This window comes from Streptomyces sp. NBC_01288 (genome assembly GCF_035982055.1).
In the GTDB taxonomy this organism is placed as follows: domain Bacteria; phylum Actinomycetota; class Actinomycetes; order Streptomycetales; family Streptomycetaceae; genus Streptomyces.
In genome coordinates this window covers 4,411,807-4,467,280 of the sequence record NZ_CP108427.1, presented here as the reverse complement: position 1 = coordinate 4,467,280, position 55,474 = coordinate 4,411,807, and the positions used below count along the sequence as shown (strand labels likewise).

The following is a 55,474-nucleotide window of genomic DNA, read 5'->3' as shown; positions in this document are numbered from 1 at the left end:
GCACCGCCACTTCCGCGCGGGCCGCCACCGGGGGTGTCGGCGGGCTGAAGGTCGGTGTCGGCAAGGCCGCCTTCACGCCCGCCGCCTCGCTGTTGCCGCTGGACAACTTCACCGCCGTGCACGACGACCTCACCGTCCGTGTCCTGCTCGTGGAGTCCGGGTCCCGGCGTATCGCGCTGGCCGTGCTGGACCTGACCTCGATCAGCGCGGAGGCGGTCGCGCTGATGCGGGACGCCATCACCGCGGCGAGCGGTGTCGCCGCCGCGAACATCATGGTCACCGTCACGCACTGCTTCTCCGCGCCGCATGTGCAGGCGAGTTCGTCCTCGGCCGGGGCCGCCGCGTATGTGCGGAACATCGTCGCCGCCACCGAGTCCGCCGTCGCCGACGCCGTGAAGAACCTCCAGGACGCCGAGGTCGGCTACGGCGCCGGTCGAGTTGACGTCAACGTGAACCGCAACGTCCGCACCGCCGACGGCTATTGGCTCGGTGTGAACGAGCAACTGCCGTCCGACAAGGGCGTGTACGTCGCCCGCTTCAACGACCTCGACGGGAACCCGATCGCCGTCCTGGCCAACTACAACGTGCAGTCGTGCGTGATGCAGGACTCGGTCATGGCCGACGGCACCCTGCCGATCACCGCCGACCTGGCCGGCGCGGCCGTGGCGCACGTCGAGGCGCAGTACCCCGGTGCCGTCGGGTTCTGGCTGGTGGGCGCGTGCGGTGACCAGTTCCCGGCGTACCGTTCGAAGCGGTACACGATCGACAAGGACAAGGGCTGGACCTACGGCGTCGATCTGCACGACGCCGGATTCGCGCTGCTGACCGCGCAGGGCGAGCGGCTCGGGAACGAGATCGTGCGGGTGGCGCAGGGCATCGGCACGTACGAGAGCGGCAAGCGGGTCGTGGTGCGGCTGGTCACCGACGACATCACCACCACCCAGGTCACCGGCCCTCAGGCCGGCGCGCCCACCAAGACCGTCACCTTCACCCCCACCGGCACCGCCCAGGTGCCGCTCTGGGTCTTCCAGGTCGGCAAGGGCGTCTTCGCGGGTGTGGAGCCGGAGTTGTCCACCACGACCGCGACCTCGATCCGCGAGAACTCGTCCTTCTCCAGCACCTTCGTCATGTCGATGTTCGAGGGCGGCGCCAAGAACATGCCCGACACATGGAATTTCGACCACGTCACCTATGAGGCGGTCGACGGCTTCTACATCAAGGGCACCGCCGAGAAGGCCATGGCTCGAATCGATCGCATCATCAAGTCCCTGAACTGAATCGAGGTGATGAGGGAAATGGCTACAAGGCGCGCCTTTTTAGGGCGGGTTCTGGGGACGGCCGCAGTGGCTGTCACGGGACTTGCCGCTTGTGAATCGGATTCAGCGGGAGGAGGCGGCGGTGGGCACATGAAAAGCGCCACCGCGATCACCAAGGTCTACGGCGACGGCCAGAAATTCATCGCGGTCGCCGTCGAGTACGACACCGAGATCGACACGTCCGAACTCTCGGCGTCGTCCTTCGAGGTCGAGGGCCGTACGGTCACGAAGGTCTACGCCAACACCCGCGCGGCGACGGCCGATCAGGGCACCGACGGCACGTACGTCATCGTCGAACTGTCCCCGGACGACGAGAGCGCCCTGTTGTGGGGAGGCGTGGGGTCGGGCGAGGGCGCGCCGGGGACTGCCCAGCCGTCGGCCGCGACCTCGGCGTCCCCCTCAAGCAGCCCCTACGTCATCCCCGGTCCCCAGGTGGGCTCGACGGGCGGACCGGCCACCGTCAAGGCGGCGAAGGGCACCGTCACCCAGGCCGGCACCGTCACGACCACCGGCGGCACCGGCTACGCCGCCGGCGACACCCAGGTCAGCACCAGCAGGACGGTGAACCTGATCGTCGACGACTTCGAGCAGTTCACGTACAAGGACTCGAAGACCGGCAGGTCGCTGCCCTACAACCTCTACATCCCCAAGGACTACGACCCGGGCACGTCCTATCCGCTGGTCCTCTTCATGCACGACGCGAGCCTGATCACCACCACGGTGCGGGCGACGCTGGTGCAGGGCCTGGGCGCGGTGTGCTGGGCATCCCCCGAGGACCAGGCCGAGCGCCCGGCATTCGTGCTGGCGCCCCAGTACCCGGAGGTGGTCGTCGGCGACGACTACAAGCCGACGGCGCTCTTCGACACCACCGCCGACCTGGTGAAAGCGCTGACGGCCAAGTACAGCATCGACACCGATCGCCTGTACGCCACCGGTCAGTCCATGGGCGCGATGATGACCCTCGGCCTGAACATCAAGTACCCCGACCTCTTCGCGGCCTCATGGGTCGTCGCCGGCCAGTGGCCCTCCGCGCAGGCCGCGACGCTGGCGAAGAAGAACCTCTGGGTCACCGTCTCGCAGGGCGACACCAAGGCCTATCCCGGAGAGAACGCCATCATGGCCGTCGTCGGGAAGGCCGGGACGAAGGTCAGCCGCGCGGTCTGGGACGGCCAGTCCAGCGCGGCGGAGTTCGCCGCGGACGTCAAGGCCATGGCGGCCAAGGGCACGACGGTCAACTACGCCACGTTCAAGAAGGGTTCGACCCTGGCCGGAGGATCGGCGAACGCGCACGGCGTCGAGCACAACTCGACGTGGCCGATCGCCTACACCATCGAGGACATCCGGGCGTGGATCTTCAAGCAGCGGAAGACCAACTAGTGTGCCGCGCCTACTTGTTCGGGGCGTGCATCACCGCGTAGATCATCACGAACGCGATGAGGTGGATACCGAAGAGGAAGTAGCCGAGGAAGTACCAGACCTTGCGCTCGTTCCTGGTCTCCTCGGCCAACCGGCGCTTGTCCAGGGCCTGTTGGGAGTTGTCCGGGCCGACCGGACTGTTCGGGCCGGCCGGGGTGCCCTCTTCGTCGGGCATCACAGCTCCCGGTGGACCTTGGTGTTCGAGGCCTGGGCGCGGGGGCGGACGACGAGGAGGTCGATGTTGACGTGGCTGGGGCGGGTGACCGCCCAGGTGATCGTGTCGGCCACGTCGTCCGCCGTGAGGGGCTCGGCGACGCCCGCGTAGACCTTCGCCGCCTTCTCCGCGTCGCCGCCGAAGCGGGTCAGCGCGAACTCGTCCGTCCTGACCATGCCGGGCGCGACCTCGATGACCCGCACCGGGGTGCCGACGATCTCCAGGCGCAGCGTCTCGGCGAGGACGTGGGCGCCGTGCTTGGCGGCGACATAGCCCGCGCCGCCCTCGTACGTGCCGTGTCCGGCCGTGGAGGAGACGACCACGACCGTGCCGTCGCCGCTCGCGGTGAGGGCGGGGAGGAGGGCCTGGGTGATGTTCAGGGTGCCGAGGACGTTCGTCTCGTACATCGTGCGCCAGTCCGCGGGGTCGCCGGTCGCGACCGGGTCGGCGCCGAGCGCGCCGCCCGCGTTGTTGATCAGCACGCCGATGGTCTTGAAGGCGGTCGCGAACTCGTCGACGGCATCGCGGTCGGTGACGTCCAGGGCGTACGCCGTGGCCTGGCCGCCGTTCCCGTTGATCTCCTCCGCGAGCGCCTCGATACGGTCCTTGCGGCGGGCGGTGAGGACGACGCGGTAGCCGGCCGAGGCGAGCTGCCGGGCCGTGGCGGCGCCGATTCCACCGCTCGCCCCGGTGACGACCGCGATGCGGGAGGCGGCGGAAGGTGCGGCGGTGGCCATGGGGTGCTCCTCGGGACGGATCGACAAGACACGTCAATGAGACGGATCGACGGGATCGTATGTACGAGTTCGTATGTACGACTCCGTCCAGGATAGGGGGGCCGGTTCCGGGGCTCCGGGTCAGTTCCCCCGGGGCGCCCACATGATCACGGCCATCCCGGCCAGGCAGATCAGGGCGCCGGTGATGTCCCAGCGGTCGGGCCGGTAGCCGTCCGCGACCGCGCCCCAGGCCAGCGAACCGGCGACGAAGATCCCGCCGTACGCCGCGAGGATGCGGCCGAAGTGGGCGTCGGGCTGGAAGGTGGCGACGAAGCCGTAGACGCCGAGGGCCATGACCCCGCCGCCGATCCACAGCCAGCCGCGGTGTTCGCGCACCCCCTGCCAGACCAGCCAGGCGCCGCCGATCTCGAAGACGGCGGCGACGACGAAGAGGGCTGCGGAGCGGAGCACGAGCATGCCCGCCATCACATCACGCGGGCTGTCACCTGATGGACGGCGCCTGTCGCGCGCTCCGCGTGGGATACATCCGTACGACCACCACGGCGGGGTGCAGCCGTGGAGGCGTGGCGTACTGAGGAGCGGATGGCATGCGGGTACTACGGGTACTACGGACTTTTGCTGTAGGGGCTGCCGCGCTGGCGGTGACGGGCGCGGCCCCGGGCCTGCCCGCTCACCCGGACATCCCGGGCCCGGAGGCGGATCTCGCCTACCACGGCTCCGCCACCATGACCGGCGGCCGGGTCGACGTCCGGTTCACCCCGCGCAACCACGGTCCGTCCGCGGTGCCCGACGCGACCGTACGGCTGCGCTGGTCGAAGCCGCTCGCGGACGCGCAGACGCTGCCGCAGGGGTGTGCGCGGTCGGGGGAGCGGGTGGTGGTGTGCCGGACGGGGGCGCTGGCCGCGGACGCGGTGGGCGAGCGGATCGAGGTGCGGGTACGGCTGCGGGACGCGTCCTCCGAGGTGCTGCTGGAGCTGGACACGGTGTGGGGCGGGGGCGCGGTGGACGGGAACCGGGCCAACGACCAGCAGCGGGTGCTCGTCCTGGACACCGGTGACACCTACTACTTCTGAGCCACACCCGTAGTACCGAGGAGCCACGCCCGCGGGCGCGTCGTACGATCTCGATCTCCGCACGGCACGTCCGGCACGTGCGGAACGGCACAGGCGACGAGGGGTACGACATGTCCGGGAACGCGCGGGCGCGGCTGCTGGACGAGTTGTCCTCCGTATCGCGCCGGTACATGGCGTCGTACGCCCTGTTCAACCAGGCTGTCGCCGACCGGCTCGGGCTGCACCCCACCGATCTGCAGTGTCTGAACCTGCTCACGCTGGAGGCCGGGCCCGTGACCACGGGCCGGGTCGCCGAGCTGACCGGGCTGACGACCGGGTCGGCGACGCGGCTCGTGGACCGGCTGGAGCGGGCCGGGTACGTCGTCCGGGAGCGGGACGCGGAGGACCGGCGGCGGGTGCTGGTGGCGACCGTGCCGGAGAAGATCACCGAGTTCGGGCGCATGTGGAACCGGCTCGGCGGCGGCTGGTTCACCCTCTTCGACGAGCTGGGCGACGCCGAACTCGCCGTGATCGTCGGCCACATGAGGCGGACGGTGGAGTTCAGCGGGCAGCAGATCGCGCGGCTGCGCGCGGGGGACGTGTAGCGCCGGGGGCGCCGAAAACCCGTTGAGCGGCGCCTTCGCGCGCCGTTATCGTCCTGCCGAATCCAGTCGTCTCGGCAAGGACGTGCCGTTGTACACCGTGTGAGACCCCCCGAGTGCTGATCTGTCGCGCGTCGCGCCTGTGCGCCGCGCCCCTTTCCGCTGCGGACCTCTCACTGGAACCGGTGTACTTCTGTGCTCGCCACCTGGTTTGTCATGCCCACCCGCCTTCCGCTCGTCCTCCGCCGTTGCCACGCGTGCGCGTCCGAACGCTTCCGGGTGAACGGCAGGTTCCGCGTCAACGCCCATCACAAGCTCATCGACGCGTGGCTCCTCGCGCTCTGCACCGGCTGCGGGGACACCACGAAACTGACGGTCCTGGAGCGGGCGAACGTGCGCTCCGTACGCCCCGGACTGCTGGACCGGCTGCATGCCAACGACCCTGTCCTGGCAGCCGAGTTGCTCCAGGATCCGGTGCTGCGGCGGCGTAATCGCATCGCCCTCGACTGGGACGGCGCCTGGCGTCTCGACACCGGCGGAACGGACTTCGCGGACCGCGAGGTGATCGAGGTGGAGGTGCGGTTCGCGGCGCGGATACCGGTCCGGCCGGTGCGGCTGATCGCCGAGGGGTGTGGTCTGTCGCGGGCCGAGGTCGGGAGGCTGATCGAGGAGGGGAGTCTCGTGTCGGCGGTCCGGCTGGGCGCCCGACTCACCGGCGACTTCACCTTCACGCTCAAGCGCTGAGAGCTGAGAGCTGAGAGCTGAGCGCTTCTCGCGAGCGGCGGCCTGCCCCGAGGGCCCCCTAGGGGCAGGCTCCACCTCGCGTCTCCACCCGGAAATCCACCCGTGGGTCCGGGAGCTTTTCCGGCTTCGGCGGGAGAGTCGGACTCAGGAAAACGCGAGGCGGGGACACCGCCGGGGACCGAGGAGTGGGACGTCATGACGGACATGGAGCAGGCGCTGACGATCAGCGGGGGCATCTTCGCGGTGATGATGCTGACGCAGTACGGGCGCCGGAAGTACGACCTGCACAAGGTGCTGATGCCGATCGGCACGGTGTCGGCGGTCGCCTACTTCTATCTGCGGGGGATGCCCACCCAGCACGTCGACGTGGTCGTCTATCTGGTGGGCGCGGCGATCGGGCTGGCCTGCGGTGTCGTCGCCACCCTCACCACCGGCGTGGAGCGCGACCCGGCCTCGGGCCGTGTGCACACCCGGTGCGGCGCGGGGTTCGTGGCGATCTGGACGGCGGTGGTCGGGCTGCGCATCGCGTTCATCTACGCCGCCGAGCACAACACCTGGTTCCGCGACCACCTCGGCACGTTCATGACCGAGCACCAGATAGTCCAGGACGCCATCGCCCCGTTCTTCGTCATCATGGCGCTGGCCATGGTCCTCACCCGGGTGTTCCTGCTGCTGGCCCGCGTGCGGCTGCTGCCGGCCGGGGCCCAGGGGGCGGCCCTCACCCAGGGGTCTTCACCAGTCCGTGGATGAACGCGTACTTCACGGCATGCGCCCGGTCCCGCAGATGCGCCTTGGAGAAGAGGTTGTTGATATGAGTCTTCACCGTGGCCTCGCTCACCACCAGCCGCTCGGCGATGCCCCGGTTGGTGAGGCCCTCGCCGATCAGCGTGAGCACCTCGACCTCCCGGGGAGTGAGGTCCGGGGCGAGTCCGGCGCCCGGCCGCTCGACGGGGGCGCCACCCCGCGCGGCGGCCGCGACGAGCCGGTCCCGTACGGCGGGGTCGAGCACGGACTGCCCGGCCGCCGCCACCCGCACCGCGCGGGTGATGTCCTGCCGGCCGGACTCCTTGGTGAGGTAGCCGCGGGCACCGGCACCGAGCGCGGCGAGGATGTACTCCTCGTCGGCGAAAGTGGTGAGCACGACGACGGCGACCTGCGGGAAGCGCTCGGTGAGCAGCCGGGTGGCCTCGACCCCGTCCATCCGCGGCATGTTGAGATCCATCAGGATCACGTCCGGGGAGTGCTCCTCGGCGGCCCGCACGGCCTCCCCGCCGTCCCTCGCCGTCGCCACGACCTCCACACCGGGCTGCAGATCCAGTACGGTCGCCAGCGCCTCGCGGACGGCGGTCTGGTCGTCGGCCACGACCACTCGCACGACGGCCTGCTGATCGCCCTGCCCTCGCTGCTCGTCGCTCATCCCGGGATCACCACGCGCACTCGCCAACCTCCCGCGTCGTCGCCGTCCACGATCGGCCCGGCCGTGACCGTGCCGCCCACCAGGTCGAGGCGCTCGCGCATCCCGACCAGACCCATCCCGCTCCCCGCACCGGCCAACGGCCGCGAACCCTCAGGCGGCGAGGAGTTCACCACCTCGAAGACCGTCTCGTCCGGTAGGTGCTCCAGGCGCATGCGGACCGGGGCGCCGGGCGCGTACTTGTGCGCGTTGGTCAGCGCCTCCTGGGCGCAGCGCACGATCACCTGGGCGAGGCGGACGGGCAGTTCACGCCGCGGCCCGTCGACGGTCAGCGTACCGGCGTCGGACACGGAGTCGAGCATGGACCGCAAGGTCTCCACCAGCGGCAGCGCGTCCTCGCGCAGGTCCCCGACCGTGCGCTGCACCTCGGTCAGCCCCGACCGCACCAGGCTCTGCGCCCGCTGGGCCGCCTGCCGGGCCCGTTCGACGTCACCGGACTCCAACAGGGCGTCGGTGACCTCCAGTTGCATGTTCACCCCGGCCAGCGAGTGGGCCAGTACGTCGTGCACGTCCCGGGCGATCCGGGCCCGCTCGGCGAGCGCCTCGGCCCGCGCCTCCGCCCGCGAGGCCAGTTCCGCCTGCTCGGCGGCGGCCCGCGCGGAGCGCAGCGCGGCGGTGTGGGCACGGTTGGAGAGCCCGACCAGCACACTGACGCCGGTGAAGGCGCCCACGAGCCACGAGGTGCCGTGGTTGCCCCACGGCAGGAGCAGCACCCCCGCGCACAGGGCGCTGGTGCACGCGGCGAAGGGCAGCGAGCGGCGGCTGTCGAGGCGGTATCCGGCGTGCCCGGTGACGAGGTACGCGAACAGGGCCGACGCCCCGGAGCGGTCCAGGCCCATCAGCGCGGCGGCCCCGGCCGCCCAGACACAGAGCACCGCGAGCTGCGGCCCCGGCGCGAGCCGCCCCTCCGGGATCAGCCGCGTGCACGTCATCAGCGAGACCAGGACCAGCAGACACAGCACCGCGAGCCCGGTCCCGGAGAACCCGATGGGCCGCACCGCGATCGCGCCGACGACGATGGCGACGACGGTGCCGAAGACCTGGATGGGGTTGTTGTCCGCCGTGAACCACCGAATAACGCGCTGAGTTCGGTTCACCGGGGGCTCTCTTCCCGCTGTTGCTGTTGCTGTGGCGATTGTTGTGGCTGTCGCTGTTCTGGGGACGGTGACCGCCGTCGTCGTCCGATCGCTGCGAAAGCTACCAGCGTGCGGGTGTGCCCGTCGGTGCTCAGTGACCATGGTCGGCCGGCGCCGCGCGCGGCAGCAGCCGTACGAGACACAGGCACAGGGCGACGGCAGCGCCGACCGCACCCAGGCTCACGAGGAGCGCGTGGGTCGTGCCGCCGCCGACTGCCGCGAAATACACGGTGGTCACGGCCGCCGCACCGATCGCGTTGGCCAGTTGCTGCACCGCGTTGAGCGAGCCGCTGGCGCTGCCCGCCTCGGACGGTTCGATGTCGCCGATGGTGACGTCGTAGATCGTGCCGAAGCAGGTGCCCATGCCGAGTCCGATGAGGAGGAGGGGCGGGACGAGGGCCCGACTACCCGTCCCCGTACCGGAGTTGGTGACCAGAGCGGCGAGGTAGCCGCAGCCGGTCAGGATGATCAGCAGGCCTGTGGCGGCGAGGCGGCGGCCGTGGCGGTGGATGAGCCGGTAGCAGGCGATCGAGGCGACGACGATGCCGGCCGAGAGCGGGACCAGGCCGAGGGCGGTGCCCGCGGGGGAGCGGCCGAGGCCTTGCTGGAAGTAGAGGGAGATGACGTAGAGGAGACCGGCGACGGCGGCGAAGGCGACGACGCCGAGGAGGAGGCCCGCGGTGAAGCCGCGGTTGTGGAGGAGGGAGGGGCGGATGAGCGGTTCGGGGGCGGTGCGCTGGCGGTGGCAGAACCCGGCGAACAGGGCGAGACCGAGGAGTAGGAGGGCGAGCGCGGGGCCGGTCCAACCGTGCGTGGAGCCGTAGATGACGCCGCCGAGCAGGCCGAGCATGGCGCCCGCGATCAGGGCGGAGCCGGGGCCGTCGACGCGGGCGGTGCCGTCGCCGGTGTCGTGGGGGAGGAGGCGCAGGGCGGCGAGGAGGGCGGCGCCGCCGAGGAGGAGGTTGATGAGGAACATGGGACGCCAGCCGAGGCCGCCGAGATCGGCGTCGACGAGGAACCCGGCGAGGATCGGCCCGCCCACCGCCGACAGTCCCATCACCGGCCCGAACAGGCTGAACGCCCTGCCGATCTGGTCGCGTGGCCAACTCGCGCCGAGGATGCCGAAGCCCTGCGGGATGAGCAGCGCCCCGAAGGCGCCCTGCACGAGCCGGGCGACGACCAGGAAGACGGGGCCGGGCGCGAGCCCGCAGGCCAGGGAGGCGACGACGAACCCCGCGAGTCCGACGAGGAACACCCGCCGTCGCCCGTACCGGTCACCGAGCCGCCCGCCGGGGACGAGGAGGACGCCGAGCGCGAGGGCGTAGGAGGCGCCGAGCCACTGGACGAGGGCGGGGCCGCCGCCGAGGTCTCCGGCGATGGTCGGGGCGGCGATGTTGGTGATCGTCGAGTCGAGGAGGTCGAGGACGTCGGCGGCGAGGATCACGGCGAGGATCGCCCAGCGGGTGCGGGCGGGGAGAGGTGGGTCCCCTTCAGGCTTGTTTGTGTTGTGCAGAGTCTGTGTCACGCAGATAAATATCCGTGACCGTTCTCCATCCGGTCAACCGGATTAGAAGCGTGCCGTCAGTGCACACCCTGTGCGTACGCCGTCGGCGTCACCCCGACCGTCGCCGTGAAGTCCCGGACCAGGTGGGCCTGGTCGGCGTAGCCGAGGTCGGCGGCCAGGCCCGCCCAGTCCACGGGCTCCTCGGCGCCGGCCCGCTCCAGGGCCTCGTGGATGCGGTAGCGCAGGATGACCCACTTGGGGCCGACGCCGACGTACGCGGCGAAGAGGCGTTGCAGCAGCCGTAGGGAGAGGCCCTCGGCGTGGGCGAAGTCGGTCACGCGGCGGATCGTGCGGTCGGTGCGGATGCGGTCGACCAGGGTGGTCGCGAGGTCGGCCTGTGGGTCGGGGCGGGGGTCGAGGGCGAGCAGGAAGGTGTCGAGGGCGGCGACGCGGGCGGTCTCGTCGGGCAGGTCGAGGACCGTGGCGGGGTCGATGTCCGGGAACACGTCGGGTTGCCGCACTCGCTGCCCGGTCCACTCCGACACCGGCCGGTCCGGGGCGACGGTACGGAAGGCACCCGGCCGGAACTTGATGCCGCACACGCGCCCCCGCCCCTCCAGTTTCTGGGCGAAGAGGCCGTTCGGGATGCCCGCGATCTCGACGAAGGCGTCCTCGCCGGCGAGGTGCTGGAAGACGATGTGCACGGCCGGGTGCGGGACGACGTGCGAGACGTAGGGCTCGGTCAGGTCCCAGTCGATCAGCCAGTAGTGCTCGATGTACGGGCGGAGGGCTTCGGCGGGTTCGGGGCGGCGGAAGTGCACGCGGGCGAGGAGTTCGGCGGGGTCGACGATTCCTCGCGTGTCGCGGTCCGGGGCGGCCATGAGGGGATCGTAGGACGAGCCACTGACAACGGCCGGAGGGCGGCGGTTGTGCCGAGCGGAATATGTGCGGTGGGGTGGCCGTTGGAGGGTATAGTTGAATAATCAACAACCTGGAGGGTGAACGACCATGCAGTTCGGGATCTTCAGCGTCGGCGACGTCACACCGGACCCGACCACCGGACGGACGCCGACCGAGCGTGAGCGCATCAAGGCCATGGTCGCCATCGCGCTGAAGGCCGAGGAGGTCGGGCTCGACGTCTTCGCGACCGGTGAGCACCACAACCCGCCGTTCGTGCCCTCGTCGCCCACCACGATGCTCGGCTTCATCGCGGCGCGGACGGAGAAGCTGATCCTCTCCACCTCCACCACCCTCATCACCACCAACGACCCGGTGAAGATCGCGGAGGACTTCGCGATGCTCCAGCACCTGGCCGACGGCCGGGTGGACCTGATGATGGGCCGCGGCAACACCGGCCCGGTCTACCCGTGGTTCGGCCAGGACATCCGCCAGGGCATCAACCTGGCGATCGAGAACTACGCGCTCCTGCGCCGCCTGTGGCGCGAGGACGTCGTGAACTGGGAGGGCAAGTTCCGCTCCCCGCTCCAGGGCTTCACCTCGACGCCGCGTCCGCTGGACGACGTACCGCCGTTCGTCTGGCACGGCTCGATCCGCTCGCCCGAGATCGCCGAGCAGGCCGCCTTCTACGGCGACGGCTTCTTCCACAACAACATCTTCTGGCCGGCCGACCACACCAAGCGGATGGTCGAGCTGTACCGGGAGCGGTACGCGCACTACGGCCACGGCACGCCGGAGCAGGCGATCGTCGGACTCGGCGGCCAGGTCTTCATGCGGCGCAACTCCCAGGACGCGGTGCGCGAGTTCCGCCCGTACTTCGACAACGCGCCGGTCTACGGCCACGGGCCCTCCCTGGAGGACTTCACCGACCAGACCCCGCTGACCGTCGGCTCCCCGCAGGAGGTCATCGAGAAGACCCTCGCGTTCCGGGACTACGCCGGTGACTACCAGCGCCAGCTGTTCCTGCTGGACCACGCCGGGCTGCCGCTCAAGACGGTCCTGGAGCAGCTCGACCTGCTGGGCGAGGAGGTCGTGCCGGTCCTGCGCAAGGAGTTCGCGGCGAACCGCCCGGCGGACGTGCCGGAGGCGCCGACGCACGAGTCCCTCAAGGCCGCCAAGGCGGCCGAGTCCGCTCAGGAGGTGTCTGTCGCATGAAGCTCGTAGTCGTCTCGGCGGGGCTGAGTGTCCCGTCGTCCACGAGGTTGCTGGCCGACCGGCTGGCGACCGCCACGGCGGGCGTTACGTCGGGCGTCGCGCCGGCGGAGATCGAGGTCGTGGAGCTGCGCGACCTCGCCGTGGAGATCGCCCACAACCTCACCAACGGCTTCCCCGGCAAGAAGCTGGCGGCCGTCCTGGACGCGGTCGCGGAGGCGGACGGTCTGATCGCCGTGACGCCGGTGTTCTCGGCGTCGTACAGCGGACTGTTCAAGTCCTTCTTCGACGTGCTGGAGAAGGACGCACTGGTCGGAAAGCCGGTGCTCATCGCGGCGACCGGCGGCAGCGCCCGCCACTCCCTGGTACTGGAACACGCCCTCCGCCCGCTCTTCGCCCACCTGCGCGCCGTGGTCGTCCCGACCGGTGTCTACGCGGCCTCCGAGGACTGGGGCGCGGAGGGGTTGCCGGAGCGGATCGAGCGGGCGGCGGGGGAGCTGGGGGCGCTGATGAGGGGCTTGTCGACAGCGCGTCCGGCGAGCAGGCCGACGGTCGTCCCGTTCACAGACCAACTAGCGGCGCTGAACATCAGCCCGTCCGGCGTTTGAGGACGAGGCCCCTTCAGGGCCGACGGGGGCCTGGGGGCCGCAGTCCCCAGGGACACCGGCCACACCCGACCGTGAGAAGACGGTAGGAGCAAGGCCCGGGTTGCGCCCAGCTCGGTGAGAGCCAGGTAAAAAGGGTGATCGTAGACCTGCCCCCACCGGTCAACCGCCGGAGGCCTTGGCACACTGGGTGACGTGCCCCAGACTGTGCTGCTCGCCGAAGACGACCGTGCCATCCGTCATGCCCTGGAGCGGGCCCTGACCCTGGAGGGCTACCAGGTGACCGCGGTCGCCGATGGTGTCGAGGCGCTCGCGCAGGCGCACCGCACCCCACCGGACGTGCTGCTCCTCGACGTGATGATGCCCGGCATCGACGGCCTCCAGGTCTGCCGGGTGCTGCGCGCCGAGGGCGACCGCACCCCGATCCTCATGCTGACGGCACTCGTGGAGACCGCCGACCGCATCGCGGGCCTGGACGCGGGCGCCGACGACTACGTGGTGAAGCCCTTCGACGTGGAGGAGGTCTTCGCGAGGCTGCGTGCCCTGCTCCGCCGCACCAGCCCGGTCCCGGCGAACGGCGTCCCCGGCCCGTCCACCACCTCCGGCGCCTCCACGGACGTACTACGGGACGGCCCGCAGCCGACCTACACGACCACGCCCGCCGACAAGCAGATCACCGCGGCCGGCCTCCGCATGGACCTCCAGGCGCGCCGCGTCTGGCGTGACGAGCGTGAACTGGAGCTGACCCGGACCGAGTTCGAGCTCCTCGAACTGCTCGTGCGCAACGCGGGCATCGTCCTGGACCACTCCACGATCTACGACCGCATCTGGGGCTACGACTTCGGCCCCGGCTCCAAGAACCTCGCCGTCTACGTCGGCTACCTGCGCCGCAAGCTCGACGAGCCCGGCGCGCCGCAGCTGATCCACACGGTGCGTGGCGTGGGTTACGTGCTGCGGGAGGACTGAGTGGGCCGCCTGCGGCGGTTCGTGGCCACCAGGCGACCCAGACTGGTTTCACTCCGCACCACGTTCGTGCTGTCCTTCGCGGCGGTGACCGCGGCGGTCACGCTGCTCGTCGGCGTGCTGTCGTACGGCGCGGCGGCCCGGCTGGTCCGGGTCGACCAGGAGTCCGTGTTCGACCAGGTCGTCCAGGATCTGCAGGACGAGGTGCGGACGCACCGGATGACGACCGAGGACTTCTCCTCCTCCGCGCCCGGCCACGACATCGTGCGGCCGGCCCGTACGGACGTGCAGGTGCTCGGGCGGGACGGCGGGGTCCTCGACAGCGGCAGCCCGGCGCTGCCCGTCACCGGCGACGACCGGGCGATCGCGGGCGAGTGGGTGGCCGGGAAGACGGTGGAGCACAAGGACGTCGCCGTCGCCGAGGACGTGTACCGCATCGCGACGGTCTCGCTCGGCTCCGGGCGGGGCGCGGTGCAGGTCGCGCAGGAGTTCAGCGACACGGAGGATCTGCTGCGGGCGTTGCAGCAGCGGACGTTCGTGCTGATGGCGGCGGTGGTCGTGCTCGCGGGGCTGTGCGGCTGGTGGCTGGCCCGGCGTATCACCCGGCGCCTGATCATCCTCACCGCGGCGGCCGAGGACGTGGCCCGCACCCGTCGGCTCGGCGTCCAGGTCCCGGTCACCGGCTACGACGAGGTGGGCCGCCTGGGCAGGGCCTTCGACCGGATGCTCGGCCGCCTCGCGCAGTCGGAGGAGGACCAGCGCCGCCTGATCCAGGACGCGGGCCACGAACTGCGCACCCCGCTGACCTCCCTCCGTACCAACATCTCCCTGCTGCGGCGGATCGACGAGCTGCCGCCCGCCACGCGCGAGGAACTGGTCGCCGACCTCTCGCAGGAGGCCCGCGAACTCACCGACCTGGTCAACGAGTTGGTGGATCTGGCGGCGGGCCAGTCCGACACCGAACCGCCCCAGCAGGTGGACCTCGCGGACATCGCGGAGGACGTGGCGGGCGTCGCCCGTCGCCGTACCGGCCGTGACATCACCGTCCGCGCGAGCGGAGACACGACGACCGACGGCCGTCCCGGCATGCTCCAGCGCGCGATCTCCAACCTTGTGGAGAACGCGGCCAAGTTCGACCGCGTGGGCCAGACCCCGATCGAGATCTCGGTCTCGGGCCCGGCCCGCCCCGGTACGGTTCGCGTCGAGGTCCTCGACCGGGGCCCCGGCGTCTCCGAGACCGATCTCTTCCGCATCTTCGACCGCTTCTACCGCGCCGCCGACGCCCGTTCGCTCCCCGGCTCGGGCCTCGGCCTCTCGATCGTCCGCGAGGTGGCACTGGCCCACGGGGGAGCCCCGTTCGCGCTACGACGGGACGGCGGCGGGTCGGCGATCGGGTTCACGGTGGGCGGCGTCACCGCTCCCGGAAGCGGGCCGCGCGGCCGAGGCTGACGGGCTCGCGGCGGGGGAGAGGTGGTCTGAAAAAGTGTGTCACTTTCTGGGAAAGTGACACACTTTTTCGGAGAGGGTCCCCCGGGTGCCGGAGGGGTATCCGCGCGTACCGGATACGGGGCAGGTCAGCCCGCCGCGTTCGTGCGCCCGAAGCAGCGCTCCAGTTCGTTCAGGTCGTAGAACTTGCTGCCCTTCGAGACGGGGCGGCAGCCGGCCTTGAAGGCGGTCTCCTTCTCGTTGTAGAGCATGCGGACGAGGTAGGTGTTGCCCTTGCGGAACACGTCCCACTGGATGTTGGAGCCGAGGGGCGCGACGGCCGCGCCCCGCCACGGGTTGCTGCCGTAGGTGTACGGCTTGGCCGTGGTGACGCCCTTCGTGCTGCCGGGCAGGCCCATCAGCGCGGCCAGCGGGATGATCTCCTCGGCGTGGGTGAAGCGGAGTTCGGCGCCCAGGTCGCTCGTGCCGTCGCGCTTGGCCTCGGCCTTCTTGAAGAAGTCGTCGAGCAGGACGTCCGCCATCTTGTACGTGATGTCGCTGTCCGCGAAGCCGGGCCCCTTCTCGTAGAAGTCCTCGGCGTCGGAGATGTACCCGAACCAGTCGGCGTCGCGCGCCGAGATGTACCGGTCCATGCCCCAGCCCTTGCCGCCCGGGCTCTCCTCGCTCATCGCGGGGGCGATGGCGTACAGGTTGTAGACGGCGGTGGCGGCCTCGACGTCGGTCCCGATCGACGCGAACTCGCCCGCCGTGATCCGGTCCACGAACGCCGACTTGAACAGCTTCTTCAGTACGTCGCGTGCGGCGCGGTGGGTGGCCGGCTGGTCGGTGACGGACTTGAGGGTGGCCGCGAGGCGCTTGTCGTTCGCGATGTAGTCGCGGTAGGCGGCCCCGCCGTCGGCCTTGTGGAAGTAGAGGAGGTCCTTGTCGGTACGGGTCGCGCCGATGAGGGAGGTCAGGTCGGGGTCGGTCTGGGCGAGCGCGGCGCCGTAGAGATTCGCGCTGTCGACCGCACGCCCCTGCCCCGAACTGACCACGTCTATGGGCTCCTTGTTCTCCGCGATCGACGCGAAGAGGGTCGGCAGCCGCTTCGCCATCCGTACGGCGGTGTCGTGGATCTCCTCCTTGCCGCGCGCGCTGAGGTCGCCGTACCCGACGGCACTCATGGCGGCTTCGAGGGCCTGCGCCTTCGGCCCGAACTCCCGTCCCTTCGCGGTGAGTTGGCCCTCGGCCTGGGCCTTGTCCAGGAGCGCGAGGATCAGGTCGCCGTCCGAACTGTCGGTCGCGGACCGGGACCCGTGCCGGGACACGTTCTCGGTGAAGACAGGGGTGAAGCCGGCCGGGACCCTCTGGTACGAGCGGGAGTTCTGCTCCGGCTGGTACACGGCCTTGGTGCCGAAGCTGTCGGTGTGGGCGTTGCTGTGGCTGCCGCCGTTGCCGGGGGCGGCCTGGGCGGCGAACGGGGTGGCCAGCAGCGCGGTCATGCCGAGGACCAGGGCGGGGGTGAAACGTCTCATGTGGCGCATGTTTCGCGGATGACATGAACGCCGGGTGCACTGCGGGTGACTCCGGGGGCCCGGCTTTCGCGGCGCTTTGTCGACGCTTGTCGGCTGTGCGCCGCGAGTGGATCAGTAGGGTCGGGTCAAGGCGGGGCGGATATGGGAGAGGCAGGCATGTTGTTCGGGACGCGGGCCGGATTCGGGTTGGAGTTCCACCTCGAACAGGACGCCCATCTGCTGTGCGTCGATGTCTTCGTCGGCGGGCTGCATGTGAACACGTGGGACAACGCGTTCTATCCGCCCCTGCTGGTCAAGGAACTCACCGACGAGTTGCGGCGCTTCCGCACACCGGGCGCGCGACCGGCGGGTTTCGCCTGCGACTTCCTGGAGTGGGGGGAGTGCACCAACGACGTGTGGGCGTACGCCTTCCCCGACGGCGACTGGATCCACCTCGCCTGCCGACTGCACGGCGATCGGGGCACGGCCACGGGTACCGAAGCGGTGGCGACGGTGACCCGGACGGGGTTCGTCGAGACGTTGGAGCAGAGCCTCGCCGTGGCCGAACGGGAGTGGGGGGTACGGCGGGCGCGTCTCAGCGGGCGCGGGTGACGCGGGGGTTCACGATCGCACCGTGCCGTCGGCCGGGGCGAACAGGTGCGCCATCGCCTGCCAGAGGGGCATCACGCGAGGGGTGGTGTGCGGGGTGCGCCGGGCGGGGGACGGCTGCGTGGTACGGGCGTCCTTGGTGAGGGAGACGGCGGTGTGAGGCATGGCGGTCGGTTTCCTTCCGGCGAGTCGTTGACCTTGACCGTGCGAGATCAACGATGCCGTCGCCGGGCTGCCGCCACGAGGGGGTGAGCTGCCCAGTTGGGGGTGCGGCTGGCTCCACCATCACGCCGGTGGGCGAGGAGGAGGGAGTGCGGGTGGTGGGGGTCGCTGGAGGCTGGGGTAGATCTAACCACTCTCGTCCGTGTTGACTGGTTAGAAAATGTCCCAGCTTGTGGAGGGTGGTGGTGCAGTTGGGCGCTGGAGTCCAGGAACGCGGCACCGTGCCCAGTGTCGGTCTGCGCGGTGTCCAACTGGGGGACGGACCCGCCGACGGAGTTTGACGCCGGAGCGCTGGGGCACGGGCGGCCAGGGCCACGGCACCGTCGTACCGTACGGCGGCCTGTCCCGCCCGGAGGGCAAGGCGGTGTGGTTCGACCTGCCCGGTACCGCGACCTGACCCCGGACGGCCGCCCCGCCATGCAGAATGCACCGCATGTTCGGACCCGCCCCGCTCCAACGCCTGTCCCTGCCCGAGGAGTTCACCCTGCTGTCGTACGGGGAGAACGGCAGGGTGCCTAACTCGGCCCAGACGGCGGCAGGTTGCGCGGCGGCGGAGCTCGGCGAACTGGCCCTGCGGAGAAGGCTGTTGGTCAGACCGCGGAAGACAGGAAAACTGGGCCTGGAGATCTACCAGCTGCGGGGCGAGATCGAGCTGAGGTCCAGCACGCCCGACCTGCCCAACATGCCTGGCACGGGACTGACTTGGGCGGATGACCTGCTGTCCGCGTTACGCGCCCGTACTGCCACCCTCGCCCCCCGCCCCCTGACGGTGACCCGCTGGCTGAGGGAACGCGGCCGAGGAGCACTCGCACTGCACACGGCCGCCCTCACCGAACGAGGGGCGCTGCGCCACACCCCCGGCACCTTCCTCACCAGAACCCGCCATCACCCGGACCCGGTCCTCCGTACCGCTCTGCTCAACGGCGTCCGTGCCGTCCGCGCCGAACAGGTGCCGCTCGACGAACACATGCTGTTCCTCTGCGACTTGCTGGACGGCGCCGGTCTCACGAAGGACTTCGGCCTCACCCTGACCCGACCCCAGCGCCTCGAACGCGCCCGAGGCACCGGCGCGGCGGGCGCCCTCCCGGAAACCCTGCGCGACACGAGCACCGTGCTGGGCTTCTCGCTGCCGGGCCGGGAGGGCAGGACGATCACGATAGGTGACTAACGGCGGGGCGCGGGTGGCTAGTTGTCCTTGCGGGCAACCCCGCCGTAGATGCCGATCGGCGCGGCGCCCGGGGCCGGGGTCTCGTCCGGCCGCCAGTGGGTGACGCGGACCAGGCCCGGGTCCACGAGGGTGAAGTCGCCGAAGAAGTCCAGGACTTGGGCGTGGGCGCGGAGGTTGAGGGTGGCGGTGGCCCGGTTGTAGACGGACGCCGCGTCGTGCCGGCCGTCCTCGTGGACGTCCCCCGTGGCGTGCGACAGGACGAGGTAGGAACCGGCCGGCAGCGCGTCGCGCAGGGTGGCGACGATGCCGTAGGGGTCGTCGCCGTCGTCGGACAGGAAGTGCACGACGGCGACGAGCAGGACCGCGACCGGCTGGTCGAAGTCGATGGCCTTGCGGACCTCGGGGTGGTCGAGGATCGAGCGGGGGTCGCGCAGGTCGGCCAGGATGACGGAGGTGTCGGTGTCCTCCATGAGGGCCATCGAGTGGGTGCTGACGATCGGGTCGTTGTCGACGTAGACGATCCGCGTGTCCGGGGCGATGGCGTGCGCGATCTGGTGCACGTTCGGCTCGGTGGGCAGGCCGGTGCCGATGTCGAGGATCTGCCGTACCCCGCCCTCCTGGACGACATGGCGGACGGCCCGGTGCATGAAGCGCCGGTTGGCCCGTACGCCCTCCCGCACCTCCGGCGCCGCCTTGATGAACTGCTCGGCGGCCTCCCGGTCGACCTCGTAGTTGTCCTTGCCGCCGAGGAAGTAGTCGTACATCCGGGCCGGGTGGGGCTTGCTGGTGTCGATGATCAGTGGCTGCGCGCCACTGCCGTCCCCGCTGGGAGAGGTCATGAGGCCAGGCTCCGTATTGAAGAGTCGCTGTCAGATCATCATCCTGACACGCCTGCCGTCGGGGTCAGGGCCACACCGGGCAATACGGTTCCCGAAGTTCCGACGTGTTTCCGCCGCCCGTCGGGAGTGGTCTCACGCCCCCGTGGCCAGGCCGTGCGCGAGGAGGCTCTCCGCGGTGTCGGCGATGGTGTCGGCGACGGGGCGGGGCGTCCAGCCGAGGAGGCGTTGTGCCTTCGCGCCGGTGGCGTCGAAGTCCTGGCCGAGTTGCGGGCGCAGCGCGCGCAACTGGGGGGTGAACCGGCCGAGGAAACGAGCGAGGACCAGGGGCAGTTCGCGGGTGGGTGCCTTCGGGGCGCGGTCGCCGAGCCGGCCGCGCAGGATGCGGGCGACCTCGACGGTGCGCAGGCTGCGGCCGGCGGAGGCGAGGCGGCGCTCACCGGCCGCCGAGGTATCGGTCATGGCGCGCAGATGGAGGTCCGCCACGTCGCGGACGTCGACCCAACTCGATCCGAACGGCGGGCAGATGGCCATTTCCCCGTCGACCATGCCCCGGATGATCCGCAGCGACGGCGGATCGTCGGGCCCGAGGACGGGGCCGAGCACGCCGACCGGGTGCACGGCGCCGAGTTCGAGCCCGTCGCCCTCCTCCCGGACGAACCGCCAGGCCGCACGCTCGGCGAGCGTCTTGGACCTCTGGTACGGCGCGATGTCGGCGTCGACGTTCGTCCAGTCCTCCTCCGTGAACGGCGTCGAGCGCGCCGGATGGCCGTAGCCGAGGCGCCGAACGCGCTGGTCAGCACCACCCTGCGGACGCGGGCGGCGCGGGCTGCCCGCCTGATGGAACTCGCGATCGACGGCTTCCGGCCGTAGGACGCCGGACGGCCACTCCGGGGGGCGTGGTCCTCGGTGGACGACCAAGCCCTGTACGAACTCCGCGGAACGGGAAGGGTGGCGAGCCGAGTTGGACGCCTATGAGGACAGAGCCCGGCGTGGGCCGTGCTTCGTGTGTGCCTTCGTGTCGGGGCACCCCGGGTACGGGCATCACACGGTCTTCGAGGACGCGGACCACATCGCGTTCCTCGACCGGTGGCCCACCCTGGCCGGAAAGGTCCTGGTCGCGCCGAAGAGGCATGTCGAGCATGTCGTCCGGGATCTCGACCCGGAGGCGTACGTCCGGCTCATGCTCGTCGTCCGGGAGGTCGCCCTCGCGGTGGAGGAGTGCGTGGGAGCCGAACGGACGTACCTGTACTCGCTGGGGAGCATGCAGGGCAACGCGCATCTGCACTGGCACATCGCCGGCCTGCCGCCGGGTGTGCCCTACGGGCGGCAGCAGTTCCACGCGCTGATGGCGGAGAACGGGGTACTGGCCGTACGGCCGGAGGAGTTCGCCGACATGGCCGCGCGTATCCGTGAACGCATCGCGGCCCGGGGCGGGCTCCAGGGGCTGTGACGAGACCGTCCGCTACTCCTTGACCGCCCCGGCGTTCGCGTCCTGCACGAAGTAGCGCTGGAAGTCGACGCGGGAGGCCTCCTCCACCTCGCGGGGGATCGCCTCGAAGAACTGCTTCATGATGAAGATGCCGGCCGCGTCCACCATGAGCGGCAGGATCATGCCGGGGACCGACTGGACATCACGGTCACGGCAGACGGAACAGCACAGGTGACGGCGCCGGAGGGCCTGACGGTGACCACGGCCTGACGAAGGTTCTTGTCGCCGGGGGTGGGGTCATTTCTAACCAGTCGCAGGCCGGACAGCAGTTAGTCTGGACGGCACAGCTTTCATGAGGGCTTCGCCGATCGCCGGCGGCGGGTCAGCCGTAGCGGGTCAGTCGTGGTGGGGTACCCCGGCCGGGATCTCGCCGGAGCCCCGCTCGATCAGCCGGGTCGGGATGGTGACGGTGCGGGTGGGTGACTGGTCGCCGTCCAGTCTGCGGAAGAGCATCTCGGCGGCTGTCCTGCCCAACTGCTCGACGTCCTGGGCGATGACGGAGATCCCCGGGCTGAGGATGTCGGCCAGGGGGAAGTCGTCGAAGCCCACGTGGGCGACGGTGTCCTGTAGTCCGAGGGCGCGCAGGGCTCGCACGGCTCCTATGGTGACGAGGTTCTGGCTGGTGAACAGTGCGGTGGGCGGGTTCGGCAGCGCCAGCAGCCGCCGGGTCGCGGCGATCGCGGACTCCTCGCTGGCCCCGGTGTGCCGGACGATCTCGTCGTCGTACTCGATGTGCCCGACTTCCAGGGCGTGCCGGTAGCCGTCGAAACGCTGGCCGGCGGTGGAGATGCTCGCGCGGTCGCCGAGGTAGGCGATACGGCGGTGGCCCGCCTTCAGCAGGTGGTTGACGGCGGTGAGGGTGCCCTGCCGGTTGTCGGAGACGACGGTGTCCGCGTCGAGCAGGCTGGGCTCGCGGTCGACGAAGACCACGCGGGTGCCCGACCGCTGCTCGCTGATCAGATAGCTGTGGTCGCGCCCGGCCGGCACGATCACCAGGCCGTCGACCCGCCGGTCGATGAGGGCACGGGCCAACTCCCGTTCCCGGGCCGGGTCCTCGTCCAGGCTTCCGACCAGTACGAGCACTCCGCGCCCCCGTGCCACGTTCTCGACGGTGCGGGTCAGGGCCGCCGAGAAGGGGTTCGCCGAGTCCTCGACGAGCATCCCGATCGTGGCCGTACGGCCGTCCCCGCGGCGCAGGCTGCTGGCGGTCAGGTTCGGCCGGTAGCCCAGTTTGTCGGCCGCGTCGCGCACCCGCGCGGCGATGACCGGATCGACGGTGGGCACCTCGTTGACCACGCGGGAGACCGTCTTGATGGCGACGCCTGCCAGTGCCGCCACCTCGCGCATGGTGGGGCGGCTGCGCGGGGACGGCGACGGCGGCTCGCCCAGGGTCATCGTTGTCTCCAACTGATTCTGCGTTACCGACTCGTTGCCGACGCATGTTTACCAGTGTCTTGACGCGCTCGTCCATACGGGCCCACTATCCCGTCGAGTCAACGTTGTCTCAGCGTCGACCAAGGGACGGCTCGAAAGGGATCACGTCATGAACCTCTCCTCCAGCCAGGCGTCGGGCCTCCGCAGTCGGCGCACCCGGGCGGCAGCCGTCGGCGTCACCATCTGCCTCGGCGCCACCCTCGCGGCCTGCGGTTCCTCCGACTCGGGCTCCTCGTCGTCCGGCAGCGGGAAGGTGGGTGTGTCGCTGATCCTGAAGACGCTGAGCAACCCGTACTTCGTGAGCATGGAGAAGGACGCCAAGACGCAGGCCACCAAGGACAAGGTGAGCCTCACGGTGGCGGCGGGAACGTCGGACGGCGACACCCAGACCCAGATCACCGCCATCGACAACGCCGTCTCGCGCGGCGACAAGGGCATCCTGATCACCACCAACGGCGACGCGGTGAACACCGCGCTGAAGCGCGCCAAGCAGGCCGGCCTCTTCGTGATCGCCCTGGACACCGCACCGAACCCGGCGAACGTCGCGGACATCACCTACGCGACCGACAACGAGCAGGCGGGCAAGCTCGACGGCCAGTACGCGGCGGCGGCCCTGAACGGCAAGCCCGCGGTCATCGCCATGCTCGACCTGTTCAACAACCAGGTCGTCTCGGTGGACATCGACCGCGACCACGGCTTCCTGGAGGGCATGGGCATCGACCCGGGCAGCAAGACCGAGAACGGCAAGGAGGCCAAGTCCGGGAAGTACACGGGCGGCACGGGCGGCACGTACAAGATCGCCTGCCACCAGCCCACCCAGGGCGCCATCGACGGCGGACGCACCGCGATGGAGAACTGCCTGTCGGCCAACCCGGACATCAACGTGGTCTACGCGATCAACGAGCCCGCGGGCGAGGGCGCGTACAACGCGCTGAAGGCCGCGAACAAGGAGAAGAGCGTCGCGATCTACGCGATCGACGGCAGCTGCTCGGGCCTGAAGAACGTCACCAGCGGCAAGTTCGCCGCCGACGCCGTGCAGTACCCGGGGAAGATGGCGGCCCTCGGCGTCAGCTCCATCGCGAAGCTGGCCCGCGGCGGCAGCAAGCCCGGCGTCACCAGCGGCAAGTCGTTCTATGACACCGGCACCGCGCTGGTCGCCGCCAAGTCCCTCGCCGGTCTGACGGTCCAGTCCCCGGCGCAGGCCGCTTCCGCCTGCTGGGGCAGCTGATCCGGTCGGTCGGGTGGGCCGCCGGTACAAGTACCGGCGGCCCACCCGCACCACACGAACTCACCAGCCGTATGAAGGCCCGCACGAGGGACAGAACCGGAAGGACCCCCTGTGACCACCCACGTGGACAGTGAAGCGACACCGGCGCCGGCGGAGGACTTCCTCAACCGGCCCGCCACGCCGGCCCAGCGCATCCAGTCGGTGCTGCACCGTCAGCCGGCTCTCAGCCCGGCGATCGTCCTGGTGCTCGCCGCCATCGTGTTCTCCCTCATCAACGACCGCTTCTACGCGTTGCAGAACCTGTCGCTCGTCGCCCAACAGGTGGCCGTCATCGGCTCGTTGGCCGTCGGCCAGACCGTCATCATCCTCACGGCCGGCATCGACCTGTCCATCGGCGCGGTCATGGTGCTGGCCTCGCTGCTGATGTCGAAGCTCGTCGCGGACAACCACCTGCCGGGCGTCCTGGCCCTGCTCGCGGGAGCGGCCGTAGCCATCGCCGCGCAGGCCGTCAACGGGCTGCTGGTGACGAAGATCAAGCTGCCACCGTTCATCGTCACGCTCGGCACCCTCAGCATCTTCACCGCGATCACGCTCATCTACGCCAAGGGCCAGACCGTGTCCCTCCAGCCCGGCAACATCCTCATGTGGAGCGCGGACACGGTCTCCATCGGGCAACTGAACCTGACCACCGGCGTCCTGCTCATGATCGCCCTGTACGCGGTGATCGGCTACGCGCTGCGCTACACGGCCTGGGGCCGCCACCTGTACGCCGTGGGCGACGACATCGAGGCCGCCCGCCTGGCCGGCATCTCCGTCAACCGGGTGCTGCTGAGCGCGTACGTGGTCGGCGGGTTCGCCATCGCGGTGGGCGCCTGGATCCTGGTCGGCCGGGTCGGCGGCGGCGACCCGAACAGCGGCCTCAACGCCAACCTCCAGTCCATCACCGCCGTCGTCATCGGCGGCACCAGCCTGTTCGGCGGACGCGGCGTGGTGCTCGGCTCGCTGATCGGCGCGCTCATCGTCCAGGTCTTCGTCAACGGCCTGGCACTGGCCGGGATCGACCCCAACTACCAAGTCCTGACGGTCGGCGTGCTGGTGATCGCGGCTGTCTCCGTCGACCAGTGGATAAGGAGCGTGAAGGCATGACGACTGCCCCCACTCCCACCCCCGCCCCCGTTCTCGAAGCCAAGGGCCTGGTCAAGGTCTTCGGCCGGGTCGTCGGCCTGAACGACGTCGACCTCACCCTCTACCCCGGCGAGGTCCTCGCCGTCATCGGCGACAACGGCGCCGGCAAGTCCACCCTGATCAAGTGCCTCTCCGGGGCGCTCGTCCCCGATCAGGGCAGCATCCTGGTCGACGGCTCCGAGGTGAACTTCAAACGCCCGCAGGACGCCCGCGAGGCCGGCATCGAGACGGTCTACCAGACCCTCGCGGTGGCCCCCGCGCTGGACATCGCGAGCAACCTGTTCCTCGCCCGCGAGATCCGCCGCAAGGGTGTGCTCGGCTCGGTGTTCCGCATGCTCGACACCGGCGAGATGAAGCGTCAGGCGGCCGACCACATCAAGCGGTTGGGCATCAGCACCCTGCAGAACATCAACCAGGCCGTCGAGACACTCTCCGGCGGCCAACGCCAGTCGGTGGCCGTCGCCCGCGCGGGCGCGTTCGGCGGCCGGGTCGTCATCCTCGACGAACCCACCGCCGCACTGGGCGTCCGCGAGACCGGCCAGGTCCTCAAACTCGTCCGCGACCTGCGCGACCAGGGCCTCGGCGTCATCCTGATCAGCCACAACATGCCCAACGTCTTCGACGTGGCCGACCGCATCCACATCCAGCGCCTCGGCGGCCGCGCCGGGGTCATCACCCCGCAGTCGCACTCGATGGAGGACGCGGTGGCCATCATGACGGGGGCGAAGAAGCTCGTACCGGAAGCGGGGTGACGGGCCGTGGCGGGGGTGAGGGGGCTGGTTCCGGAGGCCGGGTGACGGGCGGGGGCGGGGGTGAAGAGGCTGGTTCCGGAAGCCGGTTGACAGGCAGGGGCGCTACGGCGGACACGTACCGGATCGCCGAGGGCCGCCTCGGCGACGAACCCACCGTGACCGTCTCCGCGCCGGACGGTGCCGCACGCGCCGTCCTCGCCCTGCGCGGAGCGACGCTGCTGAGCTGGCAGGTCGCACGCGAAGCGCCCGGGCAGTTCACTGAGCCGACTGAGCCGGTTGAACCAACTGAACTGACGGACGGCTACCGCGACGAGGCGGAACTGCGGTCGCAGGACGGCGTACGGGCGGGCCTGCTCGCCCCCTTCTCCAACCGCGTAGCCGACGGCCGCTACCACTACGGCGGCCGCGACCACGACCTGCTGCCCGCCCGCGTCGAGGACCGCACGATCTACCACGGCTTCGCACGCGAAGCGCCCTTCCAACTCGTCGGGGCCACCACGACGTCCGACTCCGCGCGGCTGCTGCTGCGCAGCACGAGCATCAGACCGGACAGGTACCCCGGTTACCCGTTCGCGCTGGACCTCGACGTGGAGTACACGATCGGCCGCCGCGAACTCGGCATCGAGATCCGGGCGACGAACGTAGGGGAGACCACGGCCCCCTACGCATCGGGCTGGCACCCGTACTTCACCTTGTCCCGCCCCCGCCCGATCGACGACTTGGTCCTACAGATCCCCGCCCACACCCTGATCCGCACCGACGCCTCCCTCATCCCCCTGCGCGGAAAGGAGGCCCTGCTGCCCCTGGACCGCCGCCCCGACCTGGACTTCCGTACGCCCAGAAGGCTCGGCGACGCGGTCATCGACGCCTGCTTCGCAGACCTGGCCCCCGGACCCGGCGGCCGGACCGAGACGGTACTGAGCGACCCCGCGACCGGAGCCGAACTACGCGTGTGGCAGCACGGCGGCTACCTGCACGTCTTCACCGGCGACACCCTGGCCCGCGACCGGCGAGCCTCCATCGCCCTGGAACCCGTCGAGGCCCCCACCGACGCGTTCAACCGCCCCGAACACACCAACGCCCTGTCCCTGGAGCCCGGCCGTCAGCGGGAGTTCCGCTTCGGGGTCACGTACCGGCCCTCGACGCACTGAGCTGTTGCCTGACGGCCCCTACCGGGACATGAAAAAGGCGGGGTCCGAGAACCCCGCCCCACACACCCCACGAACCCTCAACTCACGGCCACACCAGGCAATAAGGCTGATGCCCCGCTTCATGCAACCGATGGCTGAAGTCCTGCCACTCGTGCAGCAACTGGTACACATTGAACGCGTCCCGAGGCCCACCCCGGTCCGGCACCGTCGACCAGATGAACGCCGCCGCGCCGACCGCCTCCTCGCCGATTCCGCGGAGCGGGTCGACGACGGTCATCGGGAGTTTGACGACCGCGTAGTCCGGGTGCAGGACCACCAGTTCCAGTGGGGGCACCTTGTTGAGCGGGACGCCCTCGATGCCGGTGAGGACCATCGCGGCCATCGTCTCCGGCTTGATCTTGGTGAACATGCCGTTCATCCCGAGCTCGTCGCCGCCGAGTTCCTCGGGGCGCATCGAGATCGGGACGCGGGCCGCGGTCGCGCCGTCGGGCGCGCCGAAGTATTTGTAGGTCACCCCCACCCGACCACCATTCCTGCTCCCCGCCCGCAACTGATCGATCCGACGTTCGATACGTCGCTCATCCCGATCCGACTCACCCGAAACCGAACCAGATCCCGGACCCAGGCCGGATCCCGATCCCGAACCCGAGCCCATGCCGGATCCCGGACCAGATCCCGAACTCGCCCCCGCACCCGGCCCCGGACCCAAGCCCGATCCAGGCCCGCCCCGCCGTGCCTCGGCGGCTTCCTCCTCGTCGCGCCGGTGCTTCCCCCGCCGGGCACGCCGAGGACCCAGGTCGTCAGTCCCCTCGCCCAGTCCGCCACCGCGATGCATATCTCCACCCGACTGCTTTTCCAGGACGCGTGACCCTCGCCGCGCAACCCGATCATCGTGTCAGTGACCTCCCCCACGGCCGCCCGCCGAAACGTGCGCTGAAACACCTGTCCGCAGGATCTGCGCAAGCCCTGAACACCGTCGCCCGCATGAGCTGTGTGTGTCTGTGTGTATCAGGTCCCAGTCTCGCAGACGGGTGGGGGCCCCTGCCCGGTCTCCCGCCGCCTACCCTGATGAGGTCACCGAGTCACCGGAGCCCCAGCTCATCCCGAGAAGTCCCAGAAGCCGGAGAAGTCGCAGGTCATGACCGAAACGTCAAGCGGAACGCCAAGCGAAACGCCCAGCGGAACGTCCAGCGGCGGGGCGAGCGGAGCGCCGCCTGCCCTGCCATATCCCTACGACGCCCCCGTCTCGCAGGCTCTCTTCGACCGTGCGTCGGTCGTCACACCGGGCGGCGTGAACTCCCCGGTGCGCGCCTTCCGCGCCGTCGGCGGCACGCCCCGGTTCATGGTCTCCGGCAATGGTCCCTATCTGACGGACGCCGACGGGCGCGAGTACGTCGACCTCGTCTGCTCCTGGGGTCCCATGATCCTCGGGCACTCCCAGCCCGACGTGATCGCCGCCGTCCACGACGCCGTATCGCGCGGCACCTCCTTCGGCACCCCCGGTGAGGGCGAGGTCGCGCTCGCCGAGGAGATCGTCGCCCGCGTCGAGCCCGTGCAGCAGGTGCGGCTCGTCAGCAGCGGGACCGAGGCGACCATGTCCGCCATCCGGCTCGCCCGCGGGTTCACCGGGCGGCCCAAGGTCATCAAGTTCGCCGGGTGTTACCACGGTCACGTCGACGCGCTGCTGGCCGCCGCCGGTTCCGGTGTCGCCACCTTCGCGCTGCCCGACACCCCGGGCGTCACCGGCGCCCAGGCCGGCGACACGATCGTCCTGCCGTACAACGACCTCGAAGCCGTCAACGAGGCCTTCCACCGGCATCCCGGTGAGATCGCGTGCGTGATCACCGAGGCTTCTCCCGGGAACATGGGCGTCGTGCCGCCGACGGCCGGCTTCAACCAGGGGCTCAGGGACGCCTGCCGGAAGAACGGTGCCCTCTTCATCTCCGACGAGGTGATGACCGGGTTCCGCACCAGCAGGGCCGGGTGGTTCGGGATCGACGGGGTCACCCCGGATCTCATGACCTTCGGGAAGGTCATGGGCGGCGGCTTCCCCGCCGCCGCGTTCGGCGGGCGCGCCGACATCATGGCGCACCTCGCCCCCGCCGGGCCTGTCTACCAGGCCGGCACCCTCTCCGGTAACCCCGTCGCGACCGCCGCCGGCCTCGCCCAGCTGCGGCTCCTCGACGACGCGGCCTACGACACGATCGACGCCGTGTCCGCGCAGATCCAGTCGCTCGTCACCGAGGCGCTCACCAAGGAAGGTGTCGCGCACCGGATCCAGAACGCCTCCAACATGTTCTCCGTGTTCTTCACGGACCGGAGCGTGCGCAACTACGAGGACGCCAAGGCGCAGGAGTCGTACCGCTTCACCGCGTTCTTCCACTCGATGCTGGCGAGCGGGGTCTATCTGCCCCCCTCGTCCTTCGAGTCCTGGTTCGTTTCCACGGCCCACGACGAACGGGCCATCCAGCGGATCGCCGACGCCCTCCCGGCGGCGGCCCGAGCGGCGGCGGAGGCCACCCGATGACCAGCAGTGACACCGACATCACCGTCGTCCACGTGATGCGGCACGGTGAAGTCGCCAACCCCGAAGGGGTGTTGTACGGCCGTCTCCCCGGCTACCACCTCTCCGAGCTGGGGCGGCAGATGGCCGACCGGGTCGCCGAGCACCTCTCCTCCCGCGATGTCACGCACGTCGTCGCCTCCCCGCTGGAGCGCGCGCAGGAGACCGCCACGCCGATCGCGAAGGCGCACGGGCTCGACCTCGCGACCGACGGGCGGCTCATCGAGGCCGACAACGTCTTTCAGGGCAAGACCTTCGGCGTAGGAGACGGCGCGCTGAAGAAGCCCGACAACTGGAAGTACCTCGTCAACCCGTTCAAGCCGTCATGGGGCGAGCCCTACGTCGACCAGGTCGTCCGCATGATGGCCGCGCTGGACGCCGCCAAGGACGCCGCGCGCGGTCACGAGGCGGTGCTGGTCAGCCATCAGCTGCCGATCTGGATCGTGCGGTCGTACGTCGAGCGGCGCCGGCTGTGGCACGACCCGCGCAAGCGGCAGTGCACGCTCGCCTCCCTGACGACCTTCACGTACCGCGGCGACAAGATCGTGTCCGTCGGCTACACCGAGCCGGCCCGTGATCTCGTCCCGGCCCATCTCCTCGCCGGCGCCAAGCCGGTCAAGGGGAAGGACAAAGCGTTCGGCGCCTGACAAAGAACGGGAAAGACGGGAAAGGCGGGTTTGACCTCTCGTCAGGGGCAGGTCCAGTGACAGCCCTGTGACATTTGTTTCGCAACCCACATAGTCAACGGCGAACTTTCTTGTCCGGCGCGTCCTCTCACAGGTAGACCACAGAGGACGCGACGGATGGGGAAGCAATGCGGAGTCTCACTCGACGGGGAGCGCTCGGAGTCGGTGCGGGCGCCGCGGCGGCCGTAGGACTCGCGGGGTGCGGGACGCTCGGTTCGGACGGGTCGAACTCCTCCGGTTCGTCCGGCGGTTCCGGGAAGGGCTCCTCCGGCGGTCCCACCAAGTCCATGGAGCCGCGGGCCAAGCCCATCGGTGACGGCTCGACGTCCTTCACCGGCGCGCAGCCCAAGCAGCCCGCGAAGCCGGTGCCGTTGGAGCCGGGGCAGACCCCGCCGCAGTTCGTGATCTTCTCCTGGGACGGCGCGGGCGAGGTGGGCAACGGCCTGTTCCCCCGCTTCCTCGACCTCGCCAAGCAGTACGGCGCGAGCATGACCTTCTTCCTCTCCGGCATCTATCTGCTGCCCGAGTCGAAGAAGCGCCTGTACAACCCGCCGAACAACGCCCGCGGCGCCTCCGACATCGGCTACCTCACCGACGAACACGTCAAGGCGACGCTCACCAACGTCCGCCGCGCGTGGCTTGAGGGGCACGAGATAGGCACCCACTTCAACGGCCACTTCTGCTCCGGCTTCGGCACGGTCGGCAACTGGACGCCCCAGCAGTGGCGCAGCGAGATCGACCAGGCCAAGTCCTTCGTCAAGGAGTGGCGCACCAACACCGGCTGGACCGACCTGCCGTCCCTGCCCTTCGACTACGAGAAGGAACTCGTCGGCGGCCGCACCCCCTGCCTGCTCGGCCAGGACAACCTGCTGCCCACCGCCCGCTCCCTCGGCTGGCGCTACGACGCCTCCTCGCCCGGCGGCCGCCAGGTCTGGCCCGTGAAGCGCAACGGCGTCTGGGACTACCCGCTCCAGGCCGTCCCCTTCCCCGGGCACAGCTTCGAGGTCCTCTCGATGGACTACAACATGCTGGCCAATCAGTCGGTCAACTCCACCAACGCGCCCGCCTACAACTACCCGGGCTGGCGTACCCAGGCCGCGCAGGCCTACATATCCGGCTTCCAGCGCGCCTACGAGTCGAACCGCGCCCCCTTCTTCATCGGCAACCACTTCGAGCACTGGAACGGCGGCATCTACATGGACGCCGTAGAGCAGGCCTTCAAGCACATCGCCCAGTTGAAGGAGAAGGGCGAGGACGTACGGCTCGTCTCCTTCAAGCAGTTCACCGACTGGATCGACGTGCAGAAGCCCGAGGTGCTGGCCCAGCTGCGCACCCTCGATGTCGGCCAGGCACCGGCCGGCGGCTGGAAGTCGTTCCTGGCCGCGAGCCCCACCGCCTCTTCCACGGCCACCGGATCCGCCGCCTGAAATGCCGTCTGAAATGCGGGTTTCCGCCCGCCGTACGCCATTGAGGGGGGCGCGCAAGATCCCCAGAACGGGCATGCGAAACTTTTCACATGAGTGCCGCCAGTCGCGCCCGTAGCCGCGCCGTCCTGTCGACCGCCGGTGTAGCCGTCGCCGCGTTGGTGCTGTCCGCGTGCAGCTCCGGAGGCACCTCCGGAGGTTCGGGCAACACCAACTTCATCACCGGCTCCGACGGCATCGCGACCGTCAAGAAGGGCGACCGCCAGGCCGCCCCCGACCTGTCCGGCAAGACCATCGACGGCAAGACCCTCAACACCGCCGACTACAAGGGCAAGGTCCTCGTCGTCAACGTGTGGGGCTCCTGGTGCTCCCCGTGCCGCGCCGAGGCGGACAACCTCGTCCAGGTCGCCAAGGCCACCGCCGACAAGGACGTCCAGTTCGTCGGCCTCAACACCCGTGACACCAGCACCGAACCGGCCGTCGCCTTCGAGAAGAAGTACGAGGTCCCGTACCCGAGTCTCTACGACCCGACGGGCCGGCTGATGCTCCGCTTCAAAAAGGGCACCCTCAACCCGCAGGCCATCCCCTCCACGATCGTCATCGACCGGGACGGGAAGATCGCGGCACGCGCACTCCAGGCACTCAGCGAGGACAAGCTCCGCGAGATGCTCGACCCGGTCATCGCGGAGAAGTGAGCTGACGTGCTGCTGGCAGCGGTTACCGAGCCCAACACCACGGTCCGTAGCGGAGCGTTGCTGCTCGCGCTGCCGATCGCCGTGCTCGGCGGACTCGTCTCCTTCTTCTCCCCGTGCGTCCTGCCGCTCGTCCCCGGCTACCTCTCCTACGTCACGGGAGTCACCGGCACCGACCTCGGTGACGCCCGGCGCGGGCGGATGGTCGCGGGCGCCTCTCTCTTCGTCCTCGGCTTCACCGTCGTGTTCGTCTCCGGCGGGGCCCTGTTCGGCTTCTTCGGGCAGACGCTCCAGGAGAACAGGGACGTCCTGTCCAAGGTGCTGGGCGTGCTCATGATCCTCATGGGTGTGTTCTTCATGGGGATGATGCCCTGGCTCACCCAGCGCGAGTTCCGCTTCCACAAGCGGCCGACGACCGGGTTGATAGGGGCTCCGCTGCTCGGCGCGCTCTTCGGCATCGGCTGGACCCCGTGCATCGGCCCGACGCTCGCGTCGGTGCAGGTGCTCTCCATGGACCAGTCGAGTGCCGGGCGCGGCGCCATACTGACCGTCGCGTACTGTCTCGGCCTGGGTGTCCCCTTCGTCCTCACCGCGGTCGCGTTCCGCAAGGCCCTCGGTGCCTTCGGCTGGGTCAAGCGCCACTACGTCTGGGTGATGCGCGTCGGCGGCACCATGATGATCGTGACCGGCGTACTGCTGCTCACCGGCGCCTGGGACGCGCTGGTGCAGGACATGCAGAGCTGGTCCGACGGCTTCACTGTAGGGATCTGATCGATGAGCAAGACGACCGCCGACTCGCCCGCCGAGACGCCCCGGGCCGACCCCTCCGGCGACGACCAGGACCTCGGCGCCGCCGGCTCCCAGCTCTCCACGGCCCCCGTCGAGACCGCCATGCCCGGCTCCTTCGGCGGCAACCGCGCCCCCGGCCTGACCGGCCGGCTCGCCTGGACCGGTCGTGAAGTGCTCGGCTGGGCGCGCTGGTTCTGGCGGCAGCTGACCTCGATGCGGGTCGCGCTGATGCTCCTGTTCCTGCTGTCGCTCGGCGCGGTCCCCGGCTCGCTGATCCCGCAGTCCGGCACCGACGCGCTGAAGGTCTCCGAGTTCCAGGACGCGCACAAGACGCTCGGGCCGATCTACCAGAAGCTCGGCCTCTTCCACGTCTACGGCTCGGCCTGGTTCGGCGCGATCTACGTCCTGCTGTTCATCTCCCTCATCGGCTGCATCATCCCGCGCACCTGGCAGTTCGTCGGCCAGCTCCGCGGCCGCCCGCCGGGCGCGCCCAAGCGCCTCAACCGCCTTCCCGCGTACGCCACTTGGCGCACCGACGCCGAGCCCGAGCAGGTCCGTGAGGTCGCCCTCGCGACGCTGCGGAAGCGGCGCTTCCGGGCGCACGTCGACGGTGACGCCGTAGCCGCCGAGAAGGGCTACCTGCGCGAGACCGGCAACCTCCTCTTCCACCTCGCGCTGATCGTGATGCTGATCGCCTTCGCCTGGGGACAGCTCTTCAAGTCCGAGGGCGACAAGCTGATCGTCGAGGGCGACGGCTTCTCCAACACCCTCACCCAGTACGACGACTTCAAGTCCGGCAACCTCTTCAGCGACGACGACCTCGTGCCCTTCAGCTTCAACCTGAAGAACTTCGTCGGCACGTACGAGCGCACCGGCCCCAACCGCGGCACCCCGAGCACCTTCCAGGCCGACATCACCTACAGCCTCGGCGCCTACGGCAAGGCGGAGAAGCACACGATCAAGGTCAACGAGCCGCTGGAGATCGGCGACTCGAAGGTCTACCTCGTCAGCCACGGCTACGCCCCCGTCGTCACCGTCCGGGACGGCAAGGGCAAGGTGGTCCTCCACCAGGCCGTGCCGATGCTGCCGATCGACTCCAACGTCACCTCGCAGGGCGCGATCAAGGTCCTCGACGGCTACAAGAACACCCAGGGCGTCGCCGAACAGCTCGGTTTCGCCGCCCTGTTCGTGCCGACCTACGCCAAGGGCAGCGGCACGATGTTCTCCCAGTACCCCGGGCTCGACTACCCGGTGCTCAACGTGACCGGCTACCACGGTGACCTCGGCGTCAACTCGGGCGTCCCGCAGAACGTGTACCAGCTGGACACGAAGAACCTGAAGCAGTTCAAGACCGCCAAGGGCGCCATCCTCAAGTCCCAGCTGCTGCCCGGCGAGACGATGACGCTGCCGAACGGCGCCGGGTCGATCACCTTCGACAAGCAGATCAAGGAGTGGGCGGGCTTCCAGGTCGTCCAGCAGCCCGGCACCACCTGGGCCCTGACCGGAGCCCTCACCGCGATCGTCGGTCTGGCCGGCTCCCTGTTCATCCAGCGCCGCCGCGTCTGGGTACGGGCTGCGCGCGGCGCCGACGGGGTGACGGTCGTAGAAATGGCCGGCCTCGGCCGCAGCGAGTCCGCGAAACTCCCCGAGGAACTCGGCGACCTGGCCGCACTGGTGCACGACCGGGCCCCGACGAAGAGGGACGGGGGCTCGACGAAGTCCGACACCGGTTCGGCGAAGCCCGACCAGGGCTCGGCGAAGTCCGATGGGGGCTCGATCAAGTCCGACACCGGCTCGGCGAAGTCCGACCGGGGCTCGACCAAATCCGAGACCGGCTCGCCCACTTCCGGCATCGGCCCGACGAAGACCGGCGAGGGCTCGACCACGGCCGAGACCGGCTTGCCCACGCCCGGCACCGCCTCGACGAAGTCCGACCAGGGCTCGGCGAAGACCGACGAGGCCCCGACCAAGACGGACGGGGGCTCGACCACGTCCGAGACCGGCTCGCCCACGCCCCGCACCGGCCCGGCGAAGACCGACGACGACCCGAAGACCCCCACCCCCACCTCCGACGCCGACACCCACGACTCCGACTCCGGCGTCGAACCGCCCGTACCCGCCGAAGGGGCTGAGAAGTGACTCTCGCCGCCGCAACCGATATCGCCTCCGTGACCAATCTGGCCGCTGCCACCAACGAGCACCTGGCCAACCTCAGCAACACGCTGATCTACTCCTCGATGGCCGTCTACACCCTGGCCTTCTTCGCGTACATCGCCGAATGGACCTTCGGCAGCCGCAGCAAGATCGGCCGTACGGCCGCCGCGCTGACCGGTGCCGACGCGAAGAAGGCGGCGGCGCCCGCCGTCACCGTGCAGAACGCCGGCGGCACCACCGTGCTGGAGCGGCCGAAGGTCGTCGTCCGGGCCGCGTCCGGCTCGCGCGATGTACCGGACGGTCCCGGCGCGCACGGCGGGGACGAACAGGGCGACCTCTACGGCCGTATCGCCGTGTCCCTCACCGTTCTCGCGTTCCTCGTGGAGCTGAGCGGCGTCCTCGCCCGCGCGGCCTCGGTGGAGCGGGCGCCCTGGGGCAACATGTACGAGTTCAACATCACCTTCTCCACGGTCGCCGTCGGCGTGTACCTCACGCTGCTGCTGCTCAAGAAGAACGTGCGCTGGCTCGGCCTGTTCCTGGTCACGACGGTCCTCCTCGATCTCGGCATCGCCGTCACTGTCTTGTACACCGCCAGCGATCAATTGGTTCCCGCCCTCCACTCGTACTGGCTGTACATCCACGTCTCGACGGCGATCATCTGCGGCGCGGTCTTCTACGTGGGCGCCGTCGGCACACTGCTCTACCTCTTCAAGGACTCGTACGAGAGCAAGTTGGCCAACGGCGGCAAGCCCGGCGCCTTCGCCACCTCCGTCATGGAGCGGCTGCCCGCCTCGGCGAACCTCGACAAGTTCTCCTACCGCGTCAACGCGGCCGTCTTCCCGCTGTGGACGTTCACGATCATCGCGGGCTCGATCTGGGCCGAGTCGGCCTGGGGCCGCTACTGGGGCTGGGACCCCAAGGAGACCTGGGCGTTCATCACCTGGGTCGCCTACGCCTGCTACCTGCACGCCCGCGCCACGGCCGGCTGGAAGGGCCGCAAGGCCGCCTACCTGGCCCTGATCGCCTTCGGCTGCTGGATCTTCAACTACTACGGCGTCAACATCTTCGTCGGCGGCAAGCACTCCTACGCCGGCGTGTAAGCCGCGACTCCCGTACGGCGAAGGCCGGTTCCGTGTGACATGGGTCACCGGAACCGGCCTTCGTCGTACGGACAGGTAGAGGGGTGTGGATACGAATCTGCGGTTGAGGAAACGCATCCGCGCGGGGGACCATGACGCCTTCGGCGAGCTCTTCGACGCGTACGCACGCTCCGTCTACAACCACGCCTTCCGGCTCACGGGGGACTGGGCGCAGGCCGAGGACATCGTGTCGCTGACCTTCCTGGACGCCTGGCGCCTGCGCGGCAAGGTCGACGAGGAGGGCGGTTCGCTACGGCCCTGGCTGCTCGGCATCGCCACCAACGTCACGCGCAACGCGCGCCGCGCCGCCCGAAGACACACGGCGGCGCTCTCCCGGCTGCCCCGTGACGAGGTCGAGCGCGACTTCGCCGACGAGGTCGCCGCCCGCCTCGACGACACCGCCGAACTCGCCCTCGTACGCACCGCGTTGGCCACCCTGCGCCGCGCCGAGCGCGAGGTGCTCGCCCTGTGCGTGTGGTCCGGCCTCGACTACCGGGCCGCGGCCGAGGCGCTCGGGGTGCCGGTGGGGACCGTACGGTCGCGGCTCTCACGGGCGCGCGCAAAGCTCGCGAAACATCTGAAAAGTGTGGAACTCCCCTTGCGGGACGGACAGATGAATGGTGACCGCGGCAGTGCGGTCGGGCCCCTGAGGGAGGGACAACGATGAATCAACTCCCGGAACTTCCCGAGAGAGACCTTCCGCCGGGCCGTCACCGACTCCTCAAGGAGCATCTGATGACCGAGATCCGGCACGAGACCGCAGCTGTCACCGCGGCTGTCCAGGAGAGCGCGCCCGCTTCCCGGCGGAACAAGTGGCTGCGCCCCGCGCTCGCCGCGACCGCCGTCGCCACCGCCGCGGCCGTCACCTTCGTCGTCCTGCCGTCCTCCGGCTCCGCCCCGGCGGCCGCGCAGCCGCCGAGCAGCGCGACGACCGCGCTCCTGGAGCACATCGCGCTGGCGGCCGAGCACGAGAAGTCCTACGGCACGGTCCGCGACGACCAGTTCGTGTACGTGGACAGCAAGGTGTCCTACGCCGCGTACGAGGAGGGCGAGAAGGCGAAGATCGCGCCGCTGCACCGGCAGGAGGTGTGGATGACGGTGGACGGTCTGCACAAGGGGCTGAAGGTGGAGGCGGGCGAGAAGCCGTTCGTCATCCCGGTCGACGTGAAGCCGGGCTGGCTGAAGTCGGGCAACGGCGGCTGGGAGGTCTCGTCCTACTACAACCACGTCAAGACGCTGCCGACCGACGCCGCCGCGATGTACGAGTACCTCGCCAAGACCGCCCCGAAGTACAGCGGCCAGGAGAAGTACCAGGCGATGTTCGTGCTGGTCGGCGATCTGCTCCACGATTCGATCGTGCCGCCGGAGCAGAGCGCGGCTCTCTTTCGGGCCGTGGCCAAGATTCCCGGGGTGACGGCGGTCCAGGGCGTGAAGGACGCCGCAGGGCGGACCGGTGTCGCCATCGGCCGCGACGATCCCGACAACCCGACCCGGGACGAGTGGATCTTCGACGCGAAGACCTACGAGTTCCTCGGCGAGCGCGAGGTGGCCACCAAGGACAACGCGGGCGTGAAGAAGGGCACGGTCACCGCCGACACCGCCGTCCTGCGCCGGGCCATCGTCGACAAGGCGGGCGAACGGCCGTAGGAATCAGGGGTGTTCAGGCTGTAGCGAACAGCGGTGTTCAGGCCGGAGGCAGGCAGTCCTTCGCGGGTGGTCTGTCCTCCGGCCAGGCGATCCTCACGAAGCGGGAGCCGCCCTTCGGGGTGAGTTCCACTATCGGTACGGCCTTGTCGTACGGGTTGCCGTGGACGTCCAGGCAGATCCAGCCGCTCGCCCCGTTCACCCGCAACGAGCCCTTCACCTGCGGCCATTGGAGGCCGACGTCGGCCAGCGGCGGGATCTTCCGCTGGTCGGGGGTGGCCTCGCGGATGCCGTGGACGGCGAGGCGCATCGCGTCGTAGGCGATGATCGCCTGGCCGTCGTCGAGGGAGGCCGGGCCGATCGGGCCGACGGGGGAGGTCTTGGCGGTGGCCACCAGCTTCTCCAGGTCCCGGGTGTCCTGGGCCGAACCACCCGTCGCCGGGGGCTTGTTGACCCAGGCGTCCGGGTGGGCGAGGGCCGTGTAGCGGACGGCGACGCCGTGTTGCAGGGCGCTGCGGTCGAGCTTCTTGTCGCCGGTGAGGTACGAGCCCTCGTCGCCGGTGAGCACGGTGAACGTGCGGGACTGGCAGCCGCGGCGGCCCAACGCGTTGATGAACTGGCGGAGTTGGGTGTGCCGTCCGGCGAAGAACACGGTGTCCAGCCTGGCGTCCGTGTCGCAGACGAGGTCGGCGATCTGCCGGAAGGTGTTGGGCGTGCTGCCTTCCTGGCTGCGGTCGGCGGGCGGGGTGAACGGCCAGGAGCCGTACGGCGAGCCCTTGAGCAGCGTGGCGAAGGCCTGTTGGAGCGTCTTCGTGTACGGGTCGCCGGGCTTGTCGTAGACCAGCAGGGCCCGGTCGGCGGTCACCTTGGCGTAGGCGGCGAGGGCGCGGGCCTCGTCGGTGTTGGTGGGGGAGACGCGGGCCAGACCGGGGTAAGGGTCCTTGCCCTGCTGGCCGTTGGCGAGGTCGTCGGCGGTGATGGAGGTGCCGATCACCGGGACGCCGAGCCGGGTCAGTTCCGCGACGGCCTTCTTGTTGTTGTCGGTGCTCGTCCCTATGCCGGTGACCGCGCGCAGCCGGTCGGACGAGGTCGTCATCGTCACTATCCGGTCGACGGTCCGCTCCCAATAGGCGCCCGTGGCACCGGGGTTGGCGAGGACCAGCCGGATGTACGGGGTCTCGCCGTTGTCGTCGTGGTTGGCCTGGTACTGGGCGAGATAGGCGCCCTGAAGCTCGTGCCCCACGTCGTTCATGGTGTCGGCGTCGGTCGCGGTGAACGGCTCGAAGAGCGCGACGGTGACGTACGTGCCCGCCTTGAGGGTGCGGTTCTCGCGGTCCATCGCCCTGATGGTGTCGGCGAATTGACGCTGCCCGAAGTCGAACGAGGAGGTCGACACCCCCACGCACTCGGAACTGTCCTCGGGCCGGGCCACCCCGGCCGCGCAGGTGCGGTCGTCGTGCAGGAGGGTGCGGGTCAGCTGGACCAGCCCGAAGACCAGCGCGGCGGCGACCACGAGGGCCGTGTAGCGGTAGAGCGGGATCGTCCGGATCCGCTGGACCAGTTCGTGCGGCCACGCTCTCATCGTCCGCCCCCGTCTCGGTCGTCGCCGCCCGGCACCCTCAACGGGCGCCCGGCCAGGGCCAGTTCGGGCCACTGCTGGGCGGCCCGCCACAGCGGTTCGCTGCCCGCGGGCCAGATGTTCGACAACTGCTCCAGATCGAAGTGCATCCGCCCCGCGACCTCCTCGTCCGGCAGCACCAGCGGATCCGTCACCTGCCACACCGCGTGCAGCAGCCGCCGTACCGTCAGATGCAGGGCCGGGTCCACACCGGCCGGGGGGTCCTCCTCGGCGTCCGTGCGGGCGAGCGCGACGGCCTTGCGGTGGTCGCCGGGCGCGCCGATGTCCCGGCCGTGCGGATCGTGCGCGTGGTAGTAGGGCGCGGCGGTGACGAACAGCAGCGTCTCCAGCCAGGCGTACGGCGTGATGGTGCGGAAGGTGTTGCGCAGGTACGCGACCGCGTCCGCCGTGTCGCCCAGGGCGAGTTCGTGGTGCAGGCGGTAGCGGGCGCGGGCCGGGGTGTCCGGGTTGCCGGGCAGGCCGTCGTAGTGCGAGAGCAGGGAGCGGTGGACGGCACGCCAGCGGCCGTGGTCGGCGTCGTCGAGGTGCAGGCGGAGCAGGAGCAGGGTGCGCAGGAAGGGGTCGCCGACGAAGTAGCCCTCGGCCGGGGGGAGTCCCTCGGCGGTGAGCTGGGTGCGCAGCCGGTTCACCCCGGCCGCCCCGAAACTGTCCCCGAGCCGGGCCTCGGCCAGGGCCCGCGCCGAGTCCCCGTCGTGCGCGGTGGCGAGCACGGCCAGCTCCTCCGCGAGTCCCGGCGGCACCAGTCGGTCGAGCAACTCCCGGTACACGGGCCGCCGTTCACCCTCCGCGTCCCCGTCCGGCTTGAGCCCGGCGGTCAGCAACTCGCCCGGACTGACCGCCCCCGCGGGCCGGTTCTGCCGTACGGCCTGTCCCAGCACCGCGGCCCCCAGCGGACTGCCGGCCGTCAACCGGTGGATGGCGTACGGCAGTTGGGGCGGCACCTCGACACGCGTAGAGCCGTCGGCGTCGGTGGCGCACATGTCGGCGATGACGCGCCGCGCCTCCTCGGGAGTCAGCGCGGGCAAGGTCACCAACAAGGCCCGGGACGAGGGCGAGGCCCCCGGCACCCAGCCGCTCGCACGCGCCACCTCGGGCAGCGGATGCCGTACGGCGTCCGGCAGTTCGGGGTGACGACGGCCGCGCAGCCCGGCGAAGAACACCACCTGGTCACCGGTGCCGTCGGCACGCTCCCGCAGTACGGCCTTCATCAGCCCGGGACCGGGCCCCGACTGCACGTTGTCGACGAGGACGACCGGCCGCCCCACCCGGCGCATCCGCTCCCACCGGCGCCCGTAGGTGTCCGTCAGATCGGCCAACAGGGCGCGCAGCAGCCAGCGTTCGGCGTCCGCGCGGGAGGTGCCGTCGGCGCGGAAGTCGCGGGCGATCTCGATCAGCCCGCGCTTGGCGTCACCGCTCGCGCCCGGGTAGGCGCTGTACCAGTCCGCGCCCGCCTTCAGCAGCCCGTTCGGCGTCCACACCAGGTCGAAGAGGGTGTCCAGGGTCGCCTCGATGACGGCCTGGCCGACCGGCCCGGTCCCCGACAGATTGGCGATCAGCCGGGAGGCGACCTTGCCGGCCCAGCCCTGCGCGATCACCGCCCAGCGCCGCGCCGGGTCGCTCAGCAGCAGGATGCGCCGGGCCTCCTCGCGGGCACTGTCCTCGTCCCGCGAGCCCCACCCGGTCGCGCACACGGCCAGCAACCCGGCTTCCAGGCGCGGGAAGTCGATGCTCCCGGCCCCGTGCACCACCGGCTCCCGCAGCTGCTCCGCGACGGTCGCCAGCGCCTGCCACACCGGCGACCAGGTGGCGGCGGGTCGCCCGTCCGGCAGCCGGGTCAGCCGGTCCGCCTCGCAGTCGATGAGCGCGACCGGCGTGTGCCCGCGGTACGCGCTCCGCAACTCGGCCAGCGCCATGCTCTTGCCGAGCCCGCGCGCGCCCGCGAGCACCACGAAGGGCGGTTCCGGATGTTCGTACGGCGAGGTGAGCAGCTCGTACGGCCGCAGGCCGATCAGGCGCGAGGCGAGACCGGGCGGCTGTGCCTCGAACAGCGCCCCGCGTCCATGCAGCCCTCTTCCCACCGCATCTCCCCCTGAGCGGTCGCCTGGCACCGGAACCTGTCTATCAACACCAGGGTAAATAGGGGGAGTTGTTTCGGACCAGATCGCGTGGTGTCCGTTGGGTTACGAAAATATCGGAACAGCGAACATAACCGACAGAAAATTAGGCAGCCTCAGTCGACGGTGATCGAGTCCAGCTTCTCCCGCAGATAGACATGCGAGTCGACGGCCTCGTACGCCACCCGCCCGACCGGCGCGGGCACGGACTCCACGAGCGTGCCCGGGGTGCACTCGCCGAAGTACACGAGCGACATCAGCTCCTCGGCGGGCGCGTCGGCGGGCGGCGGCAGCACGCGGTGCCGCCCGGACCGCCACCGGTCCCCGGTCCAACGGGCCATCAGATCACCGATGTTGATGGTGAACGCCTCCGCATCGAACGGCGCGTCCTCCCACCCGCCCTCATCGGTGAAGACCTGAAGTCCCCCCTTCCCGGCCTGCCGGTCGAGGATCGTCACCGTCCCGAAGTCGGTGTGCGGCCCGATCCGGAACTGCCCCGGCTCCGGCTCCCCGACGACCTCGACCCCCGGGTACCAGTTGATGTTGAACCCGTACGTCGGATGGTCCATGTGCTGGGAGAAGAAGTCGGGTTCGAGCCCGAGCGCGACCCCGAGCAGCGACAGCAGCTGCTTCTCCAGCTCGCCCATCCGGTCGAGGTACTCCTCGCAGAGCGCTTGCAGCTCGGGCACCTCGTCCGGCCACACATTGGGCGCGTACCACTCCGCGTTGATCTCCGGGTCGTCGAAGGGCTTGTGCGTGGCGAAGGTCAGCGACTCCTTCAGATCGGGCGGGGTCTCGGTCCCCTCCGAGTACCCGTTGGCCTCGGCACCGGGCCCGAGCCAGCCACGCCCGCCGACCTTGGCGGAGTAGGCCTCTTTGACGTCGACGGGGAGGGCGAAGAAGGCGCGGGAGGCCTCCCGGATCCGGGAGCGGAGACTCGGGTCGACCCCGTGCCCGGTGACGAGCAGGAACCCGGCCGTCTGGAGGGCGTCGTCGACGGTACGGGCGATGTCTTTCCGCGTCCGCTCGTCCCCGTCGATCCAGGGCCCGAGGTCGATGGTCGGGATGCGGGGTTCGGTCTGGGGCTGGGTCTGGGGCTCAGTCACCGATGTCCTCGTTCCAGAGTGCAGGGTTGTTCTTGATGAAGTCGCGCATCAGCGAGGTGCACTCGGGGTCGTCGAGGAGGACGATCTCCACACCGTGCTCGGCGAGCCAGTCGTGCCCGCCGTGAAAGGTGGCGGCCTCGCCGACGACGACCCGCGAGATACCGAACTGCCGCACCAGCCCGGAGCAGTACCAGCAGGGCGAGAGGGTCGTGACCATGGTCGTCCCCCGGTACGACCGCTGCCGCCCCGCCGCCTTGAACGCTGCCGTCTCCGCGTGCATCGAGGGGTCGTCGTCCTGGACGCGCCGGTTGTGGCCGCGCCCCAGCAGGGTGCCGTCGGCGCCGTAGAGCGCGGCGCCGATCGGGATGCCGCCCTCGCCGAGCCCGGCGCGGGCCTCCGCGACGGCGGTGGCGAGCCAGGCGCTCGCCTGTGCCTGATCCAAAGGCTTCATGTCTTCACTCTCCAGTGGGCGAAACACGAGGGCAACGTGCGGAAAGTACTCTCCCCGCATCCCGTACCCGGACGAACTGTCAGCGCCCCTGGAGGTGCCCGTGCCCGCACTCACCCTCCGTGAGGTCCTGGCCCTCGACCCGGTGCGTGCCACCGAGCCCGAACTCCTGGCCGGCGAGGCCGCGCTCGACCGCCCCGTGCGCTGGGTCCACTCCAGCGAGGTCTACGAGGGCGCGAACTTCCTCGACGGCGGCGAACTCCTCCTCACCAACGGCTTCGGCCTCACCGACACGGACGCCGAGGTCCGCCGCCGCTACGTCCGCGAGCTGGCGGCCCGGGGCGCGTCCGGCCTGGCGGTCGAGATCGGCCGCTCCCTCCCCACGATGCCCCCTGAGGTCACGGACGAGGCCCGCCGCCTGGGCCTTCCCCTGCTGGCTCTCCACCGGGTCGTCCCCTTCGTACGGATCACCGAGGCCGCCAACCGGGCGATCGTCGCCCGCGGCCTGTCCGGCCGTTCCGTCGTACGACCGTGGGGCGACGACCACACGGCAGCGCTCTTGGCCGACCTCGCCGACCGCGCCGCGCTGAACCAACCGGAGGTCGAGGCGAGGTCCGCTCTGGCCGGCTTCCACCCCGGCCCGGGCGCCCGCCTGATCGGAGTCTCCGTCCACGGCACACGCGAGGTGACGGCCGTGGACCGGGCGGTACGACTCCTGGGTGGCGCGAGTGTGCTGCGGGCGGCGTTCCCGGGTGACGTCCTGGCCCTGCTCGCGCTTCCGGGGTCTGTCTCGGGCGACCCCATCCGGGCGGTCCAGGAGGCGTTCCGTACGGCTGCGGACCCCGGGCTGACGGTCGCGGTGGGGCACGCGGTCGAGGCCGGGAGCGGCTGGCTGCGCTGGAGCGACACGTTGAGGGCGGCCCGTACGACACTGGAACTGGCGCTGACGGTCCCCGCGGCCGAACCCGCCCTCCCCGAGGGCCCGTTGGTGACATCGGCACGAGCGCTGGCCCTGGAACGTGAGCTGACGCGCGGCGGCATCGACGCGAACCGGGACCGCCTGGCGAGGCTGGTGCAGCACGCGCTGGGCCCGCTGCTGGCGTGGGAGGCGGCCCATCCCAGCGACCTGGTGCGGACGCTCGAAGTTCATCTACGGCACGGCTGCTCGCCGACGCGGACGGCAGCCCTGCTGCACATCGGCCGCCAGTCCCTCTACCAGCGCCTGGAACGCATCGAGTCGTTGCTCGGCCTGGAGATCGACGATCCCGATCTGCTGGGCGAGTTGCTGGCGGCGGTGTGCGCGCATCGGGTGGTGCGGGGGATGGGGGCGGCTCAGGTACGGGGGCTGCGGACGGTGGCGTGAGATTCAGCTCTGGCGCAGGGTGACTTCGCTGGGGCCGTTGAAGGGTGCGTAGCAGGTCACGGTGGGCGGGGTGCGCAGGGTGTCGTCCTCGGTGAAGAGTCTCCGTACGGCGTCGAAGGCGACCTCACCGCTGACGACCGGGGCGACCTGGTCGTAGAACTCCCGCGAGGACTCCGGCAACGGCTCCCCGGGCTTCCCTTCGTCCTCGCTCCACACGTCCCACAACAGGGTCTCCACCTTGTTCAGGGCGGCGAGGTCGAGGCGGATGTTGCCCGCGACGAAGCGTTCGCCCCAGAACGGGCCCTCCTCCGGCCGGTGCAGGCCGAACGTCGTCGGGTCGGCGCCGCCCGTGCGGATGGCCTGCCAGGCCTCGCCCGCGACGAGGAAACGGTCGCGGGGTACGTCCATCGGGTCGAAGTCGACGTTCCAGTGGGCGGTGACGACGGGGTCGGTCAGCTGGGAGTCGGCGAGGAGCCAGCCGCGGTCGTCGTCCCAGTACTCGGTGACGACGTGATCGCCGTGGAAGAGCCTGGAGACGTCGGTGTCGGGCGCGTTGAAGTAGTCGGCGAAGCCGGAACGGATGCGGGCCGGGATGCCCAACTGCCGCAGGAACGAGCAGTGCAGGAGCGAGAAGTCCCGGCACACTCCGACGAACCGGTCGCCGGGTTCGCGCGGCAGGCTGAGCGGGGTGTCGTTCCGGGCCACGACGATGCGCAGGATGTCGTCGACGTAGCGGCTCTCGGCGTCGTTGTGGAGGCGGTCGGTGGGGTGGGTGTGGTCGTAGAAGCCGTCTTCCAGGCGGTGGATGAGCAAGTCGCGGGTGATGCGGGCGAGTTGGGCCGGGTCGCGGGGGAGGCCGGTGTAGAGGTGGGCCAGGGCGCCGGGGTCGGAGTACGGGCTCTGGACGGTGTGGAAGGCGAGGTCCGCGCTGAGAGGCATGGCGTCGACCGTGTCAAAATTCGCCCTGGATTGTCCAGAGTTACTTCAGGTCGGGTCCGCGGCGACCGAGCGCCAGATGCGGTCCGGGAGGACGCGGGCGGCCTCGTCGAGGTCGATTTCGATGTCGTCGATACCGGAGAGCCAGCGGCGGACGACGCCGACCAGTGGGCCCAGGACGAGGGACTCCAGCAGGGGCAGCGACAGTGGGGCCAACTCACCTGAATCCACGTGGGATTGGACCCAGACGGCGAACACCGAGAGTCTGGCCTCCTGGGAGTCACGCAGCTCCCTGGCCTGGATCATGTTCCGCTGGTCGGTTCTGGCGGAGTGCAACAGCAGGGCGGCGTCCCGGTGTTCGCGGACGAAGGCGAGATGCGTCCGTACGATCGCGCGGATGCCGGTCCTGGCCGTGCGGGTCGCCTGCATCGCCGTGATCAACTCGCCCAGCAACCGGCTCAGCCAGCGCTCCGTCAGCGCGTCGAACAGGCCGTCCAGGCTGCCGAAGTGGTGGTACAGGCTGCCGAGGCTGACACCGCTGGCCTTGGTCACGGCGTTGACGGTAAGACCCTGTTCGCCCTGCTCGGCGAACAGGCGTAGCGCGGCGTCGAGGAGCAGGTCTGCGGTGACCTCGCCGCGGTGTTGCTTGGGGCTCATGCGGGACAGCGTATTGGGAAGCCGGTTCTAGAGTGAATTTCTAGAGCAGATTTCTGGAATCCCCTTCCGGTCTGGCTATTCGGCGGTCCAGACTTGGTGGTAGCCGGGCCCGCGTCCGTCCGTTTCGGGGGATACGGATGGCCGTGGGTCCGGTGGGCTGAGTCTGGGTGGTGCATAGGATCGGCGGCATGGCGCTGCGACCCGTTCAGGTGAACATCAAGGCTGTTGACGGCTTGGCGGTCGGTCAGTTCTGGGCGGAGGCGCTCGGCTGGAGCGTCTTCAGCCCTGGCGTGACCACGTATGTCGGCCCGGGCGGCGGCCTCGTCTGGCCCGAGCCGGTCGGTCTCGGCATCGACATCATCCCCGTCCCGGAATCCAAGACGCCGACGAAGAACCGTCTGCACCTCGATCTCGCGACTACCTCTACGGCCCACCAGGCGGAGTTGGTCACGCGTCTACGGTCTTTCGGCGCGACGCCCGTCGACGTGGGCCAGGGCGATGTCCCTTGGACCGTCCTCGCGGACCCTGAGGGCAACGAGTTCTGCGTGCTGGAGCCTCGGGAGACCTATCGGGACACCGGGCCGATCGCTGCGGTCGTCGTCGACTGTGTGGACCCGCGTGCGATGGCAGGGTTCTGGGGCGAGGCGATGGACTGGGCCGTCCTTGAAGTCTCCGACGATCAGGCGTCGTTGCGCTCCGCCGAGGGGGTCGGGCCGTATCTGGAGTTCCTCCGCGTGCCTGGCGCGAAGGAGGTGCCGGACCGCATCCATCTCGATCTGATGCCGTATGCCGGTGGCGACAAGGCGGCGGAGGTGGGGCGGTTGAAGGGGCTGGGGGCAAGTGACCTCGATCTCGGCCAGGGCGATGTCTCGTGGACGTGCCTGACGGATCCGGAGGGGCACGAGTTCTGCGTTCTTGCCGTGTCCTGAGGCGGGGCCATGTCGATGCCTGGCCTGTTGGTATGTGAACGTTGGGCCACTCGCTTCTTGGCCAGTGTCGTGCTTCCACGGCCCGAGTAAAGGGCGCTCCCTGCGGTCGCGTCGCCTTCGGCGATTCCGCTCCGCTCCACCCTTGACTAGGGCCGCTCCAGCCCGTTTCAGAAGCGAGCGAGCGGCCCGGAGGAACGGGTGGCCAGGTAGGGACCCCCCTGCCTGAACCGTGTTGCCGGCCGGTGCGAAGGGGCGCGCTCGCGTCTCGCCAGCACGCCGGGCTGGCTCAGCGGCCAACCCTGGGGGGGGTAGTTGCTGGAAGCCGGGGGTAAATCTAACCACCGTAACAACCATTGACCGGTTAGAAATAACCCCAGCCTCCAGAGAGGCCAGGGGTGAGGCGAGGGTGACGCGTCGGCATCTCGCCTGCACGCCGGGTCGGCTCAGCGACTGTCGGCCGGTGGGGACTTACTGCGCAAGCGGCCAAGGGGCGGAGGATCGCCGCGCGGGCCCGGTCGGTAACGGCTGTCGGTGCGGCAGCTGCCCCGGCGCTACGGCACCGTGTTCTTCGCCTCCCGCCTCCCACCCACACCTCCGCAGCCTGTGCTCTTTTCTAACCAGTAAAGTGTCATGATGGTGGTTAGATTTACCCCCGGCTTCCAGCACCTACCTACCCGGGGTCGGCCGCTCAAGCCGAGGCGCCGTGCGGGTCAGACCGCGGCACGCCCTCATGCACCCTCCACCCCACCGGCGGACAGTCGCTAAGCCCACCCGGCGTGCTGGCGAGACGCGAACGCGTCCCCTCGCACCGGCTCGCGACGCAGTACAGGTATGGGTCTCCCCACCTTGGCCACCCGTTCCTCCGGGCCGCTCGCTCGCTTCTGAAACGGGCTGGAGCGGGTCGAGTCAAGGGTGGAGCGGAGCGGAATCGGCGTAGCCGACGCGACCGTAGGGAGCGCCCTTTACTCGGGCCGTGGAAGCACGACACTGGCTGAGAAGCGAGTGGCCCAACGGCCACATATCAACAGGGGCTCACCCCTACCCCTGCGGCTCCAGTACCGCGTAGTCCGCGAAGCTTCGGCGGTAGCGGGTGTGCCGGGTTTCCTGCGTGTGCTTGCGTTGCCATTCCTCTACGTCGGCCGGGTTGCCGTAGGGGCCGGACGTGGCGTCGCAGTCGGACTCGTCGCCGGAGACACAGCGGGCTTCGTACTCCGGTTCCGCGGTGGGGTCTTGGACGATCGCGTACGGCACGAAGCGGAAGACTCGCCGGTGCTGGATCTCGTGGTCGCGGTGCTGGTGCCGGCGGAGCAGGACGTTCGCGTCGGTCTCGGCGGTGCCGTCGTTGCGGACGCGGGCTTCGTGGCGGAGGGCGGCGAGGTCGGTGCAGGCCTGGCAGTCGGGGATGGGGGAGGGGGGTGTCGTGATGTCGTAGGGGACGGAATTTCCCACCCAGGAGCGGGAGTTGGCCGCCTTTACGCTCGCGATCAGCCGTTCCTGGGGTGTTGCCGGGCGTACGGCTTCCGGGGCGGCCTCCCATTCGCGGCCGCCGCCGAGTGGGCGCAGCATCGCGTAGGGGCCTGCCTCGCCTCGGTATTCACCCACCTTGTTCGTACTGATGTCGTAGACGAGCGTTCCTTGTTCGATCTGGTTCGCGATCGGCTCAACCATGTTCACTCCGGGGCCACTTCATCACTCTGGGTGTATTGAGAGTCGCCCAGGGGAACGGTGCGTATCAATGCTTGGCGCGTGCCATTGGGCTATTGCCACGGAGGGGGGCGGGTTCGGTGACCTATCGCAACGCGGAGGCCACGGGCGGGGTCAGTAACGCGGTGCTGTTCGGCGACTTACTCCGGTTCTATCGCGAGACCGAGTTGCTGACGCAGGAGGCTTTGGCCCGGCAGCTTCACTGCGACCGTTCGCATGTGGCCAAGATCGAGGCGGGCACACGGGTTCCGCAGGAGTCGTTCGCGAAGACGTGTGACGAAATCCTGCACACGGGTGGGGCGTTGCTGCGGATGTGGCGCCAGATCGACTGGTATCCCGAGGTGCAGCACCCCGATTGGTTCGAGCGGCGAGCTGAGATGGATGCGCAAGCTGTCGCGCTGCGGGCGTATCAAGAGCGCGTCATGCCAGGGCTGTTGCAGACGCCGGCTTACGCGCACGCCCTGTTCTCCCGGATCGCGAGCGGTGAGGAGGTGGAGGAGCGTGTTCGGGCCAGGCTGAGCCGCCAACCGCGCTTCCTCGCCGAGGACGGCCCGTTGTACGTCGCCATCCTGGACGAGAGTTGTCTGCGCAACACGGTGGGAGGCGCGGAGGTCATGCGGAAGCAGTGCGAGCACCTGCTGAGTGTCGGTCGACGCCCCAACATCCGTATCCAGGTGGCTCCAGCGGGTTACCCCGAACTTCTGCGCCCCAACGTGTCGATGTCGCTGATCGAACTGCCTGATGGGCACCGCTGGGTGTACTCGGAGTCGCTGGATCGTGGCCATTTCAGCGACGATCCGGCCGTCTTCGCGAGGCACAGCCAGGCCTATGATGTGCTCAGGGCGGACATCCTGTCAGCCCGCGAATCCGCCGCTCTGATCAGCGACGTGATGGAGGGTTACGAGCACCATGGACAGGCACCAGTTCGGCGCGGCGACTTGGGTCAAGAGCAGCTACAGCGGCGAGAACGGCGGCGACTGCGTGGAAATCGTCTCCGCTTTCCCCGCCGTGGTGCCGGTGCGTGACAGCAAGGTCGTCGAGGGCCCGGTGCTCGTCGTCACTCGTGCTGCTTGGTCGGCGTTCACGGGTGCTCTTCGCTGACTTGAACGCCCCTTTGCTGGGCGGTAGTTCATGCCTAACCCTGATCGTCATGGACAGGCATGAGTTGAGCGCGGCGGCTTGGATCAAGAGCAGCTACAGCGGCGACAACGGCGGCAACTGCGTGGAAATCGCCCCCGCTTTCCCCGCCGTGGTGCCGGTGCGTGACAGTAAGTTGGTCAACGGCCCGGTGCTGGTCGTCACCCGTTCCGCTTGGTCTGCGTTCACTGCCGCTCACGGTGCGTGCCTGCGCTGATACTTTGCGTGTATGAAGTTCACCCTTACCTATGACGTGGCCGGTGCTCCCGACGGGTTCTTCGTCTGGTTTCTTGATTCGGCGCGTGAAGAGGACCTGTACAAGGGCGAGTTGGCGTACAAGAGCTACTCGATGTCGGGGCGGCGTGAGAGCGACGAGCGGGTTGTCCGGCGCACCGTGTTCCAGCGCTCACTGCAACTGCCCGACCCCGTGACCAAGTTGCTCGGCGCCAACTTCAGCGAGGTCGAGGACGGGACCTTCGAGAAGGCGGACCGGCTGTGGACCTGGAAGGTCACGCCGAGCAGCCAGGCGGACAAGATCCGCCACGAAGGTCAGCTGAGGGTCGAGGACGTCGACGCCGTCCGCAGCCGCCTCCGCCTGGACTTCACCTACGAGGCGAAGATCTTCGGCGTCGGCGGCCTGCTGGAGAGCTTCATGGAGAAGACCCTGCGTGAGGAGTGGGACCGGACCGTCCCGTTCTACAACCGTCAGGCCTCGGCCTGAGCGGACGCCGATGTCGAGGCGGGCGTCGAGGTCCGTCCGGCGATACGAGTGAACGCCACGTACAGCACCGCGCTCAGCACGAAGCCCACGATCGGCGTGCTGTCGCCGAAGGACGGCCAGTGCTTCGGGACGTAGCCGACGTAGTCCTCCTGGTTGGAGAAGAGCGGGACCGAGACGCCGATGCCGATCAACAGGGCTGCCAGGCCTGGCCAGTTGGTGAAGGTGGGGTCGGTCAGGCGGGGGGCCAGCTCCGAAGTTGTCGTCGTGCCGCGTGACTGGAACCAGCGCTCCACCAGCACCACGCCCAGCCACGGCGCCACCCAGTACGCGATCACCAGCAGGAACGCCTCGTACGCCGAACCCGCGTCGGACAGTGACGCCCACGCCGCCGCCGTACCGGCCACTCCGGACACCACGACCAGGACGCTGCGGTTCAGCCACGCGGGGAGCTTCAGACCCAGCGCCGTGAGGGACATCGCGCCGGAGTAGACGTTCAGGGCGTTCGCCGAGATCGCGCCGAGGATGATCGCGAGCAGCACCAAGTTGGCGAGCCAGGACGGGAGATGGCCGGTGAAGGCCGCCGTCGGGGTTGCGTCCTTGGGGGCGAGGAGCGTTGCCGAGGCCGCTCCCATCACCGCCACGAACGTCACCGAGACGAACAGGCCCAGCGCCGGGTACAGGACCGTCTTGAACTTGTTCGCCGTGCGGGGGAGGTAGCGCGCGTAGTCCGTGGCGTACGGGTTCCAGCCCGCCGCGTAGCCCCAGGCCGCGCTGAGCGCGAGCAGGAAACCGCCCACTCCGCCGCCCGTGCCGCCCCCGCCGAGGTGCGCGTCCTTGAAGGTCCAGACGCCGGCCAGCAGGAAGATCACCGCGAGCGCCGGGAACGCGTACTTCTCGAAGGTGTGCACGAAGTTGTGGCCGATGAAGCCGATGAGGATCTCCGCCACGACCACCAGCAGCAGGGACGGGAGAGGTCGTAGACCCGTCAGCGTGTTGAGTGCGAACGCCGCGCTCACGCTGTTCACCGCGAACCAACCGACGCCCGCCACAAGGCCGTTGGCCGCCGACGGGATGATGTTGCCGCGGAAGCCGAAGGAGAAGCGGCCGATCACCATCTGCGGGACGCCGAAGCGCGGGCCGTCCAGGGAGAGGAAGCCCTGCGTGATCGCGCCCAGGCCCGTGCCCAGGACGATCGCCGCGGTCGCCTGCCAGAAGCTCAGGCCGAAGAAGAGGACCGAGATCACGCCGATGTAGACGGTCGCGAACTCGATGTTCGGGGAGGCCCAGGTCCAGAGGAGCTGGAGCGGGCTGCCATGGCGTTCGGCGTCGGGGATCGGTTCGGCACCGGCCGTCTCTACGGCGATGACCTTGTCACCGTATTCGGGGGCGAGGGTGCCGGTCGAGTCGGCGGGAGCAGTCGTCATGCGAGGTAAGTGTCCGGTTCCTGCCGGTCCGGGCCCAGAGGCGCATTGTCCGTACCGGGCCGCTCACCGGCGTACAACCTGCACGTATCGCGTGACGTCACTCGGGCTTGGGATCGTCCTTGAGGTCGTCCTTGAGGTCGTCCTTGTTCAGGGACTTCAGGAACTCGGGGTTGTCGTCCGGCGCGATCCACTGGCCCGGCGCGGCCGTCGACTCGGCCCCGGTGCGCCGCGCCCGGCCCGCGATCAGCCACGCGATCGGACCGACCAGCACCTCGCCGAAGAGCAGGATCACGAACACCCACGCCAGCTTCGGCATGCCCCGCACGTCCTCCTCGGGCGTGTTCAGGCAGTCCACGAAGGCGTAGATCCACAGAGCCAGGACCAGCAGGAAGGGCAGATACCTGAGCATGGTGGCGAGATTCTCCTGAGTGGTGGACGGCCCCGGTGACGGGGTCAGGTTAGCGGGTGGCAGATACTTGGACACATGGCTTACGACGATCTTCGCTCCCTGCTCAGGGCACTGGAGCGCGAGGGAGACCTCAAGCGCATCAAGGCCGAGGTGGACCCCTATCTGGAGGTCGGGGAGATCGTCGACCGGGTCCAGAAGGCCGGTGGGCCCGCGCTTCTCTTCGAGAAGGTGAAGGGGTCCTCCATGCCCCTCGCCATGAACGTCTTCGGGACCGACCGGCGGCTGCTCAAGGCCCTGGGGCTGAAGTCGTACGGCGACATCTCCGAGAAGATCGGCGGGCTGCTGCGGCCCGAACTGCCGCAGGGGTTCGTGGGGGTGCGGGACGCCTTCGGGAAGCTCGGCTCGATGACCCACGTACCGCCGAAGAAAGTCAAGGAAGCGCCGGTGCAGGAGGTGGTGCTCACGGGCGATGACGTCGACCTCGACGCGCTGCCCGCCCTCTTCACCTGGCCGCAGGACGGCGGGTCCTTCTTCAACCTCGGGCTCACGCACACGAAGGACCCGGAGAGCGGGGTCCGTAATCTCGGGCTGTACCGGCTCCAGCGCCACGACAAGCGCACCATCGGCATGCACTGGCAGATCCACAAGGACAGCCGGAACCACTATCAGGTCGCGGCCAGGAAGGGTGAGCGGCTGCCGGTCGCGATCGCCTTCGGGTGTCCGCCCGCCGTGACCTACGCCTCCACCGCGCCCCTTCCCGGTGACATCGACGAGTACCTCTTCGCCGGGTTCATCGCGGGCAAGCGGATCGAGATGGTCGACTGCAAGACCGTGCCGTTGCAGGTGCCGGCACAGGCCGAGGTCGTCATCGAGGGGTGGCTGGAGCCCGGCGAGATGCTGCCGGAGGGGCCGTTCGGGGACCACACCGGGTTCTACACGCCGCAGGAACCCTTCCCCGCGCTGACCATCGACTGCGTGACGATGCGCAAGCGGCCGTTGCTTCAGTCGATCGTCGTAGGCCGGCCTCCGACGGAGGACGGACCGCTGGGGCGCGCCACGGAGCGGTTCTTTCTGCCGCTGCTGAAGATCATCGTGCCGGACATCGTGGACTACCACCTGCCCGAAGCGGGCGGATTCCACAACTGCGCGATCGTCTCCATCGACAAGAAGTACCCGAAGCACGCGCAGAAGGTGATGCACGCGGTCTGGGGTGCGCACATGATGTCCCTGACCAAGCTGATCGTGGTCGTCGACGCCGACTGCGACGTCCACGATCTGCACGAGGTCGCGTGGCGGGCCCTCGGCAACACGGACTACGCCCGCGATCTCTCGGTCGTGGAAGGACCCGTCGATCATCTCGACCATGCCTCCTACCAGCAGTTCTGGGGCGGCAAGGCGGGGATCGACGCGACGAGGAAGTGGCCCGAAGAGGGGTACACGCGGGACGGCGGCTGGCCCGAGATGGTGCTGTCCGACCCGGAGACGGCGGCGAAGGTCGACCGCCGGTGGAAGGAGTACGGACTTTCGTGAGCAGCGCATCAGCCGCGATCCCGCAGCCGGGGCGCACCAAGGCGTTCCTACGCCTCGTCATGATCGAGCACTCCGTCTTCGCCCTGCCCTTCGCGTACATCGCCGCGCTGACCGCGATGTTCGAGCTGGACGAGAACATCCACTGGGGGCGGCTGCTGCTGGTCACCATCTGCATGGTGGGGCTGCGGACGTTCGCGATGGCGGTCAACCGGATCATCGACCGGGAGATCGACGCCCGTAACCCGCGCACCGCGCACCGCGAGTTGGTGACGGGTGCGATGTCGGTCAAGCACGCGTGGACCGGCGCGCTCGTCGCCCTGGTCGTCTTCCTGGGCTCGGCCGCACTCCTGAACCCGTTGTGTCTGGCGCTGGCCCCCATCGCGGTGATCCCGATGGTGGTCTATCCCTACGGCAAGCGGTTCACGAACTTTCCGCAGGCGATCCTCGGTCTCGCGCAGGCCATGGGCCCGGTCGGCGGCTGGCTGGCGATCACCGGCGAATGGTCCTGGGACGCGGTGATCCTCGGTCTCGCCGTCGGCATCTGGATCGGCGGCTTCGACCTGATCTACGCCTGCCAGGACATCGAGACCGACCGCGAGATCGGCGTCATGTCGGTCCCGGCCCGCTTCGGCATCCCGGCGTCGATCTGGGGCGCCCGCGTCTGCCACGCGATCACGACCGCCCTGCTGGCCTGGTACGGCGCGGCCACCGGCGCCGGCGCCTTCTTCTGGTTCGGGCTGCTGATCGTCGCGGGCGCGTTCGTGTACGAGCACTCGATCGTCCGGCCGCATGATCTTTCGCGGTTGAACCGGGCGTTCTTCAGCGTCAACGGGTTCATCGGGATCGCCCTGTTCGTGTGTGCGCTGCTGGATCTGCTGGTGCGGGGTCTCAGCGTCTGAGCCGCGGGGTCACCGTCCGAGCGGCGGCCTCACGATGTCAGCGCGGTCCTCGGGGTGGGCCTGCGGCGGAACACGAACGCCGCCCCCACCCCCGCCACCAACCCGATCAGGTGCGCCTGCCAGCTGACCCCCGACTGGGTGGGCGCCAGGCCGAACAGGATCGAGGTGCCCCAGACCGCGCCGATGAGCAGGCCGACGGCGATGCCCAGTGGGCGGCGCTCGGTGAAGCCGCTGGTCAGCAGGAAGCCGAAGAGGCCGAAGATCAGGCCCGACGCGCCCGCCGTGTTCGTGTGGGCCGGGGATATCAGCCACACGCCGAGGCCGTCCGCCACGATGATCAGCGCGGACATCAGAAGGAAACGGCGGATGCCGCCCAGTGCCGCCAGGAAGCCGAACACCAGCAGCGGGACGCTGTTCGCGGCGACATGCGCGAAGCCGAAGTGGATGAACGCGGCCGGGACGACGTCGATCAGCTCGGA

Annotated in this window: 58 protein-coding genes (2 of these 58 running past the window's edge); 34 read left to right on the top strand and 24 right to left on the bottom strand. The window is 69.7% G+C overall.

Annotation, left to right across the window (positions count from 1 at the left end; genetic code table 11):
- Both OG194_RS19765 and OG194_RS19760 read left to right on the top strand, forming a co-directional pair.
- Positions 1-1,277: the 3' portion of a hypothetical protein gene (locus OG194_RS19765; protein ID WP_327402153.1), read on the top strand. Its footprint begins 91 nt before the window's first position; the window shows 1,277 of its 1,368 coding nt (coding positions 92-1,368); the start codon falls outside the window, past its left edge; the stop codon is at positions 1,275-1,277.
- A 129-nt stretch (positions 1,278-1,406) separates the two neighbouring features.
- Positions 1,407-2,693: an alpha/beta hydrolase-fold protein gene (locus tag OG194_RS19760; RefSeq protein WP_327402152.1), complete on the top strand. Its 1,287-nt coding sequence runs from the start codon at positions 1,407-1,409 to the stop codon at positions 2,691-2,693.
- Positions 2,694-2,703: 10 nt separating this feature from the next.
- Here OG194_RS19760 and OG194_RS19755 read toward each other — a convergent pair whose 3' ends face one another.
- From OG194_RS19755 to OG194_RS19745, 3 genes are all read right to left on the bottom strand, one after another.
- The gene (locus tag OG194_RS19755) at positions 2,704-2,907 is read right to left on the bottom strand and encodes a hypothetical protein (RefSeq protein WP_327402151.1); all 204 of its coding nucleotides are present in this window, start codon (positions 2,905-2,907) and stop codon (positions 2,704-2,706) included.
- On the bottom strand, positions 2,907-3,683 hold the full coding sequence (locus tag OG194_RS19750; RefSeq protein WP_327402150.1) for an SDR family NAD(P)-dependent oxidoreductase: 777 nt from the start codon (positions 3,681-3,683) through the stop codon (positions 2,907-2,909). Before OG194_RS19750 ends, OG194_RS19755 begins: the two co-directional genes overlap by 1 nt.
- A 120-nt stretch (positions 3,684-3,803) precedes the next feature.
- On the bottom strand, positions 3,804-4,139 hold the full coding sequence (locus tag OG194_RS19745; RefSeq protein WP_327402149.1) for a YnfA family protein: 336 nt from the start codon (positions 4,137-4,139) through the stop codon (positions 3,804-3,806).
- A 131-nt stretch (positions 4,140-4,270) separates the two neighbouring features.
- Here OG194_RS19745 and OG194_RS19740 point away from each other — a divergent pair, with 131 nt between their 5' ends.
- The 4 genes from OG194_RS19740 (at position 4,271) to OG194_RS19725 (ending at position 6,831) form a co-directional block, all read left to right on the top strand.
- On the top strand, positions 4,271-4,756 hold the full coding sequence (locus tag OG194_RS19740) for a hypothetical protein (protein WP_327402148.1): 486 nt from the start codon (positions 4,271-4,273) through the stop codon (positions 4,754-4,756).
- A gap of 110 nt (positions 4,757-4,866) precedes the next feature.
- Positions 4,867-5,340, top strand: coding sequence for a MarR family winged helix-turn-helix transcriptional regulator (locus OG194_RS19735; RefSeq protein WP_033282572.1), 474 nt, complete (start codon positions 4,867-4,869; stop codon positions 5,338-5,340).
- Positions 5,341-5,553: 213 nt separating this feature from the next.
- Positions 5,554-6,081 carry a DUF1062 domain-containing protein gene (locus OG194_RS19730; protein WP_327402147.1) on the top strand — a complete coding sequence of 176 codons (528 nt, stop codon included), beginning with the start codon at positions 5,554-5,556 and terminating at the stop codon, positions 6,079-6,081.
- 195 nt (positions 6,082-6,276) lie between these two features.
- Complete coding sequence (locus OG194_RS19725; protein WP_327402146.1) at positions 6,277-6,831, top strand: hypothetical protein; 555 nt, start codon at positions 6,277-6,279, stop codon at positions 6,829-6,831.
- Here OG194_RS19725 and OG194_RS19720 read toward each other — a convergent pair.
- From OG194_RS19720 to OG194_RS19705, 4 genes are all read right to left on the bottom strand, one after another.
- Positions 6,800-7,498 carry a response regulator transcription factor gene (locus tag OG194_RS19720; RefSeq protein ID WP_327402145.1) on the bottom strand — a complete coding sequence of 233 codons (699 nt, stop codon included), beginning with the start codon at positions 7,496-7,498 and terminating at the stop codon, positions 6,800-6,802. The two genes, OG194_RS19725 and OG194_RS19720, sit on opposite strands and share 32 nt — an antisense overlap.
- Positions 7,495-8,652, bottom strand: a complete 1,158-nt coding sequence (locus OG194_RS19715; RefSeq protein WP_327402144.1) for a sensor histidine kinase — start codon at positions 8,650-8,652, stop codon at positions 7,495-7,497. The genes OG194_RS19720 and OG194_RS19715 overlap by 4 nt, the downstream gene beginning before the upstream one ends.
- Before the next feature lie 130 nt (positions 8,653-8,782).
- The gene (locus OG194_RS19710) at positions 8,783-10,216 is read right to left on the bottom strand and encodes an MFS transporter (RefSeq protein WP_327402143.1); all 1,434 of its coding nucleotides are present in this window, start codon (positions 10,214-10,216) and stop codon (positions 8,783-8,785) included.
- Between the two features lie 56 nt (positions 10,217-10,272).
- Positions 10,273-11,076, bottom strand: a complete 804-nt coding sequence (locus OG194_RS19705) for a helix-turn-helix domain-containing protein (protein WP_327402142.1) — start codon at positions 11,074-11,076, stop codon at positions 10,273-10,275.
- A 127-nt stretch (positions 11,077-11,203) separates the two neighbouring features.
- Between OG194_RS19705 and OG194_RS19700 the strand changes: the two genes are divergently transcribed.
- The 4 genes from OG194_RS19700 (at position 11,204) to OG194_RS19685 (ending at position 15,321) form a co-directional block, all read left to right on the top strand.
- Complete coding sequence (locus OG194_RS19700; protein ID WP_327402141.1) at positions 11,204-12,307, top strand: LLM class flavin-dependent oxidoreductase; 1,104 nt, start codon at positions 11,204-11,206, stop codon at positions 12,305-12,307.
- Positions 12,304-12,912 carry an FMN reductase gene (locus OG194_RS19695; RefSeq protein ID WP_327402140.1) on the top strand — a complete coding sequence of 203 codons (609 nt, stop codon included), beginning with the start codon at positions 12,304-12,306 and terminating at the stop codon, positions 12,910-12,912. The genes OG194_RS19700 and OG194_RS19695 overlap by 4 nt, the downstream gene beginning before the upstream one ends.
- A gap of 192 nt (positions 12,913-13,104) precedes the next feature.
- Positions 13,105-13,875 (top strand): response regulator transcription factor, encoded by a 771-nt coding sequence (locus tag OG194_RS19690; protein WP_327402139.1) that lies wholly within the window; start codon positions 13,105-13,107, stop codon positions 13,873-13,875.
- Complete coding sequence (locus tag OG194_RS19685; protein ID WP_327402138.1) at positions 13,876-15,321, top strand: sensor histidine kinase; 1,446 nt, start codon at positions 13,876-13,878, stop codon at positions 15,319-15,321.
- A 125-nt stretch (positions 15,322-15,446) separates the two neighbouring features.
- Here OG194_RS19685 and OG194_RS19680 read toward each other — a convergent pair whose 3' ends face one another.
- Positions 15,447-16,832, bottom strand: coding sequence for a histidine-type phosphatase (locus tag OG194_RS19680; protein ID WP_327402137.1), 1,386 nt, complete (start codon positions 16,830-16,832; stop codon positions 15,447-15,449).
- 156 nt (positions 16,833-16,988) lie between these two features.
- Here OG194_RS19680 and OG194_RS19675 point away from each other — a divergent pair, with 156 nt between their 5' ends.
- On the top strand, positions 16,989-17,423 hold the full coding sequence (locus tag OG194_RS19675) for a hypothetical protein (protein WP_327402136.1): 435 nt from the start codon (positions 16,989-16,991) through the stop codon (positions 17,421-17,423).
- Between the two features lie 9 nt (positions 17,424-17,432).
- On the opposite strand, the gene OG194_RS19670 is transcribed toward OG194_RS19675, so the two are convergent.
- Positions 17,433-17,585, bottom strand: a complete 153-nt coding sequence (locus OG194_RS19670; protein ID WP_327402135.1) for a hypothetical protein — start codon at positions 17,583-17,585, stop codon at positions 17,433-17,435.
- Between the two features lie 490 nt (positions 17,586-18,075).
- Here OG194_RS19670 and OG194_RS19665 point away from each other — a divergent pair, with 490 nt between their 5' ends.
- Entirely contained in the window at positions 18,076-18,810 is a 735-nt protein-coding gene (locus tag OG194_RS19665) for a GPP34 family phosphoprotein (RefSeq protein ID WP_327402134.1), read from the top strand.
- A 17-nt stretch (positions 18,811-18,827) separates the two neighbouring features.
- Here the strand turns inward: OG194_RS19665 and OG194_RS19660 are convergent, their stop codons facing one another.
- On the bottom strand, positions 18,828-19,649 hold the full coding sequence (locus OG194_RS19660; protein ID WP_327402133.1) for an SAM-dependent methyltransferase: 822 nt from the start codon (positions 19,647-19,649) through the stop codon (positions 18,828-18,830).
- A gap of 132 nt (positions 19,650-19,781) precedes the next feature.
- Positions 19,782-20,567, bottom strand: a complete 786-nt coding sequence (locus tag OG194_RS19655) for an NAD-dependent epimerase/dehydratase family protein (RefSeq protein WP_327402132.1) — start codon at positions 20,565-20,567, stop codon at positions 19,782-19,784.
- 97 nt (positions 20,568-20,664) lie between these two features.
- Between OG194_RS19655 and OG194_RS19650 the strand changes: the two genes are divergently transcribed.
- Positions 20,665-21,099 carry an HIT family protein gene (locus tag OG194_RS19650; RefSeq protein ID WP_327402131.1) on the top strand — a complete coding sequence of 145 codons (435 nt, stop codon included), beginning with the start codon at positions 20,665-20,667 and terminating at the stop codon, positions 21,097-21,099.
- 12 nt (positions 21,100-21,111) lie between these two features.
- On the opposite strand, the gene OG194_RS19645 is transcribed toward OG194_RS19650, so the two are convergent.
- A complete protein-coding gene (locus OG194_RS19645) occupies positions 21,112-21,261 on the bottom strand; it encodes a hypothetical protein (protein ID WP_327402130.1) in 150 nt (49 codons plus the stop codon).
- 213 nt (positions 21,262-21,474) lie between these two features.
- Entirely contained in the window at positions 21,475-22,533 is a 1,059-nt protein-coding gene (locus tag OG194_RS19640) for a LacI family DNA-binding transcriptional regulator (protein ID WP_327402129.1), read from the bottom strand.
- A 148-nt stretch (positions 22,534-22,681) separates the two neighbouring features.
- Here OG194_RS19640 and OG194_RS19635 point away from each other — a divergent pair, with 148 nt between their 5' ends.
- The 4 genes from OG194_RS19635 (at position 22,682) to OG194_RS19620 (ending at position 26,888) form a co-directional block, all read left to right on the top strand.
- The gene (locus OG194_RS19635) at positions 22,682-23,800 is read left to right on the top strand and encodes a substrate-binding domain-containing protein (protein WP_327402128.1); all 1,119 of its coding nucleotides are present in this window, start codon (positions 22,682-22,684) and stop codon (positions 23,798-23,800) included.
- A 111-nt stretch (positions 23,801-23,911) separates the two neighbouring features.
- On the top strand, positions 23,912-24,946 hold the full coding sequence (locus tag OG194_RS19630; RefSeq protein WP_327402127.1) for an ABC transporter permease: 1,035 nt from the start codon (positions 23,912-23,914) through the stop codon (positions 24,944-24,946).
- Complete coding sequence (locus tag OG194_RS19625) at positions 24,943-25,737, top strand: ATP-binding cassette domain-containing protein (protein WP_327402126.1); 795 nt, start codon at positions 24,943-24,945, stop codon at positions 25,735-25,737. The genes OG194_RS19630 and OG194_RS19625 overlap by 4 nt, the downstream gene beginning before the upstream one ends.
- An 86-nt stretch (positions 25,738-25,823) precedes the next feature.
- Positions 25,824-26,888, top strand: a complete 1,065-nt coding sequence (locus OG194_RS19620; RefSeq protein WP_327402125.1) for an aldose 1-epimerase — start codon at positions 25,824-25,826, stop codon at positions 26,886-26,888.
- An 82-nt stretch (positions 26,889-26,970) separates the two neighbouring features.
- On the opposite strand, the gene OG194_RS19615 is transcribed toward OG194_RS19620, so the two are convergent.
- Entirely contained in the window at positions 26,971-27,408 is a 438-nt protein-coding gene (locus OG194_RS19615; RefSeq protein WP_019061278.1) for a hypothetical protein, read from the bottom strand.
- A gap of 699 nt (positions 27,409-28,107) precedes the next feature.
- On the opposite strand from OG194_RS19615, the gene hemL reads away from it, so the two are divergent.
- The 9 genes from hemL to OG194_RS19570 all read left to right on the top strand — a co-directional run bounded on the left by hemL (position 28,108) and on the right by OG194_RS19570 (position 37,982).
- Complete coding sequence (gene hemL, locus OG194_RS19610) at positions 28,108-29,415, top strand: glutamate-1-semialdehyde 2,1-aminomutase (RefSeq protein WP_327407134.1); 1,308 nt, start codon at positions 28,108-28,110, stop codon at positions 29,413-29,415.
- Entirely contained in the window at positions 29,412-30,098 is a 687-nt protein-coding gene (locus tag OG194_RS19605) for a histidine phosphatase family protein (RefSeq protein ID WP_327402124.1), read from the top strand. The genes hemL and OG194_RS19605 overlap by 4 nt, the downstream gene beginning before the upstream one ends.
- Before the next feature lie 167 nt (positions 30,099-30,265).
- On the top strand, positions 30,266-31,564 hold the full coding sequence (locus OG194_RS19600; protein ID WP_327402123.1) for a hypothetical protein: 1,299 nt from the start codon (positions 30,266-30,268) through the stop codon (positions 31,562-31,564).
- 89 nt (positions 31,565-31,653) lie between these two features.
- Positions 31,654-32,256, top strand: coding sequence for a TlpA family protein disulfide reductase (locus OG194_RS19595; protein WP_200686858.1), 603 nt, complete (start codon positions 31,654-31,656; stop codon positions 32,254-32,256).
- Positions 32,257-32,262: 6 nt separating this feature from the next.
- A complete protein-coding gene (locus OG194_RS19590) occupies positions 32,263-33,024 on the top strand; it encodes a cytochrome c biogenesis CcdA family protein (RefSeq protein ID WP_327402122.1) in 762 nt (253 codons plus the stop codon).
- A gap of 3 nt (positions 33,025-33,027) precedes the next feature.
- Complete coding sequence (locus OG194_RS19585; RefSeq protein WP_327402121.1) at positions 33,028-35,181, top strand: cytochrome c biogenesis protein ResB; 2,154 nt, start codon at positions 33,028-33,030, stop codon at positions 35,179-35,181.
- Positions 35,178-36,296, top strand: coding sequence for a c-type cytochrome biogenesis protein CcsB (gene ccsB, locus OG194_RS19580; RefSeq protein WP_327402120.1), 1,119 nt, complete (start codon positions 35,178-35,180; stop codon positions 36,294-36,296). The genes OG194_RS19585 and ccsB overlap by 4 nt, the downstream gene beginning before the upstream one ends.
- 103 nt (positions 36,297-36,399) lie before the next feature.
- Positions 36,400-37,002 carry an RNA polymerase sigma factor gene (locus OG194_RS19575; protein WP_327407133.1) on the top strand — a complete coding sequence of 201 codons (603 nt, stop codon included), beginning with the start codon at positions 36,400-36,402 and terminating at the stop codon, positions 37,000-37,002.
- Positions 36,999-37,982 (top strand): CU044_5270 family protein, encoded by a 984-nt coding sequence (locus tag OG194_RS19570; RefSeq protein ID WP_327402119.1) that lies wholly within the window; start codon positions 36,999-37,001, stop codon positions 37,980-37,982. The genes OG194_RS19575 and OG194_RS19570 overlap by 4 nt, the downstream gene beginning before the upstream one ends.
- A gap of 37 nt (positions 37,983-38,019) precedes the next feature.
- Here the strand turns inward: OG194_RS19570 and OG194_RS19565 are convergent, their stop codons facing one another.
- The 4 genes from OG194_RS19565 to OG194_RS19550 all read right to left on the bottom strand — a co-directional run bounded on the left by OG194_RS19565 (position 38,020) and on the right by OG194_RS19550 (position 43,289).
- On the bottom strand, positions 38,020-39,561 hold the full coding sequence (locus tag OG194_RS19565; RefSeq protein WP_327402118.1) for a hypothetical protein: 1,542 nt from the start codon (positions 39,559-39,561) through the stop codon (positions 38,020-38,022).
- Complete coding sequence (locus OG194_RS19560; protein WP_327402117.1) at positions 39,558-41,696, bottom strand: hypothetical protein; 2,139 nt, start codon at positions 41,694-41,696, stop codon at positions 39,558-39,560. Before OG194_RS19560 ends, OG194_RS19565 begins: the two co-directional genes overlap by 4 nt.
- Before the next feature lie 152 nt (positions 41,697-41,848).
- Complete coding sequence (locus tag OG194_RS19555) at positions 41,849-42,838, bottom strand: isopenicillin N synthase family dioxygenase (protein ID WP_327402116.1); 990 nt, start codon at positions 42,836-42,838, stop codon at positions 41,849-41,851.
- Entirely contained in the window at positions 42,831-43,289 is a 459-nt protein-coding gene (locus OG194_RS19550; RefSeq protein ID WP_019061264.1) for a nucleoside deaminase, read from the bottom strand. Before OG194_RS19550 ends, OG194_RS19555 begins: the two co-directional genes overlap by 8 nt.
- A gap of 100 nt (positions 43,290-43,389) precedes the next feature.
- Here OG194_RS19550 and OG194_RS19545 point away from each other — a divergent pair, with 100 nt between their 5' ends.
- Entirely contained in the window at positions 43,390-44,649 is a 1,260-nt protein-coding gene (locus OG194_RS19545; protein WP_327402115.1) for a PucR family transcriptional regulator, read from the top strand.
- A 3-nt stretch (positions 44,650-44,652) separates the two neighbouring features.
- Here OG194_RS19545 and OG194_RS19540 read toward each other — a convergent pair whose 3' ends face one another.
- Together OG194_RS19540 and OG194_RS19535 are read right to left on the bottom strand one after the other, a co-directional pair.
- On the bottom strand, positions 44,653-45,588 hold the full coding sequence (locus OG194_RS19540; RefSeq protein ID WP_327402114.1) for a transglutaminase domain-containing protein: 936 nt from the start codon (positions 45,586-45,588) through the stop codon (positions 44,653-44,655).
- Positions 45,589-45,633: 45 nt separating this feature from the next.
- Positions 45,634-46,242, bottom strand: a complete 609-nt coding sequence (locus tag OG194_RS19535) for a TetR/AcrR family transcriptional regulator (protein ID WP_327402113.1) — start codon at positions 46,240-46,242, stop codon at positions 45,634-45,636.
- A 188-nt stretch (positions 46,243-46,430) separates the two neighbouring features.
- Between OG194_RS19535 and OG194_RS19530 the strand changes: the two genes are divergently transcribed.
- The gene (locus OG194_RS19530) at positions 46,431-47,171 is read left to right on the top strand and encodes a VOC family protein (protein WP_327402112.1); all 741 of its coding nucleotides are present in this window, start codon (positions 46,431-46,433) and stop codon (positions 47,169-47,171) included.
- Between the two features lie 1,038 nt (positions 47,172-48,209).
- On the opposite strand, the gene OG194_RS19525 is transcribed toward OG194_RS19530, so the two are convergent.
- The gene (locus OG194_RS19525; RefSeq protein ID WP_327402111.1) at positions 48,210-48,839 is read right to left on the bottom strand and encodes a DUF7848 domain-containing protein; all 630 of its coding nucleotides are present in this window, start codon (positions 48,837-48,839) and stop codon (positions 48,210-48,212) included.
- Positions 48,840-48,955: 116 nt separating this feature from the next.
- Between OG194_RS19525 and OG194_RS19520 the strand changes: the two genes are divergently transcribed.
- From OG194_RS19520 to OG194_RS19505, 4 genes are read left to right on the top strand one after another with little or no spacing between them, the layout of a single operon-like run.
- Positions 48,956-49,900 (top strand): helix-turn-helix domain-containing protein, encoded by a 945-nt coding sequence (locus OG194_RS19520; protein ID WP_327402110.1) that lies wholly within the window; start codon positions 48,956-48,958, stop codon positions 49,898-49,900.
- The gene (locus OG194_RS19515) at positions 49,857-49,976 is read left to right on the top strand and encodes a DUF397 domain-containing protein (protein WP_327402109.1); all 120 of its coding nucleotides are present in this window, start codon (positions 49,857-49,859) and stop codon (positions 49,974-49,976) included. Before OG194_RS19520 ends, OG194_RS19515 begins: the two co-directional genes overlap by 44 nt.
- A gap of 49 nt (positions 49,977-50,025) precedes the next feature.
- Positions 50,026-50,229: a DUF397 domain-containing protein gene (locus OG194_RS19510; RefSeq protein WP_327402108.1), complete on the top strand. Its 204-nt coding sequence runs from the start codon at positions 50,026-50,028 to the stop codon at positions 50,227-50,229.
- A 12-nt stretch (positions 50,230-50,241) separates the two neighbouring features.
- Positions 50,242-50,733, top strand: coding sequence for a DUF2505 family protein (locus OG194_RS19505; protein ID WP_327402107.1), 492 nt, complete (start codon positions 50,242-50,244; stop codon positions 50,731-50,733).
- Here OG194_RS19505 and OG194_RS19500 read toward each other — a convergent pair.
- On the bottom strand, positions 50,718-52,157 hold the full coding sequence (locus OG194_RS19500) for a purine-cytosine permease family protein (protein ID WP_327402106.1): 1,440 nt from the start codon (positions 52,155-52,157) through the stop codon (positions 50,718-50,720). The two genes, OG194_RS19505 and OG194_RS19500, sit on opposite strands and share 16 nt — an antisense overlap.
- 97 nt (positions 52,158-52,254) lie before the next feature.
- Positions 52,255-52,566: a PLD nuclease N-terminal domain-containing protein gene (locus tag OG194_RS19495; RefSeq protein WP_327402105.1), complete on the bottom strand. Its 312-nt coding sequence runs from the start codon at positions 52,564-52,566 to the stop codon at positions 52,255-52,257.
- Between the two features lie 75 nt (positions 52,567-52,641).
- On the opposite strand from OG194_RS19495, the gene OG194_RS19490 reads away from it, so the two are divergent.
- Positions 52,642-54,096, top strand: a complete 1,455-nt coding sequence (locus OG194_RS19490) for a menaquinone biosynthesis decarboxylase (protein WP_327402104.1) — start codon at positions 52,642-52,644, stop codon at positions 54,094-54,096.
- Positions 54,093-54,995 carry a menaquinone biosynthesis prenyltransferase MqnP gene (gene mqnP, locus OG194_RS19485; RefSeq protein ID WP_327402103.1) on the top strand — a complete coding sequence of 301 codons (903 nt, stop codon included), beginning with the start codon at positions 54,093-54,095 and terminating at the stop codon, positions 54,993-54,995. Before OG194_RS19490 ends, mqnP begins: the two co-directional genes overlap by 4 nt.
- 29 nt (positions 54,996-55,024) lie before the next feature.
- Here mqnP and OG194_RS19480 read toward each other — a convergent pair whose 3' ends face one another.
- Positions 55,025-55,474 carry the 3' portion of a rhomboid family intramembrane serine protease gene (locus OG194_RS19480; protein WP_327402102.1) on the bottom strand. Its footprint extends 156 nt past the window's final position, so the window shows 450 of its 606 coding nt (coding positions 157-606); its start codon lies beyond the right edge, outside the window — the gene reads right to left on this strand; the stop codon is at positions 55,025-55,027.

Excerpts from the sequence above, each read along its gene's own strand:
- OG194_RS19705 (WP_327402142.1), bottom strand. The coding sequence starts at position 11,076 with ATGGCCGCCCCGGACCGCGACACGCGAGGAATCGTCGACCCCGCCGAA.
- OG194_RS19550 (WP_019061264.1), bottom strand. The coding sequence starts at position 43,289 with ATGAAGCCTTTGGATCAGGCACAGGCGAGCGCCTGGCTCGCCACCGCC.
- OG194_RS19700 (WP_327402141.1), top strand. The coding sequence starts at position 11,204 with ATGCAGTTCGGGATCTTCAGCGTCGGCGACGTCACACCGGACCCGACC.
- OG194_RS19675 (WP_327402136.1), top strand. The coding sequence starts at position 16,989 with ATGTTGTTCGGGACGCGGGCCGGATTCGGGTTGGAGTTCCACCTCGAA.
- OG194_RS19660 (WP_327402133.1), bottom strand. The coding sequence starts at position 19,649 with ATGACCTCTCCCAGCGGGGACGGCAGTGGCGCGCAGCCACTGATCATC.
- OG194_RS19640 (WP_327402129.1), bottom strand. The coding sequence starts at position 22,533 with ATGACCCTGGGCGAGCCGCCGTCGCCGTCCCCGCGCAGCCGCCCCACC.
- OG194_RS19505 (WP_327402107.1), top strand. The coding sequence starts at position 50,242 with ATGAAGTTCACCCTTACCTATGACGTGGCCGGTGCTCCCGACGGGTTC.
- OG194_RS19760 (WP_327402152.1), top strand. The coding sequence starts at position 1,407 with ATGAAAAGCGCCACCGCGATCACCAAGGTCTACGGCGACGGCCAGAAA.
- OG194_RS19735 (WP_033282572.1), top strand. The coding sequence starts at position 4,867 with ATGTCCGGGAACGCGCGGGCGCGGCTGCTGGACGAGTTGTCCTCCGTA.
- OG194_RS19745 (WP_327402149.1), bottom strand. The coding sequence starts at position 4,139 with ATGCTCGTGCTCCGCTCCGCAGCCCTCTTCGTCGTCGCCGCCGTCTTC.
- OG194_RS19490 (WP_327402104.1), top strand. The coding sequence starts at position 52,642 with ATGGCTTACGACGATCTTCGCTCCCTGCTCAGGGCACTGGAGCGCGAG.
- OG194_RS19605 (WP_327402124.1), top strand. The coding sequence starts at position 29,412 with ATGACCAGCAGTGACACCGACATCACCGTCGTCCACGTGATGCGGCAC.
- OG194_RS19535 (WP_327402113.1), bottom strand. The coding sequence starts at position 46,242 with ATGAGCCCCAAGCAACACCGCGGCGAGGTCACCGCAGACCTGCTCCTC.
- OG194_RS19525 (WP_327402111.1), bottom strand. The coding sequence starts at position 48,839 with ATGGTTGAGCCGATCGCGAACCAGATCGAACAAGGAACGCTCGTCTAC.
- OG194_RS19530 (WP_327402112.1), top strand. The coding sequence starts at position 46,431 with ATGGCGCTGCGACCCGTTCAGGTGAACATCAAGGCTGTTGACGGCTTG.
- OG194_RS19625 (WP_327402126.1), top strand. The coding sequence starts at position 24,943 with ATGACGACTGCCCCCACTCCCACCCCCGCCCCCGTTCTCGAAGCCAAG.
- OG194_RS19740 (WP_327402148.1), top strand. The coding sequence starts at position 4,271 with ATGCGGGTACTACGGGTACTACGGACTTTTGCTGTAGGGGCTGCCGCG.
- OG194_RS19495 (WP_327402105.1), bottom strand. The coding sequence starts at position 52,566 with ATGCTCAGGTATCTGCCCTTCCTGCTGGTCCTGGCTCTGTGGATCTAC.
- OG194_RS19750 (WP_327402150.1), bottom strand. The coding sequence starts at position 3,683 with ATGGCCACCGCCGCACCTTCCGCCGCCTCCCGCATCGCGGTCGTCACC.
- OG194_RS19755 (WP_327402151.1), bottom strand. The coding sequence starts at position 2,907 with ATGCCCGACGAAGAGGGCACCCCGGCCGGCCCGAACAGTCCGGTCGGC.
- OG194_RS19730 (WP_327402147.1), top strand. The coding sequence starts at position 5,554 with ATGCCCACCCGCCTTCCGCTCGTCCTCCGCCGTTGCCACGCGTGCGCG.
- OG194_RS19695 (WP_327402140.1), top strand. The coding sequence starts at position 12,304 with ATGAAGCTCGTAGTCGTCTCGGCGGGGCTGAGTGTCCCGTCGTCCACG.
- OG194_RS19720 (WP_327402145.1), bottom strand. The coding sequence starts at position 7,498 with ATGAGCGACGAGCAGCGAGGGCAGGGCGATCAGCAGGCCGTCGTGCGA.
- OG194_RS19725 (WP_327402146.1), top strand. The coding sequence starts at position 6,277 with ATGACGGACATGGAGCAGGCGCTGACGATCAGCGGGGGCATCTTCGCG.
- OG194_RS19645 (WP_327402130.1), bottom strand. The coding sequence starts at position 21,261 with ATGATCCTGCCGCTCATGGTGGACGCGGCCGGCATCTTCATCATGAAG.
- OG194_RS19585 (WP_327402121.1), top strand. The coding sequence starts at position 33,028 with ATGAGCAAGACGACCGCCGACTCGCCCGCCGAGACGCCCCGGGCCGAC.
- OG194_RS19565 (WP_327402118.1), bottom strand. The coding sequence starts at position 39,561 with ATGAGAGCGTGGCCGCACGAACTGGTCCAGCGGATCCGGACGATCCCG.
- OG194_RS19510 (WP_327402108.1), top strand. The coding sequence starts at position 50,026 with ATGGACAGGCATGAGTTGAGCGCGGCGGCTTGGATCAAGAGCAGCTAC.
- OG194_RS19600 (WP_327402123.1), top strand. The coding sequence starts at position 30,266 with ATGCGGAGTCTCACTCGACGGGGAGCGCTCGGAGTCGGTGCGGGCGCC.
- OG194_RS19540 (WP_327402114.1), bottom strand. The coding sequence starts at position 45,588 with ATGCCTCTCAGCGCGGACCTCGCCTTCCACACCGTCCAGAGCCCGTAC.
- OG194_RS19670 (WP_327402135.1), bottom strand. The coding sequence starts at position 17,585 with ATGCCTCACACCGCCGTCTCCCTCACCAAGGACGCCCGTACCACGCAG.
- OG194_RS19635 (WP_327402128.1), top strand. The coding sequence starts at position 22,682 with ATGAACCTCTCCTCCAGCCAGGCGTCGGGCCTCCGCAGTCGGCGCACC.
- OG194_RS19665 (WP_327402134.1), top strand. The coding sequence starts at position 18,076 with ATGTTCGGACCCGCCCCGCTCCAACGCCTGTCCCTGCCCGAGGAGTTC.
- OG194_RS19595 (WP_200686858.1), top strand. The coding sequence starts at position 31,654 with ATGAGTGCCGCCAGTCGCGCCCGTAGCCGCGCCGTCCTGTCGACCGCC.
- OG194_RS19680 (WP_327402137.1), bottom strand. The coding sequence starts at position 16,832 with ATGAGACGTTTCACCCCCGCCCTGGTCCTCGGCATGACCGCGCTGCTG.
- OG194_RS19570 (WP_327402119.1), top strand. The coding sequence starts at position 36,999 with ATGAATCAACTCCCGGAACTTCCCGAGAGAGACCTTCCGCCGGGCCGT.
- OG194_RS19500 (WP_327402106.1), bottom strand. The coding sequence starts at position 52,157 with ATGACGACTGCTCCCGCCGACTCGACCGGCACCCTCGCCCCCGAATAC.